This is a genomic window from Rhizobium sp. USDA 4016 (assembly GCF_056279705.1).
Window position 1 is genome coordinate 4,036,846 of sequence record NZ_JBWCCY010000004.1, and the last position, 57,671, is coordinate 4,094,516.

Annotated in this window: 49 protein-coding genes and 2 pseudogenes (2 of these 51 only partly in view); 28 read left to right on the top strand and 23 right to left on the bottom strand. The window is 57.9% G+C overall.

From position 1 onward, the window contains the following. On the bottom strand, positions 1-78 hold the 5' end (the start) of the coding sequence (mltA, locus tag ACZ9DP_RS35775; protein WP_476205214.1) for a murein transglycosylase A. It extends 1,041 nt beyond the left edge of the window; only the first 78 of its 1,119 coding nucleotides appear in the window; the start codon lies at positions 76-78; the stop codon falls past the left edge of the window. Beyond that, complete coding sequence (locus tag ACZ9DP_RS35780) at positions 75-776, bottom strand: Tim44/TimA family putative adaptor protein (RefSeq protein WP_028740146.1); 702 nt, start codon at positions 774-776, stop codon at positions 75-77. Before ACZ9DP_RS35780 ends, mltA begins: the two co-directional genes overlap by 4 nt. Positions 777-902: 126 nt before the next feature. On the opposite strand from ACZ9DP_RS35780, the gene ACZ9DP_RS35785 reads away from it, so the two are divergent. Together ACZ9DP_RS35785 and secB are read left to right on the top strand one after the other, a co-directional pair. Then, entirely contained in the window at positions 903-1,412 is a 510-nt protein-coding gene (locus tag ACZ9DP_RS35785) for an FxsA family protein (protein ID WP_074066114.1), read from the top strand. An 81-nt stretch (positions 1,413-1,493) separates the two neighbouring features. After that, positions 1,494-1,970, top strand: a complete 477-nt coding sequence (gene secB / locus ACZ9DP_RS35790) for a protein-export chaperone SecB (protein ID WP_074066113.1) — start codon at positions 1,494-1,496, stop codon at positions 1,968-1,970. Positions 1,971-2,020: 50 nt separating this feature from the next. On the opposite strand, the gene dnaQ is transcribed toward secB, so the two are convergent. From dnaQ to ACZ9DP_RS35815, 5 genes are read right to left on the bottom strand one after another with little or no spacing between them, the layout of a single operon-like run. After that, the gene (gene dnaQ / locus ACZ9DP_RS35795) at positions 2,021-2,734 is read right to left on the bottom strand and encodes a DNA polymerase III subunit epsilon (protein ID WP_476205216.1); all 714 of its coding nucleotides are present in this window, start codon (positions 2,732-2,734) and stop codon (positions 2,021-2,023) included. Beyond that, the gene (gene coaE / locus ACZ9DP_RS35800; protein WP_194728513.1) at positions 2,727-3,338 is read right to left on the bottom strand and encodes a dephospho-CoA kinase; all 612 of its coding nucleotides are present in this window, start codon (positions 3,336-3,338) and stop codon (positions 2,727-2,729) included. Before coaE ends, dnaQ begins: the two co-directional genes overlap by 8 nt. Then, positions 3,335-4,195, bottom strand: a complete 861-nt coding sequence (locus ACZ9DP_RS35805) for a shikimate dehydrogenase (protein WP_476205217.1) — start codon at positions 4,193-4,195, stop codon at positions 3,335-3,337. Before ACZ9DP_RS35805 ends, coaE begins: the two co-directional genes overlap by 4 nt. Then, positions 4,188-4,787: a Maf-like protein gene (locus ACZ9DP_RS35810; protein WP_194728512.1), complete on the bottom strand. Its 600-nt coding sequence runs from the start codon at positions 4,785-4,787 to the stop codon at positions 4,188-4,190. The genes ACZ9DP_RS35805 and ACZ9DP_RS35810 overlap by 8 nt, the downstream gene beginning before the upstream one ends. Positions 4,788-4,821: 34 nt before the next feature. Then, positions 4,822-5,643, bottom strand: a complete 822-nt coding sequence (locus ACZ9DP_RS35815) for a pyruvate, water dikinase regulatory protein (RefSeq protein ID WP_074066108.1) — start codon at positions 5,641-5,643, stop codon at positions 4,822-4,824. Positions 5,644-6,044: 401 nt separating this feature from the next. On the opposite strand from ACZ9DP_RS35815, the gene hemE reads away from it, so the two are divergent. The 8 genes from hemE (at position 6,045) to ACZ9DP_RS35855 (ending at position 14,752) form a co-directional block, all read left to right on the top strand. Then, positions 6,045-7,079 (top strand): uroporphyrinogen decarboxylase, encoded by a 1,035-nt coding sequence (hemE, locus tag ACZ9DP_RS35820; protein WP_476205218.1) that lies wholly within the window; start codon positions 6,045-6,047, stop codon positions 7,077-7,079. Between the two features lie 3 nt (positions 7,080-7,082). Further along, entirely contained in the window at positions 7,083-7,619 is a 537-nt protein-coding gene (gene hemJ / locus ACZ9DP_RS35825; protein WP_074070477.1) for a protoporphyrinogen oxidase HemJ, read from the top strand. A 192-nt stretch (positions 7,620-7,811) separates the two neighbouring features. Continuing rightward, complete coding sequence (gene rho, locus ACZ9DP_RS35830) at positions 7,812-9,077, top strand: transcription termination factor Rho (protein WP_022718404.1); 1,266 nt, start codon at positions 7,812-7,814, stop codon at positions 9,075-9,077. A gap of 89 nt (positions 9,078-9,166) precedes the next feature. Further along, a complete protein-coding gene (gene mnmE / locus ACZ9DP_RS35835; protein ID WP_476205220.1) occupies positions 9,167-10,483 on the top strand; it encodes a tRNA uridine-5-carboxymethylaminomethyl(34) synthesis GTPase MnmE in 1,317 nt (438 codons plus the stop codon). Between the two features lie 37 nt (positions 10,484-10,520). Continuing rightward, a complete protein-coding gene (gene mnmG / locus ACZ9DP_RS35840) occupies positions 10,521-12,395 on the top strand; it encodes a tRNA uridine-5-carboxymethylaminomethyl(34) synthesis enzyme MnmG (protein ID WP_476205221.1) in 1,875 nt (624 codons plus the stop codon). 21 nt (positions 12,396-12,416) lie between these two features. Continuing rightward, complete coding sequence (rsmG, locus tag ACZ9DP_RS35845) at positions 12,417-13,034, top strand: 16S rRNA (guanine(527)-N(7))-methyltransferase RsmG (protein ID WP_476205223.1); 618 nt, start codon at positions 12,417-12,419, stop codon at positions 13,032-13,034. Positions 13,035-13,053: 19 nt separating this feature from the next. Further along, positions 13,054-13,848 (top strand): ParA family protein, encoded by a 795-nt coding sequence (locus tag ACZ9DP_RS35850; RefSeq protein ID WP_022718400.1) that lies wholly within the window; start codon positions 13,054-13,056, stop codon positions 13,846-13,848. Positions 13,849-13,867: 19 nt separating this feature from the next. Then, positions 13,868-14,752, top strand: a complete 885-nt coding sequence (locus tag ACZ9DP_RS35855) for a ParB/RepB/Spo0J family partition protein (RefSeq protein ID WP_476205224.1) — start codon at positions 13,868-13,870, stop codon at positions 14,750-14,752. Positions 14,753-14,755: 3 nt separating this feature from the next. Here the strand turns inward: ACZ9DP_RS35855 and holA are convergent, their stop codons facing one another. From holA to leuS, 3 genes are read right to left on the bottom strand one after another with little or no spacing between them, the layout of a single operon-like run. Next, positions 14,756-15,793, bottom strand: a complete 1,038-nt coding sequence (gene holA, locus ACZ9DP_RS35860) for a DNA polymerase III subunit delta (protein ID WP_074070093.1) — start codon at positions 15,791-15,793, stop codon at positions 14,756-14,758. 10 nt (positions 15,794-15,803) lie between these two features. Then, complete coding sequence (lptE, locus tag ACZ9DP_RS35865; RefSeq protein ID WP_194728505.1) at positions 15,804-16,325, bottom strand: LPS assembly lipoprotein LptE; 522 nt, start codon at positions 16,323-16,325, stop codon at positions 15,804-15,806. Further along, positions 16,315-18,930, bottom strand: a complete 2,616-nt coding sequence (gene leuS / locus ACZ9DP_RS35870; RefSeq protein ID WP_476205225.1) for a leucine--tRNA ligase — start codon at positions 18,928-18,930, stop codon at positions 16,315-16,317. Before leuS ends, lptE begins: the two co-directional genes overlap by 11 nt. A 198-nt stretch (positions 18,931-19,128) precedes the next feature. Here leuS and ACZ9DP_RS35875 point away from each other — a divergent pair, with 198 nt between their 5' ends. The 3 genes from ACZ9DP_RS35875 to ACZ9DP_RS35885 all read left to right on the top strand — a co-directional run bounded on the left by ACZ9DP_RS35875 (position 19,129) and on the right by ACZ9DP_RS35885 (position 22,862). Further along, on the top strand, positions 19,129-19,788 hold the full coding sequence (locus ACZ9DP_RS35875) for a YggS family pyridoxal phosphate-dependent enzyme (RefSeq protein WP_194728503.1): 660 nt from the start codon (positions 19,129-19,131) through the stop codon (positions 19,786-19,788). A gap of 83 nt (positions 19,789-19,871) precedes the next feature. Then, the gene (locus ACZ9DP_RS35880) at positions 19,872-21,782 is read left to right on the top strand and encodes a propionyl-CoA synthetase (RefSeq protein ID WP_476205226.1); all 1,911 of its coding nucleotides are present in this window, start codon (positions 19,872-19,874) and stop codon (positions 21,780-21,782) included. Between the two features lie 174 nt (positions 21,783-21,956). Then, positions 21,957-22,862, top strand: a complete 906-nt coding sequence (locus tag ACZ9DP_RS35885) for a flagellin N-terminal helical domain-containing protein (RefSeq protein WP_092586560.1) — start codon at positions 21,957-21,959, stop codon at positions 22,860-22,862. Between the two features lie 70 nt (positions 22,863-22,932). Here ACZ9DP_RS35885 and ACZ9DP_RS35890 read toward each other — a convergent pair whose 3' ends face one another. Next, entirely contained in the window at positions 22,933-23,640 is a 708-nt protein-coding gene (locus ACZ9DP_RS35890; RefSeq protein WP_022719513.1) for a DUF1013 domain-containing protein, read from the bottom strand. A 228-nt stretch (positions 23,641-23,868) separates the two neighbouring features. Here ACZ9DP_RS35890 and acs point away from each other — a divergent pair, with 228 nt between their 5' ends. Further along, positions 23,869-25,824 (top strand): acetate--CoA ligase, encoded by a 1,956-nt coding sequence (gene acs / locus ACZ9DP_RS35895; RefSeq protein ID WP_074070087.1) that lies wholly within the window; start codon positions 23,869-23,871, stop codon positions 25,822-25,824. Between the two features lie 296 nt (positions 25,825-26,120). On the opposite strand, the gene ACZ9DP_RS35900 is transcribed toward acs, so the two are convergent. Further along, complete coding sequence (locus tag ACZ9DP_RS35900) at positions 26,121-26,345, bottom strand: DUF1674 domain-containing protein (protein ID WP_476205227.1); 225 nt, start codon at positions 26,343-26,345, stop codon at positions 26,121-26,123. A 108-nt stretch (positions 26,346-26,453) separates the two neighbouring features. Between ACZ9DP_RS35900 and htpX the strand changes: the two genes are divergently transcribed. The 4 genes from htpX (at position 26,454) to purH (ending at position 32,291) form a co-directional block, all read left to right on the top strand. Continuing rightward, positions 26,454-27,416 carry a zinc metalloprotease HtpX gene (htpX, locus tag ACZ9DP_RS35905; protein ID WP_194728500.1) on the top strand — a complete coding sequence of 321 codons (963 nt, stop codon included), beginning with the start codon at positions 26,454-26,456 and terminating at the stop codon, positions 27,414-27,416. Beyond that, positions 27,407-28,792 (top strand): RsmB/NOP family class I SAM-dependent RNA methyltransferase, encoded by a 1,386-nt coding sequence (locus tag ACZ9DP_RS35910; RefSeq protein WP_476205536.1) that lies wholly within the window; start codon positions 27,407-27,409, stop codon positions 28,790-28,792. The genes htpX and ACZ9DP_RS35910 overlap by 10 nt, the downstream gene beginning before the upstream one ends. 111 nt (positions 28,793-28,903) lie before the next feature. After that, positions 28,904-30,577: a heparinase II/III family protein gene (locus ACZ9DP_RS35915; RefSeq protein WP_476205228.1), complete on the top strand. Its 1,674-nt coding sequence runs from the start codon at positions 28,904-28,906 to the stop codon at positions 30,575-30,577. Positions 30,578-30,674: 97 nt separating this feature from the next. Further along, on the top strand, positions 30,675-32,291 hold the full coding sequence (gene purH / locus ACZ9DP_RS35920) for a bifunctional phosphoribosylaminoimidazolecarboxamide formyltransferase/IMP cyclohydrolase (protein WP_476205229.1): 1,617 nt from the start codon (positions 30,675-30,677) through the stop codon (positions 32,289-32,291). Between the two features lie 35 nt (positions 32,292-32,326). On the opposite strand, the gene ACZ9DP_RS35925 is transcribed toward purH, so the two are convergent. Then, positions 32,327-33,727 carry an MFS transporter gene (locus ACZ9DP_RS35925; RefSeq protein ID WP_476205230.1) on the bottom strand — a complete coding sequence of 467 codons (1,401 nt, stop codon included), beginning with the start codon at positions 33,725-33,727 and terminating at the stop codon, positions 32,327-32,329. 31 nt (positions 33,728-33,758) lie between these two features. Further along, a complete protein-coding gene (locus ACZ9DP_RS35930) occupies positions 33,759-38,537 on the bottom strand; it encodes an NAD-glutamate dehydrogenase (protein WP_476205231.1) in 4,779 nt (1,592 codons plus the stop codon). Positions 38,538-38,807: 270 nt separating this feature from the next. On the opposite strand from ACZ9DP_RS35930, the gene pdxY reads away from it, so the two are divergent. Both pdxY and ACZ9DP_RS35940 read left to right on the top strand, forming a co-directional pair. Continuing rightward, positions 38,808-39,686, top strand: coding sequence for a pyridoxal kinase PdxY (gene pdxY / locus ACZ9DP_RS35935; RefSeq protein ID WP_074070081.1), 879 nt, complete (start codon positions 38,808-38,810; stop codon positions 39,684-39,686). A gap of 69 nt (positions 39,687-39,755) precedes the next feature. Beyond that, entirely contained in the window at positions 39,756-40,397 is a 642-nt protein-coding gene (locus tag ACZ9DP_RS35940) for a carbonic anhydrase (protein WP_074070080.1), read from the top strand. Positions 40,398-40,415: 18 nt separating this feature from the next. Here the strand turns inward: ACZ9DP_RS35940 and ACZ9DP_RS35945 are convergent, their stop codons facing one another. From ACZ9DP_RS35945 to ACZ9DP_RS35955, 3 genes and pseudogenes are all read right to left on the bottom strand, one after another. Continuing rightward, the gene (locus tag ACZ9DP_RS35945) at positions 40,416-41,237 is read right to left on the bottom strand and encodes a lytic murein transglycosylase (protein WP_074070079.1); all 822 of its coding nucleotides are present in this window, start codon (positions 41,235-41,237) and stop codon (positions 40,416-40,418) included. Positions 41,238-41,423: 186 nt separating this feature from the next. Next, positions 41,424-42,458 (bottom strand): aspartate-semialdehyde dehydrogenase, encoded by a 1,035-nt coding sequence (locus ACZ9DP_RS35950; RefSeq protein ID WP_022717572.1) that lies wholly within the window; start codon positions 42,456-42,458, stop codon positions 41,424-41,426. Between the two features lie 111 nt (positions 42,459-42,569). Next, a pseudogene (locus ACZ9DP_RS35955) lies at positions 42,570-42,826 on the bottom strand (hypothetical protein). A gap of 149 nt (positions 42,827-42,975) precedes the next feature. On the opposite strand from ACZ9DP_RS35955, the gene ACZ9DP_RS35960 reads away from it, so the two are divergent. After that, a complete protein-coding gene (locus ACZ9DP_RS35960) occupies positions 42,976-44,862 on the top strand; it encodes an MFS transporter (protein WP_074070078.1) in 1,887 nt (628 codons plus the stop codon). 238 nt (positions 44,863-45,100) lie between these two features. Here the strand turns inward: ACZ9DP_RS35960 and ACZ9DP_RS35965 are convergent, their stop codons facing one another. The 5 genes from ACZ9DP_RS35965 to ACZ9DP_RS35985 form a co-directional block, all read right to left on the bottom strand. Next, positions 45,101-45,859: a phosphatase PAP2 family protein gene (locus ACZ9DP_RS35965; protein ID WP_476205232.1), complete on the bottom strand. Its 759-nt coding sequence runs from the start codon at positions 45,857-45,859 to the stop codon at positions 45,101-45,103. A gap of 124 nt (positions 45,860-45,983) precedes the next feature. Next, on the bottom strand, positions 45,984-47,096 hold the full coding sequence (gene leuB, locus ACZ9DP_RS35970; protein ID WP_476205233.1) for a 3-isopropylmalate dehydrogenase: 1,113 nt from the start codon (positions 47,094-47,096) through the stop codon (positions 45,984-45,986). 145 nt (positions 47,097-47,241) lie between these two features. Then, positions 47,242-48,183 (bottom strand): IS110 family RNA-guided transposase, encoded by a 942-nt coding sequence (locus tag ACZ9DP_RS35975; protein WP_476205234.1) that lies wholly within the window; start codon positions 48,181-48,183, stop codon positions 47,242-47,244. A gap of 250 nt (positions 48,184-48,433) precedes the next feature. Continuing rightward, the gene (gene leuD, locus ACZ9DP_RS35980; RefSeq protein ID WP_074070075.1) at positions 48,434-49,042 is read right to left on the bottom strand and encodes a 3-isopropylmalate dehydratase small subunit; all 609 of its coding nucleotides are present in this window, start codon (positions 49,040-49,042) and stop codon (positions 48,434-48,436) included. Positions 49,043-49,131: 89 nt separating this feature from the next. Beyond that, positions 49,132-49,362: a hypothetical protein gene (locus ACZ9DP_RS35985; protein ID WP_022717567.1), complete on the bottom strand. Its 231-nt coding sequence runs from the start codon at positions 49,360-49,362 to the stop codon at positions 49,132-49,134. 111 nt (positions 49,363-49,473) lie between these two features. Between ACZ9DP_RS35985 and ACZ9DP_RS35990 the strand changes: the two genes are divergently transcribed. Then, the gene (locus ACZ9DP_RS35990) at positions 49,474-50,397 is read left to right on the top strand and encodes an HpcH/HpaI aldolase/citrate lyase family protein (protein ID WP_074070074.1); all 924 of its coding nucleotides are present in this window, start codon (positions 49,474-49,476) and stop codon (positions 50,395-50,397) included. Then, the gene (locus ACZ9DP_RS35995) at positions 50,394-50,600 is read left to right on the top strand and encodes a DUF1737 domain-containing protein (protein ID WP_022717565.1); all 207 of its coding nucleotides are present in this window, start codon (positions 50,394-50,396) and stop codon (positions 50,598-50,600) included. Before ACZ9DP_RS35990 ends, ACZ9DP_RS35995 begins: the two co-directional genes overlap by 4 nt. 1 nt (position 50,601) lies before the next feature. Here ACZ9DP_RS35995 and ACZ9DP_RS36000 read toward each other — a convergent pair whose 3' ends face one another. Continuing rightward, positions 50,602-51,039, bottom strand: a complete 438-nt coding sequence (locus ACZ9DP_RS36000; RefSeq protein WP_022717564.1) for a metallopeptidase family protein — start codon at positions 51,037-51,039, stop codon at positions 50,602-50,604. A 164-nt stretch (positions 51,040-51,203) separates the two neighbouring features. On the opposite strand from ACZ9DP_RS36000, the gene ACZ9DP_RS36005 reads away from it, so the two are divergent. From ACZ9DP_RS36005 to bfr, 5 genes and pseudogenes are all read left to right on the top strand, one after another. Further along, complete coding sequence (locus tag ACZ9DP_RS36005) at positions 51,204-52,148, top strand: ImuA family protein (RefSeq protein WP_237361745.1); 945 nt, start codon at positions 51,204-51,206, stop codon at positions 52,146-52,148. Between the two features lie 10 nt (positions 52,149-52,158). Then, positions 52,159-53,607, top strand: coding sequence for a Y-family DNA polymerase (locus ACZ9DP_RS36010; protein ID WP_476205537.1), 1,449 nt, complete (start codon positions 52,159-52,161; stop codon positions 53,605-53,607). After that, a complete protein-coding gene (locus ACZ9DP_RS36015; RefSeq protein ID WP_476205235.1) occupies positions 53,604-57,059 on the top strand; it encodes an error-prone DNA polymerase in 3,456 nt (1,151 codons plus the stop codon). Before ACZ9DP_RS36010 ends, ACZ9DP_RS36015 begins: the two co-directional genes overlap by 4 nt. A 66-nt stretch (positions 57,060-57,125) precedes the next feature. Next, positions 57,126-57,570 (top strand): annotated as a pseudogene (locus tag ACZ9DP_RS36020) ((2Fe-2S)-binding protein). Continuing rightward, positions 57,536-57,671, top strand: the beginning of a protein-coding gene (gene bfr, locus ACZ9DP_RS36025; protein ID WP_074070070.1) for a bacterioferritin. It continues 350 nt past the right edge of the window; 136 of the gene's 486 nt are visible here — the first part of the coding sequence; it begins with the start codon at positions 57,536-57,538; its stop codon lies off the right edge, out of view. The pseudogene ACZ9DP_RS36020 and the gene bfr overlap by 35 nt, the downstream one beginning before the upstream one ends.

Consider the following 57,671-nt stretch of genomic DNA (forward strand, 5'->3'; position numbering starts at 1 on the left):
GGGATCATCATCCTTCCAGCCCTTGAGTTCATCGAAACCGACAGCTTGCAGAACGAAGCCCGCTTTATCGTCACTCATGTTTCCGATTCGGTTGCCACGAGTTTCCAATTGGGATCGCGCGATCGCGTATCGCGGGCAAAGGTCCAGATGTCGTTGACTTCGGCAACGTTCTCGACATCGCCTTCAATCAGCTTGTCAGCTTTGTCGTAGGTCGCGGAGATCAGCTGGCTGGCGATACGGATCGTAATCTGTGCCTCGCTGCCTTTGACTTCCACCTGTGTGATGTCCGCCTTATCGATGCCGACAAAGGTGGATTTCACTTTCTCGCCCTTGGCCTCGCGATCTGCGATGGCCGCATCAAAACCTTCATAGACCTCGCGGGACAAAAGATTCTTCAACGTCTTTCTGTCACCGTCGGCATAAGCCATGACGATCATTTCGTAAGCCATCTTCGCGCCGTTCAAAAATTCCTTAGGTGCGAAGGATGGATCGGCTTTACTGAGCGCACGGAGAGGCTCATTGAGCGGCGTACCGGGGGGCGCAAAAGCGTCGACCACTGCAAAGCGGCCTTCTTCTTCTGCAGGCGTATCGCGGCGCGGAAGCGTCACGACCTTGCCGGCATCGGAATGCTCAGGACCGGCGGCATCGCGCGGCGTAAAGAGATCGCGCGGCGGCTTCTCATTTCCCGTGCGGCGTCCCAGAACACTGCGGAGCTGGAAAAAAATCAGCACCGCCGCCACAAGGAAAAACAAAGTGATGAAGTCGTTTGAACTCATATCGTGCCGCAGCCACCGTTAACATCTATGATTTGTACTCCCATATAGTCCGCATAGACAGATGATTCAAATAGCCGCAATCTTGCGATTGCCATTGAGGCCCGGCGAGCGCCGGTTGGAGAGACGATGCGACTTGCAATGCTTCCAGGTTTTGTGCTGCTGCTGCCGCTGGCGGAGATAGCGGGCTTCGTAATCGTCGGGCGCGCAGTCGGCCTGCTGGCGACCCTTGGTCTCGTCGTGCTGAGTGTTGTAATCGGCATGGCTCTGCTTCGTCGCCAGGGTATAGGCATCCTGCAGCGTATGTCGACCGAGGGGCGAACCGGCGTATTACCTGGCCGGGAACTTCTGCGGCCAGCCATGCTCGTCATCGCGTCGCTGCTTCTCATCGTTCCGGGATTTATTTCAGACATCATCGCCATCGCGCTTTTCATCCCGGCCGTTCGTGATCTTGCCTGGAACTACATCCGCAAACGATTCGTTATCGTTGAGACGAAGAGAGGCTCTACCGCGTCGCAATCGTCCGGATTCAGCAACCAATCCAAGCCGGATTCAAAAGTTGTTGATCTTGACGAGGACGATTATCGCCGCGAGCCTAACAACAAGTCTCCCTGGTCAGGCAAGCGGCTCGGCGAGTAGAGACGGATTCGCCCAGGGTTGTAAGCCTTTTCCCGAAATGTTAGATGGCGGCAACATCCAATGCCCCTCGAGGAAAATCCAATGGCTGATGAAAACAACGGCAGCGGCACGACAAGCCCGAGCCTCACCATTCTCGCTCAGTACACGAAGGACCTTTCCTTCGAAAATCCGGGTGCGCCGCGTTCGCTTCAAGCGCGCGACAAGGCTCCGGCGATCAATATCAACGTCAACGTCAATGCCAATCCGCTTTCGGATACGGATTTCGACGTTGTGCTGTCGCTCAACGCCGAGGCCAAGGATGGCGACAAGACGGTCTTTCATGCCGAACTCGTTTACGGCGGCGTCTTCCGCGTTGCCGGCTTCCCGCAAGAACACATGCTGCCGGTTCTCTTCATCGAATGCCCGCGCATGCTCTTCCCGTTTGCCCGCCAGATCGTTGCCGATGTTACGCGTAATGGCGGCTTCCCCCCGCTGATGATCGACCCGATCGACTTCGCACAGATGTTTGCGCAACGCGTCGCCGAAGAGCAGACGCGCGCAAAGGTGCAGACAAATTGATTCGAAGCACGTGATTTGACTGCGGTGCCCGGGTCAAAGCCCGGGCATTTTTAATTTGGGCGATCGTATCTGGCCCAGATGCCTTTACTGCCGAGGGCGGCAATCAACGCATCGTGAGCCTGAGCTTCCGCTTCGCTAAGGCGCGGGGCGAGTGGCCGGGGCCGCTCCAAACCGATGCCATCGGCCTCCTCCAGAACAATCTCGGCGTCGCCTGCCCCGCTTGTTGCCGCAACGCTCAAACCGAGAGCGGTCTGACGCCCGCCGATCATCTCTATATAGACCTCGGCAAGCAGTTCGGAGTCGAGAAGTGCACCGTGTTTTGTGCGGTGTGAGTTGTCTATGCCGTAGCGGCGGCAGAGGGCATCGAGCGAATTCGGTCCCATCGGATGTTTGCGCCGAGCGAGAGAAAGCGTATCGACGACCCTCTCCGGCAGGACCGGCGGTATGCCAAGGCGAGCGAGTTCGGCATTGACAAAACCCATATCGAAGGTCGCGTTGTGCGCGATCCACCTTGCGTCACCGAAGAACTCGATGATCTCTTCAACCACTGCGGAGAAAGGCTTCTTGTCCTTCAAAAACTCGTCGGTAATGCCGTGAACGGCGAGCGCATCGGGATGAACTTTCTGATCTCCCGGATTGATATAGATATGGATCGTGCGGCCGGTCGGGAAATGGTTCAAAAGCTCGATGCCGCCGATTTCGATGATGCGATCCATGCGGCTGTCGAGACCGGTGGTTTCCGTGTCGAAAATGATTTCACGCATTCCGGAAATCTCCCTTCGCGATCCGCGCTTTCAAGACCGCGATGATTTCACTCACCCTCGCCCGCGTAATTTCGATGGCGTGCCCCGTGTCGATGACGTAATCGGCACGCTCCCGCTTTTCGGCGTCCGGGGTCTGGCGCGAGCGAATCATATTGAATTTTTCCTCGGTCATGCCCGGTCGCGCAAGCACCCGATCGCGTTGAATCTGTAGATCGCAGCTCACGACCACGACTATGTCGACTCGGGTCTCGGCACCAGTTTCGAAAAGCAACGGGATATCGAGCAGGATTATCTCCGATCCTCGCGCTTTTTCGCGTTCCACGAATTCCGTTTCGCGCTGGCGAACCAGCGGATGAACGATTGCTTCGAGCGTTTTGAAGCCATCTGGTCGGCGCGAAAGCTGACGGCCAAGTTCCTGACGGTCGACGACGCCGTTCCGAACGGTGCCCGGGAATTCGGCTTCGATCAACTGCGCTGCCTCGCCGGCATAAAGCTCGTGGACCACAGCATCGGAATCATTGACGGGAATACCGGCTTCGGCAAAGAGCTTTGCCGCAGTTGATTTCCCCATCCCTATGGAACCCGTGAGACCGATCCGGATCATCTGTGTTTTTCCATATCTGCGACGACGAGTGCACGAAGCTCGTCATCGACCACCGGCCGCTTGCTGAACCATTTCTCGAAGCCCGGCACAGCCTGATGAAGCAGCATACCAAGTCCATCCACGATCGCGAAACCCTGCTCCTCGGCTTGTTTCAGCAAGGGTGTCTTCAGCGGCACATAGACGATATCTGTGACGACCGCGTTAACGTCGAGCGGCGAAAAATCGATTGCCGGTGCTGTTTCGCCGTCCATACCGAGCGATGTCGTATTGACGAAAAGACCCGCACCTTTCATGACCTCCGCGAGCGCTCCCATCGGATGCGCATAGACTTTTTCTCCAAAACGATCGGCAAGTTCCTGCGCGCGAGCCGCGGTTCGGTTGACGACATGGATCTCCCGGAAGCCGCGGTCGCGCACGGCCTGTATGACCGCCCGGCTGGCGCCGCCTGCACCGAGTATTATTGCGGTCTCGTGCTTATCCCAGCCAGGGTGGCGCGCGTTCAGGTTGGCGGTAAATCCGTGACCGTCGGTATTGGTCGAATGGAGTTTTCCTTCCTCCAGCCATAACGTGTTGGATGCCCCGAGTTCCTGGGAGAGTTCGTCCGGCCTGTCGGCGAGCTGACAGGCCAACTCCTTGTGCGGGATGGTGACATTGCCGCCGATAAAGCCCGAGCTTTGATCCTTGAGCGATCCAATGAATGCTGCAAAATCGGCGGGAGCAACCTCGTATGCGCGGTAGCTTCCGCGAAGCCCAAGCTTTTTCAGCCAGTATCCGTGGATCAAAGGCGAACGTGAGTGCCGCACCGGGAAGCCGGTGACAAAGGCATTCGGGCCGAATGTTTCACGTGAATCATCCATCAATCGCACCCAATTCCCTTAGTTTCGCGAGCAGCGGCAACATCGGCAGGCCAAGGATCGTGAAGTAGTCGCCGTCGATCTGGCTGAAAAGTTGAATTCCCTCGCCCTCCAGCTGATAGGCGCCAACGCTGCCAAGCGCCGTGTTGCCAACGCGTGCAAGATGGCGCGATATGAAATCCGCCGACAGAACGCGCATCGTCAGCGACGCATGTGACACATGCTCCCATAGAAGTGCACCATTTCGGACGATGGCGATCGCACTGTTCAGACGATGTGTTTGTCCCGAGAGTAATCTCAGATGATTGGCGGCGTCAGCCATGTCGTGCGGCTTGTGAAACACACGATCGCCAAGCGACATGGTCTGGTCCGAGCCGATGATGAGCGCGTCCGGAAACCGGCCGCTCACCTCGTCTGCTTTAGCCCTTGCAAGCACCAAGGCTACAGTATCTGGAGATGCGCCCTCTCGTTCGAGCGGTGCTTCGATTGCGCGCTCGTCTATCTTTGGCGCATGCGCTTCAAACTCCAGGCCGGCATTTTTAAGCAGCATCCGCCGGAATGGACTGGAGGAGGCAAGAATCAGTTTCGATGTCATGCGTCTCATAGCTCGTGGTTCATAATGTCAGCGCTTAGCGCAGCTTGGGGCGCAGGGCAACGATCGCGGCCGCCGTCTCTTCGATGGAGCGACGGGTCACATCGATCAACGGCCAATTATGCCGCGCACAGAGCGAGCGGGCATATTTCAGTTCTTCGGAGATCGCGGCTCGATCCGTATATAGACCACGATCGAAGCCGGGCGTCGCACCGAGCACCCGGTTCTCACGCACTTGCGATATCCGATCCGTCGTTGCTATGAGGCAGACGATCAACGGCCTCGTTGCAGTGAAAAGCGCTTCTGGCAAAGGCACGTCATAGACGATCGGAATGTTCGCTGTCTTGATGCCGCGATTGGCGAGATAGATGCTCGTCGGCGTTTTGGACGTACGGCTGATACCGATGATGACGACGTCGGCGTCGTTGTAGTCCTCGGGCATTTGCCCGTCGTCGTGATCCATGGTGAAGTTGAGCGCCTCGATGCGCGCGAAATAGCCGGCATTCATAACATGTTGAGCGCCGACACGGCGCCGCAGCGGAGCCCCGAGATAAAGCTGGAAAGCGGCCATCACAGGCTCAAGCACATTGACTGAGGCGACGCCCATCTCGACGCACCTCTCATCGATCAGCGCAGCGAGTTCCCGATCGACGACGGTGTAAAGAACAATGCCTGGCTCGTTGTCGATCGAATCGAGAACCGCAAGCAGCTGCTTGCGGTTGCGGATCAACGGATAGACGTGTTCGACCGCTTGGGCAGATTTGAACTGGGCGGATGCAGCGCGGCCGGCTGAGATCAGAGTCTCACCGGTCGAGTCAGAAATCAGATGCAGATGGAAGAAGTTCGTGCGGTTCTCCACGCTATTTTCTGCTGCCTGTTGAAAAGACTGGATGGGAAAGAGCTAAGGGACCGGCATGGCTTGAGGCAAGGGAAAACATGGCCCCTTATCCACATTTCGGATTTTCTGGAGGGTACTGCAGGCGGCCTGTGGATTTGTGGCCCGCGCTGAAGAGCTCATCTAGACTACACAAGATATCCACAGAAAGAAACGCCTCAGCTTTCGAGACAAGTTTTTGGAATCACTTTTAGATTCGAGGTTCTCCAAAAAATGCCATGGAAGGCTGTCGATGTTGTCCCGATATTGTTGATGCGCGTGACATTTGGCATCACCAGTGGATGGATTTTAATCCTTGATAGACACCGACTCTAAGAAATAGAAACCTTTTAAAATATCTTTAGATTTTTATAGGGACGAAGCGCTTGAGCGAAACACGCCGGAAAATCATGAGAGTTCTCGACGGCGAAACTCTCTCCCCTCCGCCGGTCTGGCTTATGAGACAGGCAGGTCGTTATCTGCCGGAATACCGGGAAACGCGTGCAAAGGCCGGCAGCTTCCTCGATCTTTGTTATTCACCGGAACAGGCTGTCGAAGTGACGCTGCAGCCCATCCGCCGCTACGGCTTCGACGCGGCGATCCTCTTCTCTGACATTCTCGTCATTCCCGATGCCATGAAGCGCAATGTGCGTTTTACGGAAGGCCATGGTCCAGAGATGGACCCGATCGACGAGGCTGGAATTTCACGTCTGGATGCGGGGGGAGTTATCGACTATCTGAAGCCGGTCTTTGAGACAGTGCGGCGGTTGCGCGCCGAGCTCCCGGAAGAAACGACGCTTCTCGGCTTTTGTGGTGCGCCCTGGACGGTGGCAACCTACATGATTGCGGGCCACGGAACACCTGACCAAGCGCCTGCGAGGCTTTTCGCCTACCAGTATCCAAAAGCGTTTGAACGGCTGTTGATGCTGCTTGCGGATATCTCCGCCGAGTATCTGCTGACGCAAATACATGCCGGCGCTGATGCCGTGCAGATTTTCGATTCTTGGGCCGGTGTTCTTGGGGAAAAGGAATTCGAGGCTTTCGCAGTCAAGCCAGTTGCTCGGATGATTGCCGCTATCAAGGCACGGCATCCGAATGCGCGGGTCATCTCGTTCGCCAAGGGTGCGGGCTATCTTTTGAAGACCTACAGGCAGAAGACCGGTGCTGACGCGATTGGCCTTGATTGGTCGGTGCCGCTTGAATTTGCTGCTGAGCTTCAAAAGGAGGGAGCGGTTCAAGGTAACCTTGATCCGATGAGGGTTGTTGCCGGCGGGCGGGCGCTTGAGGAGGGTATCGACGAAATCTTGGCGCATCTCGGTGGCGGGCCGCTGATCTTCAACCTCGGTCATGGAATCACGCCGCAGGCCGATCCGGAAAATGTTCGCCTGCTTGTCGAGCGCGTTCGCCGCGGCGGGAATTGAATGATGGAAAGGCAGACGGATCAGCGACCCGGTAGCTACGCGCGGCGACGAGCGCATTTTGCCCTCGCCCTCTTTGTGCTGCTTGCTGTCGGGCTGTTCGTATGGAACCCGGACGACCTCTACCTTTGGATCAAGGCACTGCACATCATCGCGGTGATCTCCTGGATGGCCGGGCTGTTCTACATGCCGCGGCTGTTCATCTACCATACGGATGCGGAGCCAGGTTCCTTGCAGTCGGAGACCTTCAAGATCATGGAGCGACGTCTGCTGAAGGTGATCATGAACCCGGCGATGATGCTGACTTGGGTCTTCGGCTTGTATCTGGCTTGGTCTGTCTACGGTTTTCAGGGCGGCTGGCTGCATGTGAAGCTTGCCCTCGTCGTGCTCCTGACGGCCGTTCACATGTTTTTCAGCCGAGCGGTCGCCGCTTTTGCCCGTGACGAAAACCGACGCTCAGCGCGGTATTGGAGATTCATGAACGAAGCGCCGACGCTGCTGATGATCCTGATTGTCATCCTTGTCGTCGTTAAGCCGTTTTGACGTGAACAGGCGCCGTTTAAATTTACTTCATTTTTAGAAGCCCCCTTGCGGGGTCTTATCTTAGTCGCTATTTTCCGCCCATCTCATCTTCGTGGCATGTGTTTTGAGTTCAGTCGTCTGCGAGCCCTTTCGCAACACCGAAACGACGCAACATAGCCTTCCCCCTTCGAAATATAGAGTAATGGTCACTTCATGGCTGAAATGAAGCTTCAGGAACTTAAGAGTAAATCCCCGACCGATCTTCTGGCGTTCGCCGAATCGCTCGAGGTCGAAAATGCAAGCACCATGCGCAAACAAGAACTGATGTTTGCGATCCTGAAGGTTCTCGCGAGCCAGGATGTCGAGATCATCGGCGAAGGCGTCGTGGAAGTCCTGCAGGATGGTTTCGGCTTCCTGCGTTCGCCAAACGCCAACTATCTGCCGGGTCCGGACGATATCTATATTTCCCCTTCGCAGATCCGCCGCTTCTCGCTTAAAACTGGCGATACGGTCGAGGGACCGATCCGCGGTCCGAAGGAAGGCGAGCGCTATTTTGCTCTTCTCAAGGTGAACACGATCAATTTCGACGATCCGGAAAAGATCCGTCATAAGGTTCACTTCGACAATCTGACGCCGCTTTATCCGAATGAACGATTCAAGATGGAACTCGACGTTCCGACATCGAAGGATCTGTCTTCGCGCGTCATCGATCTCGTGGCGCCGCTTGGTAAGGGCCAGCGTGGTCTCATCGTCGCGCCGCCCAGAACCGGTAAGACCGTTCTTCTGCAGAATATTGCGCACTCGATCACTGCAAATCATCCGGAATGCTACCTGATCGTTCTGCTGATCGATGAACGTCCTGAGGAAGTGACGGACATGCAGCGTTCGGTGCGCGGCGAAGTGATATCTTCCACATTCGACGAGCCAGCTGTGCGTCACGTGCAGGTCGCCGAGATGGTGATCGAAAAGGCAAAGCGGCTTGTCGAACACGGGCGCGATGTCGTCATCCTGCTTGATTCGATCACGCGCCTCGGACGCGCCTACAACACCGTGGTGCCGTCCTCCGGTAAGGTTCTGACTGGTGGTGTCGATGCAAACGCTCTGCAACGGCCGAAGCGTTTCTTCGGCGCTGCCCGTAACATCGAAGAAGGCGGCTCCCTGACGATTATCGCGACGGCGCTCATTGATACCGGCAGCCGTATGGATGAAGTCATTTTCGAAGAATTCAAGGGCACCGGTAACTCGGAAATCGTTCTCGATCGTAAGGTAGCGGACAAGCGCATCTTCCCGGCGATGGATATTCTGAAGTCCGGCACGCGCAAGGAGGACCTGCTTGTCCCGCGTCAAGACCTGCAGAAGATCTTCGTGCTTCGACGTATTCTTGCCCCCATGGGAACGACCGACGCGATCGAGTTTCTCATCGACAAGCTGAAGCAGACGAAGAGTAATCCGGATTTCTTCGAGTCGATGAACACATAATAGATAGCCGGATGTCTGATATGAAGCCGGTCATTCTCCGTGGCCGGCTTTCGGTTTTTGAGGAATCCGCGCGGCCAGAGTAACCGAGGATGTCGAACGAAACCATCTATGCACTGTCGAGCGGAGCAGTCCCCTCCGGCGTTGCGGTTATCCGCCTCAGTGGTGTGAAGACGCGCGATGCTCTGCAGTTGTTGACCGGCGACGTTCCACCGCCGCGCAAGGCGTCGCTGCGAACGATTCGTTTGCGTAACGGTTCAATCATCGATAGCGGTTTAGTGCTCTTCTTTCCATCTCCGGCGTCTTTTACAGGCGAAGACTGCGCCGAGCTCCAGCTGCATGGCAGCCGAGCCGTCATTAATGCGCTATTCGAGGAACTGGAGACGATCGACGGCGTGCGCATGGCGGCCGAAGGTGAATTCTCGCGTCGGGCTTTTGAAAACGGCAAACTCGACCTCGTGGAGATCGAGGGTCTGGCCGATCTCATAGCCGCAGAAACGGAGATGCAAAGACGTCTGGCGGTCGAGCATAGCCAGGGGAAGCTTTCCCAACTATACGATTCGTGGGCGGAACGATTGACGCGGGCTCGCGCCCTGATCGAAGCCGAACTCGACTTTGCCGATGAAGATGACGTACCCGGTTCGGTATCGGATCTGGTCTGGGATGATGTTGGCGGACTACAGGCAGAGATAGCAAACCATCTCGCCCACGCGAAGGCCGGCGAGATTATTCGCGATGGCTTCAAGGTCGTTATCGCGGGCGCGCCGAATGCCGGAAAATCGACCCTGATGAATGCGCTTGCTCGGCGAGAGGTTGCCATCGTGACGGACATCGCGGGAACCACGCGTGATGTTCTTCACGTCGATCTCGATATCAATGGCTTCCTCGTAAAGCTTTATGACACGGCAGGTTTGCGGGAAGCACATGAACTCGTGGAGCGGGAGGGTATCCGGCGCGCGGAGCAGGTCATCTCTGAAGCGAGTCTTGTCCTCTATCTCGAGGATATGGCCGATGGTACGAATGCGCGTCCGCCAATCGCCAATACGGAAGTCTTGCGAGTCGGGACAAAGGCCGATATATCCGCGGGAAATGGTCCGGACGCCTACGATCTGACGATATCTGCCGTCACGGATGCGGGATTGGTCGCGCTTCGCGCCGCCATCGCCGAGCGGCTGGAGCGGCAGGTCAGCGGCCAAAGCTTAGCGATCCCAAGCCGCAAGCGGCAAAAGGATTCGCTTGCGGAATGTCTGAAGGCGATCGAGGCAGCTTTGGCGGATCCGTCGGCGGAGCTCGACATTAGAGCCGAGAACCTTCGTATCGCAGGCAACGCCTTGGGCAGGATTACAGGGCGCGTCGATGTTGAGAATTTGCTCGATGTGATCTTCTCAGAGTTTTGCATTGGAAAATGATTCACGTGAAACATCTGGAAGCGTGCGAGAAAGCGAAATGAGTGTCTATCAATACGACGTCGTTGTGATCGGAGGTGGTCACGCAGGTTGCGAAGCGGCCAGCGCAGCAGCCCGCGTCGGCGCGCGCACTGCCCTGGTGACGCATCGGCGCGACACGATCGGGGTCATGTCCTGCAACCCTGCGATTGGCGGTCTTGGTAAAGGCCACCTGGTCCGGGAGGTGGATGCGCTGGACGGTCTCATGGGTCGTATGGCCGATGCCGCCGGTATCCAGTTCCGGATGCTGAATCGCAAAAAAGGCCCGGCAGTCCGCGGCCCGCGCACCCAAGCCGATCGGAAGCTCTATCGGGCTGCAATGCAAGCAGCAATCGAAGCTATTGATAATATCGAGGTTATCGAAGGTGATGCCTTTGATCTTGATATATCAGACGGCCGCATCACGGGCGTCGTCATGAAAGATAGCCGGATTCTAAGCTGCGGCGCCGTCGTTCTTACGACAGGTACCTTCTTGCGCGGGCTTATTCATATCGGGGATAAGAAGATCCCGGCGGGCCGTGTCGGCGAAGATCCGTCTCTCGGTTTGTCTGGAACATTGTCGCGCCTGGGGCTTCGGCTCGGCCGCCTCAAGACAGGCACGCCAGCCCGTCTTGACACAAAAACGATTGATTGGGCATCTGTCGGCCGACAGGGCGCAGATGAAGAGGTAACGCCATTCTCATTCATGACCGGTGCAATTACGAATCCCCAGATTGAATGTGGGGTAACGCGCACCACGGCTGCCACACATAAACTCATTCAGGACAACCTGCATCGTTCGGCAATGTATTCCGGGCAGATCGAGGGCGTTGGACCGCGTTATTGTCCGTCAATCGAGGACAAAATCGTGAAGTTCGGCGAGCGGGACGGGCATCAAATTTTCCTCGAGCCAGAAGGCTTGGACGACGATACAGTCTATCCCAATGGCATTTCGACGTCGCTGCCGGCAGAGGTGCAGGATGATTTCATCCGTACGATACCGGGCCTTGAAAAGGTTTCTATCATCCAACCTGGCTATGCGATCGAATATGATCACGTCGATCCGCGTGAGCTGACGCCTGCTCTCGAGGCGAAGCGAATGCCGGGGCTTTACCTCGCAGGGCAGATCAACGGAACGACTGGTTACGAGGAGGCAGCGGCCCAAGGGCTCGTGGCGGGTCTTAATGCCGCGCGCCGGGCAGGCAACCAAACACCGGTCTATCTGAGCCGCACGAACTCCTACATCGGCGTCATGATTGACGATCTGACGTCTAGGGGCGTTGCCGAGCCCTATCGCATGTTCACCTCACGCGCGGAATACCGCCTTTCTCTGCGTGCGGACAACGCAGATATGCGGCTCACTCCGATTGCGGACGAGATCGGATGCCTGGGAGAGGCTCGTCGCACCAAATTCCACGAATACAAAGGAGCCCTTGATGGTGCGCGAGAACAGCTGAGGGCATTGCATATTACGCCGAATGATGCCCGGAAGTATGGCTTGAAGATCAATTTGGATGGGCAGAGACGTTCGGCCTACGAGCTACTCGCCTACCCCGATTTCGACATGGGGCTGCTGTCAAATGTATGGCCCGAACTTCAAGCGTTGAGCAAGCCGATCGCGCAGGCCGTGGAGATCGAAGCTTCATATGCCGTCTATATGCGCCGGCAGTCTTCGGATATTATTGATATCCAACGTGACGAGAATCGCCTCATCCCAGACGATTTCGACTACTCCACGCTTGCTGGCCTTTCGAATGAGCTCAAGCAGAAGCTTGGCAGGCAGCGACCGTTCAGTGTCGCTCAAGCTGCAAAGATTGATGGTATGACGCCCGCGGCTATCTCTCTTCTGCTCGTTGTTTTGCGAAAGATAGAGGCTGCACAGCGGTCGGTCGCCTAACACACGTTTTGAGAGTCTTCCATGGAGTTGAACGGTCAAAGTGTTTCACGTGAAACACAAGACAGACTGGAGCATTTTGTTGCTCTCTTTAGCAAGTGGTCCAAATCCATCAATCTCGCCGCTCCCTCGACGTTGAATGATGCATGGCAAAGACACGTCGCCGACAGCGCTCAAATCTTTCAATTGAGTCCCGGCCCAAAACGGTGGGTGGATATGGGTAGCGGCGGCGGATTTCCCGGCGTGATCACCGCTATCTTTCTGGCCGAGCTTGGTGATGGATGGGCTCATCTTATTGAAAGCAACAACAAGAAAGCGTCTTTCCTCAGGTTGGCCCTTCGCGAGACGGGCGCACGCGGTTCTGTGCATTCGATCCGCATTGAGGATGGACCGGATTTTGTCCCGTCCTGCGAGGCTATCTCCGCACGGGCCCTCGCCGATCTCGATAAACTATGCGACTTTGCGGAGCCCTGGATGCTTCGCAATAGAAATACCCGTGCATTTTTTCATAAAGGCCGGGATTACGCTGCTGAAATTGCCACGGCACGTGGTCGATGGCGTTTTGATCTGCTAGAACACCGAAGCGTTGTCGAGCGAGATTCGGTCATTCTCGAGATCTTCAATCTCCAACGCTTGGTTTAACAGTTCGGATGATGCGGCCATGGCCTTTGAACGAAACCGGATTATTACAATAGCAAATCAAAAAGGTGGTGTTGGAAAGACGACCACAGCCATTAATCTGGCAACCGCGTTGGCTGCCATCGGCGAACGAGTCCTGATCGTCGACCTGGACCCGCAAGGTAACGCAAGCACTGGTCTCGGGATCGATCGGAAAGATCGCAAACTCTCTTCTTATGATTTGCTGATTGGCGAGGCCGGGGTGACGGAGGCGTCTTTGCCCACAGCTGTCCCAAATCTTTCGATCGTGCCATCGACAATGGATTTGCTCGGTATCGAAATGGAAATCGCTCAGCAGAGCGATCGGGTATTCAAGCTCCGCAAGGCACTCACAACTCCTCAAGCCTTTGAATTTACTTATATATTGTTGGACTGCCCGCCTTCTTTCAACCTCTTGACGATGAACGCAATGGCTGCGGCACATTCCGTTTTGGTTCCGTTACAATGCGAATTCTTCGCATTGGAGGGGTTAAGTCAGCTCTTGGAGACGGTTGATCAGGTGCGGCGAACGGTAAATCCGCGTTTGGATATCCAGGGTATCGTGCTGACGATGTTCGATGCGCGAAACAATCTTGCCCAGCAGGTGGTGAGCGACGTTCGGACGCATCTCGGCGAGAAAGTTTATCACACGCTTATCCCGCGCAATGTCCGGGTTTCCGAAGCGCCCTCATATGGTAAGCCTGCGATCCTTTATGATTTGAAATGCGCCGGTAGCCAGGCATATCTTCAGCTGGCCTCCGAGGTCATCCAGCGTGAACGCCAGCGTCTCGCCGCTTAAGCTTCAAGTGAGTATTGCCATGAATGACGATATATCGAAGAGACGTTTAGGTCGCGGACTTGCTGCGCTGATCGGCGAAATGGATCAGCCGGTGCCTGTCGATGGTGAAAAGAGCGGTGTAGGTGCAGACCGTCTCATCCCGATCGAATTTGTCAGCCGGAACCCGCGCAATCCGCGGCGCTTTTTTGATGATAGCGAGTTGCACGATCTTGCCAGCTCTATTCGCCAGCATGGCATCGTCCAGCCAATCGTTGTTCGTACGCTTGCAACAAACCAATATGAAATAATAGCCGGCGAAAGAAGATGGCGCGCTGCCCAGCTCGCGGGCCTTGTCGAAATTCCGGTGATCATCCGCGATGTCGACGACAAGACGGCGCTAGAGATTGCGATCGTCGAGAATGTTCAGCGATCGGATCTCAACCCCCTCGAAGAGGCGTTGGGTTACGAGCAGCTTATCGCCGAATACGGCTATACTCAGAACGACCTGGGCGAGATCATCGGCAAAAGCCGAAGCCATGTCGCAAATTCTCTGCGCCTGCTCAAGCTTCCAGAGCCTGTCCGTGACTTTCTTGCCGCCGGCAGTCTGTCGGCGGGGCATGCACGTGCACTGGTTCCAACATCGGATCCGACGGCCCTTGCCCGCACGATCGTCTCGAAGGGAATGTCCGTCCGCGATGCCGAAAAGCTCGCGCAGAACGATATCAAGGCGCAATCCGAGCCGCAGCGTGCGGCTGCTCCACGTGATCAGAAGGATTCTGATACACTGGCGCTCGAGCGCACGCTTTCCGATACACTTGGCCTTGATGTTACCATCAATCACAAGTCCAGCGGCGGCCAGATCCGCATTGCCTATAAATCGCTGGAGCAGCTTGAAGAAATCTGCCGGCTCCTTGAGCGGCGGTAAACCTTAGCCTTTTCGCCCGCTTTGAAGCGTTGTGGACAGCAATGTTTGCAGCGCGATGCTGTCCTCCAGGCTCTGACGCCTTCTTGTCTGCAGGATCGCCGACTGCAGCCTGCTTGTTTCACGGCTGATGGCGTCGGCATTCCAGGTGCGTAGCGCCTGTTCGATAATCGGTTTGCGCCGGAAATGTAGATGGCGACCATGGGTCTGCATAACCTGAGCTGTCTGAAGCCGCTTTTCGTCCATTTCTGCGCGCATCGCGTCCAGAAGCTGAAACTGTTTCAGGCAAGCTTGGATGACGAGGAAGACAGCCGTCTTGGATGTCGTGATCTTCTGCATGGCATGCAGGAAATTGCCGGTGTTTCCGCTTAAAATGGCGTCCACGGCGTCGTCGACCGAAATGGCGCTGGCGTCGCCGATAATCTCGGTCACATGATGTTCCTCGATCGTCTCCATGCCGCGGCAGTAGAGGGCGAGTTTTCTGACCTCATTGCGTGAAGCGATGCGATCACCGCCGATTAGTCCGATCAAAGCCTGCCGTGCGGCAGGCGTGATGCGCAGGCCTTCCGATGCCAACTCATTGTCGATCAAACCATTCAAGGCGCGTGCATCATCCGAATAACAGGGGATCGCAACGATGCTGCGCGTGCCTTCGGCAAGCTTGCGAAGAAGAGAGCCCTTCTTCAGATCTCCGGCTTCGACGATGATGGACGTTGCGTCGAGCGGCTTTTGGGAAAGGTGGTCGAGGGCGTCGACCAGATATTTTTCATTCGCCGCGCCCCGTACCCAAAGGAGTTTTTCTCCTCCGAAAAGCCCGATAGTACCCGCCTCATCCAGCAGGCGCCCGGGATCCTTCTGTAGGTCGCCGATGTCGAGTTTGACAAGCGAAAAAGGATCATCCAGAGCAACGCTGCTTTTACCGGCTATTTGCCCCGCCCGTTCGGAAACCAGGCCACGATCCGGCCCGTAGATGACGAAGATGCGGTAGGCGGAAACCGAACGTTGAAGAAAGCCTTCAAATTCGTGAGATTTAATTTCCGCCACACCCTTTTCCTCAGCGACCGAGCGCGCCGGCAATATCCAAGCCGACAAGCTCGGCAGCCTCGCGTGCCGCGCGGTTCTCGGCATCGCGGATTGCGCGCTGCTTGGCAAACTGTTGGATCGGGAAATCGACAAGCGCCGTGGCGTAGCGGTTACCCGACTTGATGACCTGGCCGTCCGCCGTCGCCTGCAGCGTGTAATCCACGCTGACGGTCACGCGACCGGCGCGCGACTCGTCGGAAGATTCGACAAGAAGTGCGTCAACGACATCAGACCGCACATGAAGCTCTACCTCGTAGGCCGGCTTGACGGGCTCGCCGGCGCCGCGCGTAGCAAGGAAGATCAGTCGGTTGCGAACTTCCTGTTCGACACGAGTCGTTGCGTCCGAAAAACCGACGGAAGCGAGCTTCCCGGCAACTCCTGACGTTTCCGAGTAAAGGGGACGAACCTGGCAGGCGGAGAGCAAGGCCGCAAACGCAAGGACGGCGGTGATTGCGGCGCCGCGTGCGAGCCTGGGAGCGATATCAAACGACAATGTTCACAATCCTTTGCGGAACCACAATAATTTTCTTCGGCGCCTGACCGTTCATCGCATTGATGACGGCGTCGAGTTTCAAGACCGCCTGTGTCACGGCATTCTGATCTGCGTCTTTAGAAATTGTCAATTCGGCGCGTTTCTTGCCATTGATCTGGACGGGCAACACGACGTCATTCTCCACGACCAGAGCTTCGTCATAGACGGGCCAAGGGGTGCGGGCGAGCATCTCGCTGTTGCCAAGCGCCGCCCAGCATTCTTCCGCCAGGTGCGGCGTCATGGGTGCAACGAGCTGAACCAGAATTTCCGCCGCGTTACGAACAGCGGCGCAATAGGCGACGTCGCCCTCGCCTGCGGCTACTTTCGCCAGCGGGCCTGACAAAATATTCACGAGTTCATAGATGCGCGCGACGGCCTTGTTGAACCAAAGCTTGTCGTAGTCGTTCTGGACAGCCTTCAAGGTTTTATGGGCTGCCTGGGAGATCGAAAGCGCATCTCCATCCTTAGCCGGATTCGGCGATATGGAAGCCAGGGCTTCGGATGCTTCGGAAATCAAGCGCCAGAGGCGCTGCGTGAAGCGATGTGCCCCTTCGACACCTGCTTCCGACCAGATCACATCACGCTCGGGCGGTGAATCCGAGAGAACGAAGAACCGCGCCGTGTCAGCGCCGTAGGAAGCTATGATGTCATCCGGATCGACGACGTTCTTCTTGGACTTCGACATTTTCTCGATCGATCCAATTGAGACCTCCTCGCCCCCTTCCAGCAGGAAGGCGCGACGTTTGCCCTCGATCTCTTCGATACGGATATCTGCAGGCGCCACCCAGTCGCGGATCATGCCCGAACCGCGGCTGTAAGTCTCATGGACGACCATGCCCTGGGTAAAGAGGCCCTTGAATGGCTCCTTGACGTCAACATGGCCGGTCTCGCGCATCGCACGCGTGAAGAAACGCGAATAGAGCAGATGCAGAATGGCATGTTCGATGCCGCCGATATACTGATCGACGGGAAGCCAACGGTTTGCGACGGCCGGATTGGTGGGGACACCTTCCCAAGGTGCCGTAAAGCGCGTGAAGTACCAACTCGAATCGACGAAGGTGTCCATCGTGTCCGTTTCGCGCCGGGCGTCCTTGCCGCAGGTTGGGCAGGCGACATGCCGCCAGGTCGGGTGGCGGTCGAGCGGATTGCCTGGCTGATCGAAGGTTACGTCTGCCGGCAGCTTCACGGGCAGGTCCGTCTTCGGCACCGGCACGACACCGCAGGCATCGCAATGGATGACCGGGATCGGGCAGCCCCAATAGCGCTGGCGCGAAATGCCCCAGTCGCGCAGGCGGAAATTCACCTTGCGTTCGCCCTGCATCGTGCCCGACAGGCGGTCGGCAACGATCCTGAAGGCTTCGTCCGTCGGTTTGCCGTCAAGGAAGCGGGAGTTGATCATCACGCCGTCGCCGTCGTAGGCGGTGTCACCGATCGTGAAGGTTGCGGCATCGCCGTCCTTCGGCATGACCACCGGAACAACGGGCAAACCATATTTGCGCGCGAAATCGAGGTCTCGCTGGTCGCCGGACGGGCAGCCGAAAATAGCGCCCGTGCCATAGTCCATCAGCACGAAATTCGCGATATAGACCGGAAGTTCCCACGATGAATCAAGCGGATGTTTGACCCGGATACCGGTATCCATGCCCTTCTTCTCGGCCGTCTCAAGAGCTGCCAGCGAGGTGCCAGCCCGGCGGCATTCTTCGCAGAAGGCTTCGAGAGCTGGATTTGCCGCGGCAGCATCCTTTGCCAGGGGGTGGTCAGCTGCGATCGCAAGGAAGGAGGCGCCAAACAGCGTGTCGGGACGTGTGGTATAAACCGTCACCTCGGTTTCGCCGGCAGGCGCCGTCTGCGGCACGATTTCCCAGCGGATCATCAGACCCTCGGAGCGGCCGATCCAGTTCTTCTGCATCAGACGAACTTTCTCCGGCCACTGGTCGAGTGTATCCAGAGCGTCAAGCAGATCCTGGCTGAAATCGGTTATCTTGAAGAACCACTGCGTGAGTTCCCGCTGCTCGACCAGAGCACCCGAACGCCAGCCGCGGCCGTCGATAACCTGTTCATTGGCAAGCACGGTATTGTCGACCGGGTCCCAATTGACTTTCGACTGCTTCCGGTAGACCAGGCCTTTCTCCAGGAAATCCAGGAAAAGATGCTGCTGATGCTGGTAGTATTCCACGTCGCAGGTGGCAAATTCCCGGCTCCAATCGAGCGAAAGCCCCATGGCCTTCAACTGCGATTTCATCGAGTCGATATTCTGGTAGGTCCAGGACGCCGGATGGACGCCGCGCTCCATGGCAGCGTTTTCCGCCGGCATCCCGAAGGCATCCCAGCCCATCGGGTGCAGGACATTGAAACCCCGGGCCCGCTTGTAACGGGCCACGACGTCACCCATGGCGTAGTTGCGCACATGGCCCATGTGAATTCGGCCCGACGGATAGGGAAACATTTCAAGTACATAGTATTTTTCGCGCGGATCGGCGTTGTCGGTCTCAAAGACCTTCGCCTCGTTCCATTTTTGCTGCCAGCGGGGCTCGGCATCGCGCGGATTATAACGTTCGGTAGCCATGGTATTCGAATTTCCGGAAAATCAGGGGAGGTTGGTGGTGACCTTCACCATGAAACCGCTGTAGCGTCAAGTTTTGCGGGTACTACAAGCGTCCCTCCCTCGCAGCAAACTGCTTTTTGGCAGACAGGGCCTTGGCAAGAATGTCAGGCGCGGTTAGTGCATGCCATCCTCCTTATGCGGACATGTCGGGATAAGATAATGGAACTTCAAGAGCGGTTGAACGATGTTCGCGCGCGCATTTCGGCAGCAGAGCGTCAGTCTCAGCGTCCTGCCGGATCGGTTCAACTCGTTGCCGTGTCGAAGACTTTCGATGCGGAGGCCATCCGCCCCGCGATTGCGGCTGGTCAGCGCATTTTCGGCGAGAACCGCGTTCAGGAAAGCCAAGGCAAATGGCCGGAACTCAAGACCGAGACGCCCGGCATCGAGCTGCACCTTATCGGGCCGCTGCAATCGAATAAGGCAACCGATGCCGTTGCGCTCTTTGATGTCATAGAAACCGTCGATCGTGAAAAGATCGCCCGCGCAATCGCCGGGGAAATGAAACGGCAAGGCAAGACCGTTCGGCTCTATGTCCAGGTAAATAGCGGTTTAGAACCGCAAAAGGCCGGTATTGCGCCCGCCGATACACCCGCATTCGTCGATTTCTGCCGGAATGAGCTCGGCCTTTCGATCGAAGGCCTGATGTGCATTCCCCCAGCCGAGGAAAATCCCGGTCCGCATTTTGCTCTGCTGGCTAAGATCGCAGGAAAATGCGGTGTAGAAAAACTCTCCATGGGCATGTCCGGGGACTACGAAACGGCCGTGGCCTTCGGTGCGACGAGCGTGCGCGTCGGGTCCGCTATTTTCGGCGCGCGTTAGTCCTTCTGCTTTCGTCGGGCTTCCGGTCCAGCCTCCCCTCGCCTAAACTCGCCACACGGCGTGCATGTCCTGGGGAGGAGCAAATGCAGAGCAGCTATCATCAGGTCTATGCGAGCTGGAAGAGCGATCCGGAAGCATTCTGGCGCGATGCTTCAAGAGCGATCACCTGGTTCAAGGAGCCGCAGCAGGTCTTCTCGCCATCACAGGGCGTTTACGGCCGCTGGTTCGCAGACGGTGAGACCAACACCTGTTACAATTGCCTGGACCGCCATGTGTTGGCAGGCCGCGGCACGGAAACAGCCATCATCTTCGACAGTGCCATGAGTGGCGCCAAGGCACGCTTTAGTTACGAGGAAGCGCTTGGCGAAGTGCAGGCAATCGCGGCGACCTTTCAAGCGTTCGGCATCGGCAAAGGCGATCGTGTCATCATCTACATGCCGATGGTGCCCGAAGCCATTTTCTCCATGCTTGCCTGCGCTCGCATCGGCGCCATCCACTCCGTGGTTTTTGGAGGGTTTGCTGCCAACGAACTTGCGGCTCGCATCGATGATTCAGGCGCAAAGCTCGTGGTCACTGCCAGCTGCGGATTGGAGCCCGGCCGTGTCGTGGCTTACAAGCCGCTTGTCGATCAGGCCATCGCTGCGGCGAAATCAAAGCCCGCACATTGCCTCGTTCTGCAAAGGCCGCAACTGACGGCCGAACTTGTGCCTGGGCGCGATCATGCTTTCCAAGAGGCCGTAGCGCTTCACCATGGCAGGAGCATTCCTTGCGTAGCCGTCAAAGCGATCGATCCGCTCTATATCCTTTACACATCCGGCACCACCGGTCAGCCGAAAGGCGTCGTCCGTGACAATGGCGGGCATATGGTCGCGCTGCACTGGTCGATGGCGAACATCTACGCAATGAAACCCGGCGAAGTTTTCTGGGCAGCCTCCGATATCGGCTGGGTGGTTGGTCATTCCTATATCGTCTATGCGCCGTTGCTTGCGGGTGTGGCGACTGTAATCTTTGAGGGCAAACCCGTCGGCACACCCGACGCCGGCGCGTTCTGGCGCGTGATTTGCGAATACGATGTGCGTGTTCTCTTTACCGCTCCGACAGCCTTCCGCGCAATTCGCCGGGAAGATGCCGATGGCGAGTTCGTGCGCCACTATTCGAACCCGCATTTCCGGGCGCTTTTTCTTGCGGGTGAGCGAGCCGATCCCGAAACTCTCAAATGGGCGGAAAAGATGCTTAAGGTTCCCGTCGTCGATCATTGGTGGCAGACGGAAACCGGCTGGCCGGTCGCTGCAAATCCACTCGGTCTCGGTGGGCTTCCAGTAAAGCACGGATCAGCGTCCGTGCCGGTGCCTGGTTACGAGATCCAGGTTCTCGACGACGCAGGACATCAGGTGCCACCCGGCACGCTCGGCAACATCGTCGCCAAGCTGCCCTTGCCGCCGGGCTGTCTGCCGACACTCTGGAAGGCAGACGAGCGTTTTCGCACGGCATATCTCGAGGAATTTCCGGGATACTACAAGACAGCGGACGCCGGTTATGTGGATGACGACGGCTATCTGTTCATCATGTCGCGCACGGACGACATCATCAATTGTGCGGGCCACAGGCTTTCGACAGGAGCAATGGAAGAGGTCTGCGCAAAGCATCCGGATGTTGCAGAGTGCGCCGTCGTCGGTATTGCCGATCCGCTCAAGGGGCAGGTGCCTTGCGGCTTCCTTGTGCTCAAGAAGAACGTCACGAAGGCGAAGGCAACGATTGAAGCAGAGGTCGTCAAACTGATTCGCGACCAGATCGGTCCGGTGGCCGCATTCAAGACGGTGATTGTCGTCGAACGTCTGCCGAAGACCCGTTCGGGCAAGATCCTGCGTGGCACAATGCAGAAGATCGCGGACGGCGAACCATGGAAAATGCCGGCGACCATCGACGATCCGGCCATTCTGCATGAAATCGCGGAGGCCTTGCGCAGCAAGGGTTTTGGCTCGCTTCCAATGTAGGAAATTACCTATTCGGTAAGATTCGTTGACGAGATGTAACCAGCGTTGACGAGTTGTTAACCATGTTTTCGCTAGGTTCGGCGCACGGACACCTGTTGCAGGTGAGCATGAAGCACCGCCGCTCTCGGCCTCGGCCGGAATGCCCTTTCACCCAAGCGAATTGGACAAAAAGCGATGTCAAGCATTCTAACGAACACTGCCGCAATGGCGGCACTGCAGACCCTTCGCGGTGTAAACCAGAGCCTCAAGGAAACCCAGGACCACGTTTCGTCCGGCCTGCGCGTCGGCAAGGCCGCTGACAATGCCGCTTACTGGTCGATTGCAACGACCATGCGTTCGGACAACAAGGCGCTTTCGGCTGTTTCCGACGCTCTCGGCCTCGGTGCCGCCAAGGTCGACACGGCCTATGCCGCGATGGACAGCGCCATCGATATTGTTTCCGAAATCAAGGCCAAGCTGGTTGCCGCTACCGAAAAGGGCGTCGACAAGGCCAAGGTTCAGGAAGAGATTTCCCAGCTTCAGGCTCAGCTACTGAGCATTGCTCAGTCTGCTTCCTTCTCCGGTGAGAACTGGGTCGCCGGCGAGGGTACGAAAAGCGTCGTTTCGACCTTCGTTCGCGATGGCTCGAACGCTGTATCCGTCAAACAGACTGAATATATCCTCGACGATACCTCGGTCGGCAACGTCCTGTTCGGCATGAGCGGAGGCCTGATCGAAACGTCCACGGGTATTATCGGCACCTCGAACGGTACGATCGGCTCCGTCTATAAGATGGACATCACCAATTTCACCACAGATGACGTCGGTCTTGCGCTGACGGCTGTCGAATCCGCTCTGAAGGCGATGACCAGCGCCGGTGCACAGCTCGGCTCGATCTCCACTCGCATCCAACTGCAGGAAGATTTCGTCTCGACTTTGAGCGACTCGATCGACTCCGGCATTGGCCGCCTCGTCGACGCCGACATGGAAGAAGAATCTTCCAAGCTGACCGCTCTTCAGACGCAGCAGCAGCTTGCTATCCAATCTCTGTCGATTGCGAACTCGGCATCTCAGAACATCCTGTCGCTCTTCCGCAGCTAAACGCGGCAACAGCAGAAAACAAAAGACCCGCCGGAGCGATCCGGCGGGTCTTTCGCTTTATGCAAACAGGTCAGAAGCGATCGTCTTCGTCTTCATCCTTATCCTTGGAGGAAGACTTCAGAGACTTGAGCTTGGCAAAGACGGCATCGGCGTCGATTTCGCGCTCTTCTTCGCGTTCGAAATTCGGGCTCATGCGCTCAGTTTCCTGGGCGGACTGCAGCGTGGCGCCGAGTTCGGCGGCGGTCGGTAGTGGCCGGCCCCTGGATGCCTTTTCCACTTCCATATCGAGGTCGATCTGGCTGCAGAGGCCGAGCGTGACCGGATCCATCGGCGTCAGGTTGGCCGAGTTCCAATGCGTGCGTTCACGAATCTGCTCGATCGTCGATTTCGTCGTGCCGACGAGGCGTGAAATCTGAGCATCCTTCAGCTCTGGGTGATTGCGAACGAGCCAGAGAATGGCATTCGGACGGTCCTGGCGCTTGGAAACAGGCGTGTAACGCGGACCACGGCGCTTGGATTCGGGAACGCGAACCTTCGGCTCCGAGAGTTTCAGCTTGTGGTTCGGGTTTGCTTCGGCGCGGGCGATTTCATCGCGTGAAAGCTGGCCGGTCGAGATCGGGTCCAGGCCCTTGATGCCCTGCGCTGCCTCGCCGTCGGCAATTGCTTTCACCTCGAGCGGATGCAGCTTGCAGAACTGGGCGATCTGATCGAAAGACAGCGCCGTATTGTCGACGAGCCAGATGGCGGTCGCCTTCGGCATGAGCAATTGTTGAGCCATGGATATAGTCCTTCTGTCGTCCGCGCCGGTGTCGCGGTCCGTGGATATCACCATAATATCCGGAAATATGGCGCTATATAACTGGAGTGACGCAGAATTGCAATTGATCAGGAATGAAATGACCTTTGTCTAATTGCCGGGTGCTTTTGACCTGCTATGAATGCCTAAATCGAGTTCCGGTGATCGCGCTTGCGCAGTTAGCCGGTGCCTGTGTTGAGGAGGAGTCACATGTCGGAAAAGATCCATCCGGTTACGAAACTGGTGAAGAGCCATGCTCTGATCGATAAGGCCAAGTATGAGAAATGGTACGAGGAGAGCATCGAGAACCCGGACAAATTCTGGGGCAAGCACGGCAAGCGGATTGACTGGTTCAAGCCCTATACGAAGGTCAAGAACACGTCGTTTACAGGGAAGGTCTCGATCAAGTGGTTCGAAGACGGCCAGACGAACGTTTCCTACAACTGCATCGACCGCCACCTGAAAACGCACGGCAACCAGGTCGCCATCATCTTCGAAGGCGACAATCCCTATATCGACAAGAAGATCACCTACAACGAGCTCTACGAGCATGTCTGCCGCATGGCGAACGTGTTGAAGAAGCATGGCGTCAAGAAGGGTGACCGCGTCACCATCTATATGCCGATGATACCCGAAGCGGCCTATGCCATGCTCGCCTGTGCCCGCATCGGCGCCGTGCACTCTGTCGTCTTCGGCGGGTTCTCGCCGGAAGCGCTTGCCGGACGTCTCGTCGACTGTGGTTCGACGTTCATCATCACCTGCGACGAGGGCGTTCGCGGCGGCAAGCCGGTGCCGCTGAAGGACAATGCCGATACCGCGATCCACATCGCTGCCCGCCAGCATGTGACGGTCGGCAAGGTCCTCGTCGTGCGCCGGACCGGCGGCAAGACGGGCTGGGCTCCCGGCCGCGACCTTTGGTACCATCAGGAAGCGGCGACGGTGAAAGCCGAGTGCCCGCCTGTGAAGATGAAAGCGGAGGATCCCCTGTTCATCCTCTATACCTCTGGCTCCACCGGCAAGCCGAAGGGCGTCTTGCACACGACGGGCGGATATCTTGTCTATGCGTCGATGACGCATGAATACGTCTTCGACTATCACCATGGCGATATCTACTGGTGCACGGCCGATGTCGGCTGGGTGACCGGCCATTCCTACATCGTCTACGGTCCGCTTGCGAATTGCGCGACGACGCTGATGTTCGAAGGCGTGCCGAACTTTCCCGACCAGGGCCGCTTCTGGGAGATCATCGACAAGCACAAGGTCAACATCTTCTATACCGCTCCGACAGCGATCCGCTCGTTGATGGGCGCCGGCGACCATTTTGTCACCCGCTCGTCCCGCTCGTCCTTGCGCCTGCTCGGGACGGTCGGCGAGCCGATCAACCCGGAAGCTTGGGAGTGGTACTACAATGTCGTCGGCGATGGCCGTTGCCCGATCGTCGATACCTGGTGGCAAACAGAGACCGGCGGCATCCTGATCACCCCGCTGCCTGGTGCGATCGACCTGAAGCCGGGTTCAGCGACCGTCCCGTTCTTCGGTGTGAAGCCGCAGTTGGTCGACAATGACGGCAAGGTGCTGGAAGGCACTGCCGACGGTAACCTGTGCATTACCGACAGCTGGCCCGGGCAGATGCGCACGGTCTATGGCGACCATGAGCGCTTCATCCAGACCTACTTTTCCACCTACAAGGGCAAGTATTTTACCGGCGACGGCTGCCGCCGCGATGAAGACGGCTACTACTGGATCACCGGTCGTGTCGACGATGTGCTGAACGTCTCCGGCCACCGCCTCGGCACGGCCGAGGTGGAGTCCGCGCTCGTCTCGCATAATCTGGTTTCGGAAGCCGCGGTCGTTGGCTACCCGCATTCGATCAAGGGACAGGGCATCTATTGCTACGTCACGTTGATGGCAGGCAACGAAGGATCCGATGAGTTGCGCCAACAGTTGGTGAAGCATGTTCGCACGGAAATCGGCCCGATCGCATCGCCGGACAAGATCCAGTTTGCGCCCGGCTTGCCGAAGACCCGTTCCGGCAAGATCATGCGCCGTATCCTGCGCAAGATTGCCGAGGACGATTTCGGCGCGCTCGGAGATACGTCCACGCTTGCCGATCCGGCGGTCGTCGATGACCTCATCGCCAACAGGCAGAACAAGGTAACCGCCTGAAATCAGAGCGGCTCCCGAAAACCAGGGAGCCGCTTTTCAGTCGTGCCGGCACGGACGGCGCGCAGCTTGCGTGCGCCGTCGTATTCACGGGCATGGCCTTCCGACAGCATATCTTTGGCTCCAACAGCATATCTTCGGCCGGATTCCGATCGTCTGAAAGAACCACGTTGGCGACAATCCAGCCAGAATATTGGCCCCTTTATCAACGCATGCGCGGTAAACCCGCCGTCAATCATTGCCGTGCGTCGACTCCAGCCCGCGAAGACTTCAGGGGAAAGAAGACTAGGAATATTTACTTAAAAATCGATCGCGCGGCCGTTGATCTCGTAGTCGCCGAAGCGCGCTGGCTCGGCTCCTCCCCGTCCACCGATCTCCGGTGGCAGATCCAGGGGTTTCTGGTTCCTGCGGCGTTCTTCGGCTTCGGCAAGCGCGCGTCTGGCAGCGGGTGACAGAACCTTGCGCGGTAGTACTGCTCCTTCTGCCACAGTGCTATCTACATTGTCGTTGTCCGCTGGCTGCAATTGCGTCTCCCGCCGGAAATATTGAAAATGGCTGGCGAATAACCAAATCATAGTGCGCCGGCGGCTTGATTGAAACCCTTTTGCCGCAGATGGGAGATGGAGACCTCGATGAACCTCGTTCGCACTGCCATGTTGCTTGCCTTCATGACGGCCCTGTTCATGTTCGTCGGATTCCTGATCGGTGGCCGCGGCGGCATGATGATCGCCTTCCTGATCGCTGCGGGCATGAATTTCTTTTCCTACTGGAATTCGGACCGGATGGTGCTTTCTGCCTACCGGGCGCAGGAAGTCGATGAGCGCAACGCGCCGGAATTCTTCCGCATCGTTCGCGATCTTGCGCGAAATGCCGGCCTGCCCATGCCGAAAGTCTATCTCTACGACAATCCGCAGCCGAATGCCTTTGCCACGGGCCGCAATCCGGAGAATGCCGCCGTCGCGGCCTCGACAGGGCTGCTCAGCGCGCTCTCGCCGGAAGAGGTGGCGGCTGTGATGGCGCATGAACTGGCGCATATCCAGAACCGCGACACGCTGACGATGACGATCACGGCGACGCTTGCCGGCGCAATCTCGATGCTCGGTAACTTCGCCTTCTTTTTCGGCGGCAATCGCGAGAACAACAGCAACCCCTTCGGTTTCGTCGGCGTGCTTCTGGCGATGATCGTAGCGCCGCTCGCCGCCATGCTTGTGCAGATGGCGATCAGCCGGACGCGCGAATATTCTGCCGACCGGCGCGGCGCCGAAATCTGCGGCGACCCCCTTTGGCTCGCTTCCGCGCTCGGCAAGATTGCCCGTGGCGCGGCGCATATCCCGAACTATGATGCCGAGCGCAATCCTGCGACGGCGCATATGTTCATCATCAATCCCCTCTCCGGGGAACGGATGGACAATCTGTTTTCGACGCACCCGAATACGGAAAACCGTATTGCAGCACTTCAGGAAATGGCGGGGAACGGTATGAATGGCTCGACGGCGACGGTTCGCGCTGGTAATCCGTCGCGCAGATCGCGCTCGGTTCCGAATACGGGTATTGGCCGCGGTGGTTCCCAACCGCCGAAAGGGCCCTGGTCTTGAATTCAGACGGCAGAAACAAGCCATTCAACAAAAAGAAACCGCCTGCAGAACGCCTTGCGGTCAAGCCTGGCCTAGAGGCGCGTGCGGCCGCAGCGAAGATCCTCGCTGCCGTGATTGAGCGCAAACTGCCGCTAGATGGTGCATTGGATCACGAACACGGGAATCCCGCATATAAGGCACTCGGGGAGAGCGATCGCGCATTGGTTCGCGCTATTCTCAACACTGCGCTCCGTCACCTGCCCCGCATCGATGCCGCGATTGCTTCTCTATTAGACTCGCCGTTGCCGGAAGGCGCGCGCGCACTCCATCATGTGCTTGCGGTTGGAGCGGCGCAGATCCTTTATCTCGACGTCCCCGACCATTCGGCGGTCGATCTTGCCGTCGAGCAGGCAAATCAGGATCCTCGCAATCGCCGCTTCGCAAAACTGGTGAATGCGATCCTGCGACGTCTTGGCCGCGAAAAGGAGAAGGTCCTCGAAGACATCGCGAAGATTTCGCCGATGCCGGCTTGGTTTATCAACCGTCTTGAAAAGGCTTACGGGAAAGAGGCCGCCGCGGCGATCGCCGAATCTCAGCTCGAGCCCGCGGCAATCGATCTCACCGTGAAGTCGGATGCGGCAGGCTGGGCAGCAAGGTTGAATGGGGAAGTCCTGCCGACCGGTGGTGTGCGTCTCGCAGCCTTTGATGGCACTATCCCCTCCCTTGAAGGTTTCGATCAAGGCGAATGGTGGGTGCAGGACGCCGCGGCAAGCATTCCGGCCAAGCTCCTTGGCGACCTGTCTGGCAAACGCGTCGTCGATCTTTGCGCCGCACCCGGCGGCAAGACCGCACAACTCATTCTCGCCGGAGGTAGCGTCACTGCGATTGATCAATCCGAAAGCCGATTGAAGCGCCTACGCTCCAATCTCGATCGCCTCGCCCTCAAGGCAGAAACGCTCACGACGGATCTTGTGAAATACCAGCCGGGCGAGCCGTTTGACGCCATCCTGCTCGACGCCCCCTGCTCCTCGACGGGCACGACGCGCCGTCATCCGGATGTTCTCTGGACGAAGGGGCCCGAGGACATCGCAAAGCTTGCTGGCGTGCAAGAACGGTTGCTTCGCCATGCGCTGACGCTCCTGAAGCCTGGCGGTACTCTCGTCTTTTCAAATTGCTCGCTGGATCCCGTCGAAGGCGAGGATGTCGTCAGCCGCATCTTGGCGGACACACCGAATGTCGAGCGCGTCCGGATCGACGCTGCTCGATGGCCCGGTTTGGAAATGGCGATCAGTCCGCTTGGCGAATTCCGGACGACCCCCCCCATGCTGCGAATGCCCGCAACGGTCGCTTCAGGCCTTGACGGTTTTTACGCTGCGGTGCTGCGGCGTGTTGCCTGATTGCATGGACCTTCCCTAGATTTCGTTTCTGTCACAATTAATGCAGTCTTACCGCTGAATGCGGCCCTCATTCACCTATTCTTAATCATGAGGGTCAATAGACAATAGAATATGCAGTCCGGCCGGCGGTTTTCGAGTTTGTATGTTCGGGAGGCTTGGCGCCGCATGTCGCGGCGCATCGCATCGCTGCGCCTTCGCCTTTTCCGCCATACAATCCAAGTGCCCGAGAGGCTTATCGTTGCGCCGACCGATCTTCGCGCCATCGATCCTCATATCGCCGAGGAGATCATGAATGGCCGCTTTGCTCTGGCAGGACGCCTTCTGGAGACGAACGGCAAGTCGCCCTTCGGCTTTACGCTTCCCTCACGCGCTTTTGCCAGCCGTTTGCATGGGTTCGGCTGGCTTCGTCATATGCGTGCCTACAAAAGCGATCAAGCTTGCGCGGTTGCCCGGGGGATCGTCGATAGCTGGCTCTCGTTGCATGCTGGCCGCATGGAAGGCATTGCCTGGGAACTCGATGTCACTTCACAGCGAGTGATTGCCTGGCTCTCGCATTCGCCGGTCGTGCTGCAGAATGCTGATCGCGGCTTTTACCGCCGTTTTATGAAGTCTCTGGCGTTTCAGGTTCGCTACCTGCGACGTATGGCGGCTTTCGCGCCGGCGGGGGAAGTTCTTTTCCGCCTGCGGATCGCCCTCGCCATGGCTTCAATTGCAATGCCAGCGCGACCAGGTGTGCTGCGCAAGGCTGCCCAGGCGCTGGATAATGAATTCGATAGCCAGATTCTACCCGACGGCGGGCATATCTCCCGCAATCCACGCACAGGCCTAGAATTGCTTCTCGATCTCCTACCGCTGCGGCAGACCTATGTGAATCTCGGTCACGATCTGCCGCAGAAGCTGATTTCAGGCATCGATCGCATGTATCCGGCGCTGCGCTTTTTCCGCCACCACAATGGCGATCTCGCGCTCTTTAACGGCGCGACATCGACGCTTGCCAACGAGTTGATGTCGGTTCTGCGCTATGACGAAACGGCCGGCCCACCGTTCAAGGCAATGCCGCATTCGCGCTATCAACGACTTGCGGCGGGAAATACCATTTTGATCGCCGATACCGGCCCTCCCGCAGCAGGCCCCCTGTCGCGCACGGCGCATGCGGGCTGCCTTTCCTTCGAAATGTCGTCGGGTCGTCATCGCTTTATCGTCAACTCCGGCTCACCGAAATTCGCTGGCCGCCGCTATGTGCAGATGGCGCGCACGACCGCGACGCATTCGACTGTGACACTGAACGACACCTCATCCAGCCGCTTCTCGGCCTCGGAATTTCTCGGTTATGTCATGACGGATTCGGTGAAGACCGTTAGCGTCGAGCGCGCTGAAACCGACGACGGACGCGATGGCATCAAGGTCAGTCACGACGGCTATCTGAAGAATTTCGGCATGCTCCATGAGCGCGAACTGACGCTGAATGCTGCAGGCTCCATCGTCACTGGCCGTGATCGGCTGGTGCCGCAAGGCGAGCGCGTCATTGACGAGCCTCTTCGTGCTGCCGCGCGCTTCCATCTCCATCCGGCCATAAATGTGAAGCAGAGTGATCGCGAGTCCGTGTTGCTGACAGCGCCGGATGGCGAAAGTTGGCTCTTTTCGTCGCCGGGGAACGAAGTTCTGATCACTGAAGATATCTTTTTTGCTGACGCCTCCGGCATCTGCGGTTCGGACCAGATCGAGATCGACTTCGTTTTTGCCGAGAAGCCGGAAATTCGCTGGTTTTTGTCCCGCAAGAGCTAATCGCCGTTTGCGCAGCGGCATAGCTCGTGCTAACGCGGCGCCATTATCCTATACGTCCCTTGCCGGATGTCTCCCGAAGCCCGAACGGAGAAGGTTCATGGCCGTCACTTCCAAGAAAATCCCCGCCCCTGATAAGGTCAAGGTCAAAACCGCGCTACTCTCCGTCTCCGATAAGGAGGGTATTGTCGAGCTTGCCCGCGCGCTTTCCGAAAAGGGCATCCGCCTGCTTTCGACAGGCGGAACGCACAAGGCCATCACAGCCGCGGGTTTGGCTGTCACCGACGTTTCCCAAGTCACCGGCTTTCCGGAAATCATGGACGGCCGTGTGAAGACGCTGCATCCGACGGTCCACGGCGGTCTCCTGGCAATCCGTGATGATAGCGCGCATCAGGAAGCCATGAAGGCGCATGGTATCGAAGATATCGATCTTGCCGTCATTAACCTCTATCCATTCGAGGATGTGCGTGCCGCCGGTGGTGATTATCCCACGACGGTCGAGAATATCGATATCGGCGGTCCGGCAATGATCCGTGCCTCTGCCAAGAACCATGCTTACGTTACGATCCTCACCGATCCTGCAGATTACCCGGAACTGCTCGAACAGCTTTCGGCCGATGCAGGCCAGACGAGCTATGCGTTCCGCCAGCGTATGGCAGCCAAGGCGTATGCCCGCACCGCTGCCTATGACGCGATGATCTCCAACTGGTTCGCTGAAGCGCTTTCCATCGATACGCCGCGCCATCGGGTGATCGGCGGCGTTCTGAAGGACGAGATGCGCTACGGTGAAAATCCACATCAGAAGGCGGCTTTCTACGTTACCGGTGAAAAGCGACCAGGTGTTTCGACGGCGATGCTGCTGCAGGGCAAGCAGCTCTCCTATAACAACATCAACGACACCGATGCGGCCTACGAACTCGTCGCTGAATTCCTGCCTGAAAAGGCACCCGCCTGCGCCATCATCAAGCACGCCAATCCTTGCGGCGTTGCCACGGGGCCAAGCCTTGTCGAAGCCTACAAACGGGCGCTCGCCTGCGATTCCGTTTCTGCGTTCGGCGGCATCATTGCGTTCAACAGCACGCTCGATGCGGAGACCGCGGAAGAGATCATCAAGCTCTTCACCGAAGTGATCATCGCTCCGGATGTAACCGAAGAAGCCAAGGCGATCCTTGCGAGGAAGCCGAATCTGCGCCTGCTTTCTGCCGGCGATCTGCCCGATCCGCGTGCCGCTGGCCTGACGGCGAAAACAGTCTCCGGGGGCCTGCTGGTCCAAAGCCGTGACAACGGCATGATCGAGGATCTGGAGCTGAAGGTCGTGACCAAGCGCGCGCCGACACAACAGGAACTGGAAGACATGAAGTTTGCCTTCAAGGTCGGCAAGCACGTGAAATCGAATGCCGTGGTTTACGCCAAAGATGGCCAGACGGCCGGCATTGGCGCCGGCCAGATGAGCCGTGTCGATTCCGCCCGTATCGCTGCCCTGAAAGCCGAGGAAGCCGCCAAGGCACTGGGTTTGCCTGCTCCGATGACACGCGGTTCTGCGGTTGCTTCGGAAGCCTTCCTGCCGTTCGCCGATGGTCTCCTGTCGATGATTGCAGCGGGTGCGACGGCAGTCATCCAGCCGGGTGGTTCGATGCGCGACCAAGAGGTGATCGACGCTGCCAACGAGCACGACGTCGCGATGGTATTCACCGGCATGCGCCATTTCCGCCATTGAGCGGATAGAATCTTGGCGCCCAGCCGGGGTTCAATTCAGTCTTGCTGCCTGTCTGCCGGATAAGGGGTCGCGATCAGCAGGATCAGTCCGCCCGCGAGGAAAAGGATCAGCGTTGCCATGCCGAGACGCGCTGATCCGCTGGCATAGGTTATCTGCGAGAAGAAGAGCGTTGCCATGAAGCTCGTGGCGCGGCCGGATAGCGCATAGATGCCGAAATAGCGCCCTGCCTCCTGCGGGCTGACGCTGCGCGCTAGATAAGAGCGCGACGAAGCCTGGACGGGACCGAAGGCGAGGCCGATCAACAGCCCGTAAAGAATATAGGCTTTTTCCGCCGCCGTGCCGAAAAGCCCTCCGGCGTCCGCCGTTGACATCGGCAGCAGGCCGAAAAGCGTATAACCCGGCCCCGTCGAAATAATCCCGAGGGTGGCGAGCAAAAGCAGCGTCAGGCTGATCAGGATCGTTGCTTTTGATCCGATCCGGTGATCAACGCGTCCGGCGATGACGCAGCCGAAAATCGCCACGACATTGAGGATGATCCCATAAAGTCCGATTTCGATCGTCGCCCAGCCAAACATGCCGGCGGCGAAGGCGCCGCCTAGGATCAGCAACCCGTTGACCCCGTCTTGATAGATCATGCGGGCAATCAGGAATTTCAGGATGCCTCTTCGGATCTTCAACTCGCTGATTGTGTTTGCGACCTGCCTGAGGCCGGCATGGACGGCAGCAGCGAGCGGCAATCCCTTCGCCACATCGGGTGTGAAGAGGAACATCGGAATGATGAAGATGAGATACCAGACCGCGGAAATCGGCCCTGTAATGCGCGCGTCCTCACCGGTATGCGGATCAAGCCCGAACAACGGGTCGAGCCCCAACAGCGTCTTTCCCGTTTCCAGGTTTCCCGCAAGCAGCGTCACGACAGTGACGAGCACGATCATGCCGCCGAGATAGCCAAGCCCCCAGGCCGTATTGGACAGCCTGCCGACCTCATCCTTGCCCACAAGGCGCGGCATCATGGAATCGTTGAAGACGATCGAGAATTCTGCGGCGATCGAGGCGAGGATCATCAAGATTACCGGATAGACAAGCGGCGAACCGGGCGCGGCAAACCAAAGGCCGAAGAGGCTGACAACCTTGATGATAGCGAAAAAGGCTATCCATGGTTTGCGGGCGCCGGACTGATCGGCGATGGAGCCGAGGATCGGAGAGAGCAGGGCTATGATCACCGAAGAGATCGTCGCGGTATTGCTCCACATCGCTTGTGCCGAAACCGGATCGTCCGTCAGGCGTGAGACGAAGTAGGGTCCGAAAATGAACGTGGTCACGACCGTGAAAAACGGTTGCGCGGCCCAATCGAAGAGCATCCAGCTCCAGATGCCCTTTTCCGACGCCTTCTGCGGCGCCGGCGTTCCTGTTCCGGTCCAGTCTATTCTACTCACGCCTACACTCCCGCATTCGCGGCGGACTGTGTCACCTCGCCCGGTCGCGCGCAAGATCGGTTAAAAGACCTGCGGCCACTGTGATTCGCGCAAGAGTTGGATCGCCGCTGTCGCTGAGGTTTGACAGCTCTTCGGCGATGCGGTTGATCCTGATGCGATCGACTCCGTGCCACGCCTGAACCGGCAGCTTTTCCTTGCCATGCTCTGACAGCGCCGAGATGACGATATCGCGGCGGGCACTGGCAATCTGGTCGATGCTGCGCGCCAAGGCCAGGCTTTCGTAGTGATCCGAGGTGAGAATGCGGGCGCCGGCTGCGAGCAGCCTTCCGACGCGGAAGGTCTGCGATACGGCAAAATAACTTTCCGCGGCACGTCCGAGCGCCTCGCCTGTGCGTTCGGCGATCTGCATGATCTCCGGGACCAGCACAAAGCCCGGCAGCCCGGCGATGACGGCGGCCAATCTTTCTGGCAGCCCGGCTTCGCGATACTCCATGGCACGCGCCTCGAACTCTGCGGGAGCCTGCGCGGCGAACGAGGGCTTCAGTTTCTTCAACGCAGTCTGAAGCCGACTAATGGTTTCTGCTATGCCGCCTTTTGCCATGCCGGTCTTCAGGAGCAACCGAGTCAAGACTGTGAAGCTATGGCCGAGCTCTTCATAGACACGGTTCTGCATCTGTCCGGAAATATTGCCGTCCAGCGCATCGGTCTCGGTCCAAAGCCTGGTCAGGTCGAAGCCATCGCGGGCGATGATCGCGGCACGGACGACTTCCGGCGCTGACGCCGCTGTCGCATCCATCATGCTCACCACAAAGCCGGGGCCGCCGCGATTGATTGCCTCGTTGGCAAGCACCGTCGCGATGATTTCGCGTTTCAGCCGGTGAGTTGCGATGTCGGAGGTATTGGTTTTTTGCATCTTAGCCGGGAAGTAGTTTGAAAGGGTCGACGCAAAGTAAGGATCATCCGGAAGGTCGCTTGCCGCAACGGCATCGAAAAGCACGATCTTGGCGTAAGAGAGCAACACGCCGATTTCCGGCCGCGTGAGCGGCTTGCCGGCAGCATAGCGCTCGGCGAGCGTCGCCTCATCGGGAAGCGTTTCCACCTTCCGGTTGAGTTGCTTGGCCCCTTCCAGCACGCTCATGAAGCGTGCGAGCTCAAGGCCGTTAGCGGTCCCCTTGCGTTCGGTCAGCGAAATCGCCAGCGATTGCAGATAGTTGTTGCGCAGAACGAGTGCCGCGACTTCGTCCGTCATGGAGGACAGCAGTTGATCGCGTTTTGCCCGTGTGAGCCGCCCGTCATGCATCGCATTGGCGAGCGCGATCTTGATGTTCACCTCGACGTCCGAGGTGTTGACGCCGGCTGAATTGTCAATCGCATCGGAATTGCTCCGTCCGCCTTTCAGGCCATAAGTGATGCGACCCTTTTGCGTGACGCCGAGGTTGGCGCCCTCGCCGATCACCTTCGCCCGCACCTCATCAGCCGTGATGCGGATCGGATCGTTGGAACGATCGCCCACTTCCGTATCGGTTTCCGTCTGCGCCTTCACATAGGTGCCGATGCCGCCGAACCAGAGAAGATCTACCGGGCTCTTCAGGATTGCTGTGATGATCTCGAAGGGGGTTGCCACCGCTTTGTCGATGCCGATCGCGGCAACCGCTTCCGGGGTCAGCGTGACGGATTTCGCCGCGCGTGAAATGATCATCGCGCCTTTCGAAAGAACCGACTTGTCGAAGTCCTGCCAACTTGAACGCGGCAGGTTAAAAAGTCGCTGCCGTTCGGCAAGCGTCTTTTCCATGTCCGGATCGGGATCGATGAAGATGTCACGGTGGTCGAAGGCGGAAACCAGCTTGATCTTCGGAGAAAGCAGCATGCCGTTGCCGAAAACGTCGCCGGACATGTCGCCGACACCGGCCACCGTAAACGGTGTCGTCTGGATGTCGATATCCATCTCGCGGAAATGACGCTTTACGGTTTCCCAGGCGCCACGCGCGGTGATGCCCATTTTCTTGTGGTCGTAGCCGGCCGAGCCGCCTGACGCGAAGGCGTCGTCGAGCCAGAAACCAGCTTCCTGCGCCAGTGCGTTGGCGGTGTCGGAGAAGGTTGCCGTTCCCTTATCGGCGGCGACGACGAAATAGGGATCGTCGCCATCGAGCCGTACTGTATCTTCCGGAGGCACGATATCGGTGCCTGAAATGTTGTCGGTGATCGAAAGCAGGGTGCGGATATAGGTCTTGTAGGCTTCGCGGCCGGCATTGAAGATCTCATCGCGGGTGCTGCCAGCGGGCAGTTTCTTCGGATAAAAGCCGCCCTTGGCGCCGACTGGAACGATAACGGCGTTCTTCACCTGCTGCGCCTTTACGAGGCCCAGGACTTCCGTGCGATAGTCCTCGGCGCGATCCGACCAGCGCAGGCCGCCGCGGGCAACCTTGCCGAAACGCAGGTGCACGCCCTCGACCTCGACGCCATAGACAAAGATTTCCCGGAAAGGCTTCGGCTCCGGCAGGCCATCGACGAGATTCGGATCGAGCTTGAAGGCAAGCATCGCCTTCGGCGAGCCATCGGCAGTACGCTGGAAGTAGTTGGTCCGCAGCGTCGCATCGACGACATTGATGTATCGGCGCAGGATGCGGTCATCGTCAAGGCTCGGCACATTGGCGAGCGCCGCCTCGATCGACCGATGCAGGTCGGCGAGCTTTTTCATGCGCGCCTTCTCGCTAAGCTGCGGATCGAGCGCCTCATAAAAGAGGCGGAAGATCGAAGCGGCAATCTCTGGATATTTATCGAGGGTCGTTGCGATGTAATCCTGCGAATAGGCGATACCTGCCTGACGAAGATAACGCGCATAGGCCCGCAGGACATTCGTCTCGCGTGCGGAAAGCCCGGCTGAAAGGATCAGCCGGTTGAAACTGTCATTGTCGATCGTGCCGTCGAAAGCGGAAATGAAGGCCTCTTCCAGCGCGGCACCATGACGGCTGAGGTCAATTTCGGCGCCACTGCGGTCTTCAAGCTCCATATCGTGCAGTACGACGATGTTGACCGAGCCGTCTGCGGTTGGAACTTCGATGTCGAAGGTCCGCTCGCTCAGCACGTTGAAACCGAGATTTTCGAGAAGCGGCACGCGGCGTGAGAGCGGAAGCTGCTCGCGAGCATGGAAAATCTTGAGTGAGAAGACCCGGCCGCGTTCTGCATCATTGCGGTAATAGAACTCGATGCGTATCGGCTCGCCGGAGGCGCAATCGGTGATGTCCGGAAGATCGGCAACCGTTTCTTCAGCGGTGAAGGAATCCTGGAAGGCATTGCTGACGGCGATCTTCGGCGCCTTCGGCCCAGCCAGCGCTTCGAAGCGATCGTCCCAGCGGGCGGTGATGGCGCGGATCGCTTCCTCGAGCTTCGCTTGCGGGATGCGCGGCGTTTTGCCGCCGGATCGGCCGATGATGAAGTGTACGCGCGCAACCCGCCCTTCCGGGAAGGCCGGATAATAGGCAGAGACCCGGCCGTCGTAGACGGTCTTCAGATAGGTGCCGATCTTTTCGCGAACGATGGAATCGTATTCCTCGCGTGGTACATAGACGATGACCGACACAAAACGGTCGAAATGATCGATGCGCGGCAGAACGCGGACGCGCGGCCGTTCGACTAGATCGTTGATCTGTTCGGCGAAATTCGCGAGCAGCGTCGTGTCGATCTGGAAAAGATCGTCGCGTGGATAAGATTCCAGCGTGTTGTACAACATTCGGCCGGAATGGCTCATGGGGTCGAAGCCGAAATGATCTGTCACTTTGGCAACTTTGGAACGGATGAGCGGAATTTCCGAAGCCGAAGACGTATAGGCCGTAGAGGTAAAGAGGCCAACGATGCGCAGTTCACCGGTGACGTTGCCGTCCTTGTCGAATCGCTTGACGCCGACATAATCCATATAGGCGCGGCGGTGGACGACGGATTTCACATTCGCCTTGGTGACGATCAGGAAATCCGGACCATCGAGAAAGGCGAGGATTTCCGGCGTCGTCGTTACGGCATCCTTGCCGGTGCGCAGCACCAAGACATCCGGATCAGAAAGAATGCCGAGGCCAGCGCCCTTGTCACGCTCGACCTTCGCTTCGCTGCCCTTGCTGGAATAGACATATTCACGCATGCCAAGGAAGGTGAAGTTTTCATCGCGTAGCCAGGTGAGGAAAGCCAGTGCTTCGTCCCGATCGGCCTTTTTGCGGCTGGCGCCGTAGCTGCCCAATTCGGCAATCACGGTGTCGAGCTTGGAAAGCATGGGCTTCCAGTCGGAAACAGCCTGGCGGACCTGCTCCAGCACGATCATGATGCGCTTGCGAAGGTCGCCGGATTGCGCCGCAGTCAACGGCGAAATGTGAATCTGGATATGGCTGACACGTTTTGCCGGATCGCTCGCCTCCTCGGCTGAATAAAGTACCGGCGTCTTGCCATGCTCCATCACCAGGATCGGATGCACCGCCATATAGAGATCGCGATAGGAGCTTGTGACCTCGCTCATAACGGACTCGTAAAGGAACGGCTTATTCTGATCGGTAACCGTCAGCACCGAGACCGCAACGCCATCGGGTTCGACATCGGCCAGCGTTTCGATCGTAACGCGCGGGACCTTGCCGTCCCAGCCCGCAAGCTCCTTAGCGGAATGAACGGCCGAAAGCGCCAGCATCTCCGGTGTGTATCGATCGAGGTCGTCTCCACTCGCCCGGCCGAAGAGGATTTCCGGATCGAGATGCGGCTCTTTGGCTGCAGCAGCGATCTTCTTTGCGCTTTCGATCAGCTTTTCCCGTCGCGGATGGTTTTTGGCAGCCATTGAAGACATTCCCCGATTTGTGTGATTTGGCGCAAGTTAGCAGAAGAATTGTCGAAAAAACCCCTAAAAGAGGCTCCGCCTTGGCAGTTTCTGTGCGTTTTTGACCTTGTTTCAGTAAAATTTCAGAGGATTCTCCGATTATAGGAAAGCCCAGGCCGGTCTTGGATTTTTTCGGCTCGCCGAGATTTCCACGCATGGATGAAGAATGGTTGACAGCTGCGCGGCAAAAGGACGATCAACAGCGCATCGAATTCGGGGTTTAAAATTACTATGCCGGATAATAGTGCTGCAGGAACGGTGATCGTCATCTCCAGCCATGTCGTTCGCGGTTCGGTCGGCAATCGTGCCGCCGTCTTCGCGCTTGAGACGCTCGGCCATCAGGTCTGGGCACTGCCGACGATCATTCTGCCCTGGCATCCCGGTCATGGCCGTTCGACCCGGCTCACTTTTGCGGAGGCCGATTTCGATGCCGCCATCGATGATCTCATCCGTGCGCCGTGGGTTGGAGAAGTGAAGGCGGTCTTGTCTGGTTATTTCGGAAACGCTGCCCAGGCTGGTTCTGTTGCCCGTCTTGTCGGTGCATTGCGTGAAAAGAATCCCGAGCTGCTTTATGTCTGCGATCCGGTGATGGGCGATCTGGGCGGCCTCTATGTGCCCGAAGCGACGGCGGAGGCGATCCGCGACCAGCTGATCCCGCTTGCGTCTTTGGCGACACCCAACCGCTATGAGCTGGCCTGGATGGTGGGCGCACCGTTGGAGGACAATACAGCTGTCATGGAGGCTGCTTTGTCACTCGGCCCTTCCCGCATGCTTGTCACCTCCGCTGTTCCGATGATGGCTGGCGGCACCGGAAATCTCTATCTTTCCGGCCGCCATGCTCTGCTTGCCGAGCATCGTGTCGTCGACAATCCGCCGAACGGACTGGGCGACCTGCTGGCGGCCGTCTTCCTCTCGCGGCTTCTTTCCGGGATGGACGACGAAAAGGCGCTGCAGCTTGCAACAGCCAGCGTCTATGAAGTGCTGGTGCGTGCGGTCAAACGCGGCAGCGATGAGCTTACGCTCGCAAGCGATGCAACAAGCCTGTCGACACCGATGGCCATGGTGCAGATGCGCCGCCTCATGCATCCCGCCCAACGGAAGAAGAGTTAGAGGCGCACGTTTGCGCATTTCGCATGCGCAGCAGTTGATCTTGAAGCGTCTGCGCGCTAATCGACAGTCATGCAGTGTTTTCCAACTTCACTTCTGGACGGCTATCGCAACTTCATGAACGGGCGTTACGCCGACGCCCGCGACCGCTATAAGATGCTGGCTGAAAACGGTCAGAGTCCGAATACGCTGGTTATTGCCTGTTCGGACTCGCGCGCAGCACCGGAACTTATCTTCGACGCCGGCCCCGGTGAGCTTTTCGTCATCCGCAACGTCGCCAACATGGTGCCGCCTTACGAGCCGGATGGCCATTTTCACTCGACATCTGCCGCTTTGGAATTCGCCGTACAGGTCTTGAAGGTTTCCGACATCGTCGTCATGGGCCATGGCCGCTGCGGCGGTATCCGCGCAGCGCTTGATCCCAATTCCGAACCGCTGTCGCCTGGTGATTTCATTGGCCGCTGGATGTCGCTCGTCCGGCCCGCTGCCGAGCAGATCCAAAGCAATGACGTGATGACTGCCGCTGAGCGCCAGACGGCGCTCGAGCGCGTCTCGATCCGCAACTCGCTCAATAACCTCAGAAGTTTTCCGGATATCAAGGCGCTTGAAGAGGCAGGGAAGATCGCCCTGCATGGGGCCTGGTTCGATATCTCGACCGGTGAACTTTGGGTGATGGACGCGGAAACGCGCGATTTTATCCGCCCGGAAGTATAAGCTTCGCGGGCGGGAAGCTCACTGGCCGTCGATCTGCTGGCCGATATAAGCGATTGCCTGTTGGTAGACCGTTGCGGCGTTCCAGCCTGCGATTGCTGCAAAGTTCGCTTCGCCTGGCTGATAACCCGCGCCGGGCTGCCAGCCGTGGCCTCTGAGGAAGTTTGCCGTCGAAGCCAGGGCATCAGCGCGCGAGCCAACCATGTCGACGCGGCCGTTGCCGTCGCCGTCGGCTCCGAAACGGACCACATTGCGCGGCAGGAACTGCGTCTGGCCGATTTCGCCATGCGCCGCGCCGCGAGCCTGCGGGTTCAGATAGCCTTCGGAAACAAGTTGCAGGGCGGCGTAAAGCTGATCGGTGAAATAATCCGAGCGGCGGCAGTCGTAAGCGAGCGTCGAAACGGCAGACAGGGTATGCTGATTGCCCATGTAACTGCCGAAGCCGGTCTCCATTCCCCAGATCGCGATCAGCGGACCGGCCGGAACGCCGTAGCGGCCCTCGATCGAGGCAAAGAGTCCTTGATTGGCGCGTTTCATGCTTCTGCCGCGGGAGATGATCGTTGCGCCGCCCCGCTTCTTCATGAAGGCGTCGAAGGATAGCTTGAAGCTCTTTTGGCCACGGTCGGCTGCGATTGTCGATTTATTATAGCTTACATTGGCGAAGGCCCGGTTCAGCACCGATGGGCTGACGCCGCTGGCGGCTGCTTCCTGCTTGAAGCCGGCAACCCAGGCTTGGAAACCCGCGCTGTTGTTGCCGCACTGGGCAGCCTTTGCTGCTGCCGGAAGAGCTTGGAGTACGCTCGCCGCTGCGACGACCGCCACAAAGAATTTTGTCATGCTCATCAGAAACCCCGATCTCCATCTGCACAAGCTTGGCGCCGCGCAAGAATGCCAGCAGCAGATAATTTTGTCACGATCACCTTTCGGTGGGCCCTTGCAACCTGATGGCCGTCGGCCAGTTTTCGTAGGAAGCCCCGCATAATCAGGCGATATGCGGGGCTGATAGTAAATTATGGTTAATTTTTGGTGTCAGGCGGCCTTCTTGCGTGGCTTGATGAGGCCGCGGTTGACGAGGAGCTCGGCAATCTGGATTGCATTCAGAGCAGCGCCCTTGCGTAGGTTGTCTGAGACCACCCATATGTTGAGGCCATTCTCGACGGTCGCATCTTCGCGGATGCGCGAAATATAGGTCGCGTCTTCGCCGGCAGATTCGTAAGGCGTGATATAGCCGCCGTTTTCGTGCTTATCGATGACGAGGCAGCCTGGAGCGTCACGCAGGATCTCGCGCGCCTGATCGGCGGTGATCTCGTTTTCGAACTCGATATTGACCGATTCCGAATGGCCGATGAAAACCGGAACGCGTACCGCCGTGCACGTCACCTTGATTTTCGGGTCGAGCATCTTCTTGGTCTCGGCTAGAACCTTCCATTCTTCCTTCGTGTAGCCATCCTCCATGAAGACGTCGATATGGGGAATGACATTGAAGGCGATGCGCTTCGTGAACTTCTTGTTCTCGATCGGATCGGCAACGAAGACGGCGCGTGTCTGGTTGAAGAGCTCGTCCATGCCGTCCTTGCCTGCGCCGGAAACCGACTGGTAGGTCGAGACGACAACGCGCTTGATCTTGGCGAAGTCGTGCAGGGGCTTCAAAGCCACCACGAGCTGTGCGGTCGAGCAATTCGGGTTGGCGATGATGTTGCGCTTGGTGAACTGCGTCACGGCATCCGGGTTCACTTCCGGAACGATCAGCGGCACGTCGGCATCGTAGCGCCAGGCCGAGGAGTTGTCGATCACGACGCATCCCTGCTGGCCGATCTTCGGCGAGAACTTCTTGGACACCTCGCCACCAGCAGACATCAGGCAGATGTCGGTGTCGGAGAAATCGTAGTTCTCCAGATTGGAAACCTTCAGTGTCCGGTCACCGTAGGAAACTTCCGTACCCTGCGAACGCGCGGAGGCGAGCGCCACGACTTCGTCGGCGGGGAAGCCGCGCTCCGAGAGGATGTTGAGCATTTCCCGGCCCACATTTCCGGTCGCTCCCGCAACTGCAACTTTGAAACCCATTTCAAGCTCTCTTTCTCTTCTCTCCTCTTGTCCGGTGAGGGGGGAAGGCGCGAAACGATCGCGGCTTCCTGTCCCCAGCCGGGCCGGGGAGAGAGCGGCAGGCCAGAGACGTCAGACGGTTTTCGTCGTCGTTTTGGCCTTGGTTTTGGAAGAAACCGGAACAGCAATATCCATCCCGGCACCTGGTGCCAGATCATTGCGTGCAGCAATGGCGTGTTCGTCGCGAACCATGGATATTCCTTTCCGCCGTTGCTCATAAAAGGTTTTCCACAGGAGTCAAGGTTTTTGCAACCTTGCTCCCTGTCGAGCACTTGGGCAGAGGTTGCGGCCCAAATCGGAAGAACCCTTGCCTGCGACAATCTGTGCATAGGCCTTAGACTAAAGTCATAATCCCAAAGCCGCTCTCTTTCTCCGAATCCTTTTCTGTCACACTCTCGTCAGGCGAGTTGCGTCCAAGGGTGCTTTGAGGAGAGCTTGGGGCGCGTCTCGTTGCTTATCACTCTGTGGAGGACAGACAATGGCAAATGTCGCAAGCGTCGGAGACGCGAGAGTCGGCCCGATGACAGGCGAGGAGAAGAAGGTCATCTTCGCCTCGTCGCTCGGGACTGTTTTCGAATGGTATGACTTCTATCTTTACGGTTCACTCGCCACCTATATCGGCGCTACCTTTTTCAGCCAGTATCCGGAAACGACGCGAAACATCTTCGCGCTGCTCGCCTTTGCAGCGGGTTTCCTGGTGCGCCCGTTCGGCGCATTGGTCTTCGGCCGCCTCGGCGATCTGGTCGGCCGCAAATATACCTTCCTGATCACGATATTGATCATGGGTCTTTCGACCTTCCTCGTCGGTATCCTTCCAGGGGCGGCGTCGATCGGTATTGCAGCCCCGATCATCCTGGTCGGTCTCCGCCTGCTGCAGGGCTTGGCGCTCGGCGGTGAATACGGTGGTGCAGCGACCTATGTGGCCGAACATGCGCCGCATGGCCGGCGCGGCTTCTTCACGTCATGGATCCAGACGACGGCAACACTCGGCCTGTTCCTTTCGCTGCTGATCATTCTCTTCGTCCAGTCCATGCTCGGCGCCGCCGATTTCGCCGCCTGGGGCTGGCGTATTCCGTTCCTCGTCTCGGTCGTCCTGCTCGGCGTTTCCGTCTGGATCCGTCTGAAGATGAACGAGTCGCCGGCTTTCCAGAAGATGAAGGCCGAGGGCAAGGGTTCGAAGGCGCCGCTGACGGAAGCCTTCGGCCAGTGGCGCAACGCTAAGGTGGCGCTGCTTGCGCTCTTTGGCGCCGTCATGGGGCAGGCCGTCGTCTGGTATTGCGGTCAGTTCTACGCGCTGTTCTTCCTGCAGAACATCCTGAAAGTCGACGCACAGTCGACCAACCTGATGGTCGCTGCATCGTTGTTGCTCGGCACCGGCTTCTTCGTTTTCTTCGGCTGGCTTTCCGACAAGATCGGTCGCAAGCCGATCATCATGGCCGGCCTCCTGCTCGCCATGGTGACTTACTTCCCGCTGTTCAAGGCTCTGACCAATTTCGCCAATCCGGCGCTTGCAGAGGCGCAGGCCACGATCCGCGCAACGGTCACTGCGGCACCGGGCGATTGCAAATTCCAGTTCAACCCGACCGGTACCGCGAAGTTTACCACCTCGTGCGATATCGCCACGTCGTTCCTGACGAAGAATTCTGTGCCCTATGATGTCGTCAGCGGCGCCGCCGGTTCAGCCGCCACGGTTAAAATCGCCGACAACACGATTACCAGCTATGATGCCGCTGCCGCTGGCGACAAGGCGAAAGCCATGAACGGCGCTTTCGAAAAGGGCATCAACATCGCGCTTCGCGATGCTGGCTACCCCCTGGTTCGCGGTGCGGCCAAGGTTCCGGAATCCAAGCTCGATGCCTTTATCGCCGCCAATCCGGAGCTGGCTCTCAATGCTGATGCGCTTCGTGCAGGTCAGAAGGAGACCGTCCCGGCCTCCAAGCTCGTGACCGATAAGCTGCTGACAGCCGACGAGGCCAAGGGCGTCACCGACATGGCCGTCTACACGATCGCCAACGGTGGTACTTTCACCATGGTTGCCGATCCGGCAAGGCTCAACTGGGTGGGCGTCGTCGCTGTCCTGACGGTCCTCGTCATCTACGTGACGATGGTCTACGGGCCGATCGCCGCCCTTTTGGTCGAGCTCTTCCCGACCCGTATCCGCTATACCGGCATGTCGCTGCCCTATCACATCGGCAACGGCTGGTTCGGTGGTCTGCTTCCGGCAACCGCCTTCGCGATGAGCGCCTTCAAGGGCGACATCTATTACGGTCTCTGGTACCCGATCATCTTTGCGGGCATCACCCTGGTCATCGGCATGATTTTCCTGCCAGAAACCAAGGACCGCGATATCCGCACGATGGACTGAGGCAAACCATCAGAATTGAGAAACGGGACCCGGCGCCTCCAACGGCGCCGGGTTTTTTTGTAGCCGCAGAAGCCCTTTCGGCGTCGGCCATCCGTCAGGACCCGGGTTGAAGAGCAGCCCGTAGCGCGAATAGACGATCGCGGTCTTCCGTGGCTGCATCGAAAAATCATCCGTTCGAAAAGTGTTTTAGGAACATGACAACGGCAGCAGACGGTAACGACAATTTTTCGAGCAGGGCTCAAATAAGCCTGCTGAGCCGTGGCACAGGCCAGCCTTCGCGACTGACAGCAAAGACCAGACCGAAGCGGGCAAAAAGGATTGAGACGGCAAATGCGAGCCAGGCGCCGAGTGCCAGTCCTGCTACGACATCGCTCGGATAGTGGACGCCGATGATGATGCGGGTTGCACCGAGCCAGAGCCCGATACCGATGAAAATGAGCCTGACGTGCGGAAAAAGGAGGACGAGTGCCACAAAGAGCGCGCCGATATTGGCCGAATGACCTGATGGGAAGCTCTGATGCAGGAAATCCATGTTCAGGGGCGAGAAACTGAAAATGCCCTCCTGCTCATAGATAAGCGGACGCGCCCGCCCGATCACGAATTTCAAGGCGTTGGCACAGACACTGGCCAGGATGACGGAGAGCCCGACATAGGCCGTCATCTGGACGAAATAGGCCATGCGGAATTGACGGCGGACCTTCCAAAGCCGCCGGCGAACGGCGTAACCGGTGGCAAGAACGGTGCAAAGCCCCGCAAGGATCCAAGCAAGGCGGCCGATATCCGTTACGTCGCCGGCGATCGATACCAAGGGAGGCGAGAGGCTTTTGGCTGCCTGTCCGAGCGGCCGGTCGAAGACAAAAAAGGCAATGACGACCACATTGATCGCGGAAAGCGTGAACGCCTTCCAGGGAACTCTGCGATGGATCGTGCGTCGGGCGTCGTAGCGCTTGCCCAGATAGGACCGGCAGCCTGGTTTGTGATCGGCGGTATTGCTCATTCCATTCCTTCGTCGTTTTGCCCTTCGTCGTTTTGCAGGACATAGGAACCGGGGCTGATACCTTCAATAAAAAGCCCTCCGTACCGATAGATACGAAGGGCGGAGAAGCGTTTCACGTGAAATATCAGGCAGAAAGCGTCTTGAACTCGGCAAGGATCGCCTGGCCCATTTCGACAGTTCCAACCTTCTTGGCGCCTTCGGCCATGATGTCGGCCGTGCGGATACCCTTGTCGAGAACGTTGGCGATCGCCTTCTCAAGATTGTCGGCTTCCTTCACGAGGTTGAAGGAATAACGCAGGCACATGGCGAAGGAGGCGATCATCGCAATCGGGTTGGCGATGCCCTTGCCGGCGATGTCGGGAGCGGAGCCGTGGACCGGTTCGTAGAGCGCTTTGCGTTTGCCTGTCTTGCCATCCGGCGCACCGAGAGAAGCAGACGGCAGCATGCCAAGCGAGCCGGTCAGCATCGCCGCGACGTCGGAAAGCATGTCGCCGAAGAGGTTGTCGGTGACGATGACATCGAACTGTTTGGGCTGACGTACCAGCTGCATGCCGCCGGCATCGGCCAGCATATGCTCCAGCTGGACGTCGGAATATTTTGCCTTGTGCGTCTCGGTCACGACCTGGTTCCAGAGCACGCCGGACTTCATGACGTTGCGCTTTTCCATGGAGCAGACACGGTTTTGACGGGTTCGGGCCATTTCGAAGGCGACGCCGGCGATGCGTTCGATTTCGTAAGTGTCGTAGACCTGCGTATCGATGCCGCGTTTCTGGCCGTTGCCAAGATCGATAATCTCCTTCGGCTCGCCGAAATAGACGCCGCCCGTCAGTTCGCGGATGATGAGAATGTCGAGACCTTCGACAAGTTCCGGCTTCAGGGAGGAGGCGGAGGCAAGCGCCGGATAGCAGATTGCCGGGCGCAGGTTTGCGAAGAGTTCCAGGTCCTTGCGCAGGCGCAGAAGGCCCGCTTCCGGGCGCACTTCATAAGGCACGCTGTCCCATTTCGGACCGCCGACTGCACCAAAGAGAACGGCATCTGCCGCCAGCGCCTTTTTCATGTCGTCTTCGGAGATGGCCGCGCCATGCGCATCGTAGGCACTGCCGCCGACAAGGCCTTCATCGATGACGAAGCCGGCGTTCATCGCCTCGTTCATGTAAGCAATGATCTTGCGGACCTCGTCCATTGCCTCGGGACCGATGCCGTCGCCCGGCAGCAGGAAAAGATTGCGCGCTGTCATGAAACCCTCCGCGGAAAAACAAGCTGCGGCTTCTTAGACCCCGCCGGACGCCATTTCAAGGAACAGAACGGCTGAATCGGTACGGTTTGCTGCCTCACGATGGCGATGTGCATCCCGGCTTGGAAGCAAAGAAAAAGCAACGGTGTTAGGCGTCAAGGGACGCTGCGCGGTATTCTCGCATCCTTGCGTTCAAGGTGATGATCATCTTTCGCATGACGGCGACAATAGCGAGCTTGGCGGGTTTGCCCCTGTTTCGGAGATTTGTATAAAAGGCCTTCATGGCGGGATCGAAGCGAATGGCTGGCAGAGCGGCGATGTACAGCGCGTCTCGAACTGGTTGCCTTCCTCCCGCGATCATGCGCTTGCCTCGCATCAGGCCACTGTCTCGGTTGAGTGGCGCGACGCCAACCAGCTTGGCGATCTGCCCCTTCTCCATCAGCCCCAGTTCGGGCAGACCTGCGAGAAGAAAGCATGCCGTGCGCAGGCCGATGCCCTTCAGCGACATCAGCACGTCGGCTTTGGCTGACAATTCTGGGTCCGATGCAAGACAGGCCGTCATGGCGTCCACCACGGCCTGCCGTTGGCTGAGCAAGAACTGCAGCGTCTGCTCGATCCAATCCCTCGTCCGGTCGTTCAGCTTTTCCCGGCGGTTCTTCTCCTGGACGATCATGTGCGACAATTGCTTGTAGCGTGACACCAGATCGGTCAGCTCGGCTTGCTCGACGCTGGGCTGGCAAAGCAGGCGTGTTTCCATGCGCCGTCCATAGTCGGCCAGAACGAAGGCGTCGATCTTGTCGGTCTTGGAAAGCTGACCGCCGGCGCGAGCGAACTGCCTGATTTGCTTGGCGTTGACACGCGCGACAGGCAGGCCCGCTGCCTGCAGCGCTTTCACGACACGACGCTCATAGCCACCGGTCGGCTCCAGAACCAGGCGCTTGATATCGTCGAAAGCCGCAAGGAAGGCGATCATTTCGGCAGTGCCCGCAGCCGTGTTGGCAAAGGTCGCATACTGCTCATCGGGCAGAAGGCAGATGTCAAAAGATGATTTCGATATGTCGATGCCGACAAAACGGTTAGTATAAGTCATGAGGCTGGTCTCCCTTATACGCGAGCGCAAAGCTCTCTCAACGGTTCGACGAAGCCTCGAAATGCGCAAAGGGTTCTGCTTTTTTGCGAACGAAAGTTCAGGCCGGGAGGCCCAACCGCTTTGCGCAACGCCATTGGGATGTTGCAACCACCCCAATGACAAACGAGGCCGGAACATCATTACGATGTTCCGGCCTCAAATGTATAAGCCGGGTTGAAGCCCGGCTTGATCGCATGCCGTGTTTGGGCGATTAAGCTGCCCAGGGACGCGATGCGGCGTTTGACTTTTCGAACTTGTCGATCGCAGAGGCCTTTTCCAGCGTCAGGCCGATATCGTCGAGACCGTTCAGCAGGCAGTGGCGCTTGAATTCGTCGAGGTCAAACTTGATCGAACCACCGTCCGGGCCGGTGATTTCCAGGTTTTCGAGATCAACCGTCAGGATGGCGTTGGAACCGCGCGAAGCGTCGTCCATCAGTTTGTCGAGGTCTTCCTGGCTGACCCTGATCGGGAGAATGCCGTTCTTGAAACAGTTGTTGTAGAAGATGTCCGCGAAGCTTGTGGAGATGACGCAGCGGATGCCGAAATCGAGAAGCGCCCACGGGGCATGCTCGCGCGAGGAACCGCAGCCGAAATTATCGCCGGCAACGAGAATCTTGGCATTCTGATATGCCGGTTTGTTGAGCACGAAATCCGGGTTCGGCGTGCCGTCTTCGTTGTAGCGGGCTTCCGCGAAGAGGCCTTTGCCGAGGCCGGTGCGCTTGATGGTCTTCAGGTAATCCTTGGGAATGATCATGTCCGTGTCGATATTGACGACCGGGAGGGGTGCTGCAACGCCCGTGAGCTTCACGAACTTTTCCATGGAAACCTGCCTTTGTATGCCGTTTTTCAACGATTGCTCCGGCAATAGAGCAAAACGCCGTAAAAATGAAGGAGAATCTTGGGACGCGTTTAGAGATCGATGATCGTGCCGCGGCCGTCGTTCCAGATGCGCATTTCGCGCTTTGGCTCAGCCTTGGCGCGGACGGGCGCCGGCTTCATCTTCATCGAAAGCGCGCGGCCGGCCATGAGCACGGTCAGGATACCGCCAACGGCGAGTGTCACCGAAAAGGTGAGAGCAGCGAGCGCCACGAATACAGTGATCCCCGCCAGCATGAGGAAGATGGAGCGTATATTCTGCATGAGTTTAGACCTTTCTTCGAAAGGAATGTGGTCGTTGTTTTTTATTTCTGCAAGTCAAGCATGGCTTTTTGTTGTCTTGTCACTCTTCACAAAGCTTGGCACACATTCGTGATGAGCCAGAATTCGCCCATCCGTTCCTTCAGTTTGCACCGCTCGGTGCTGAGCGTTCCCGCGATCAATCTCCGCGCTCTCGAAAAGACCCATGCGCTCGGTTGCGATGCCGTCATTTTCGATCTCGAAGATTCCGTGGCGCTGGAGAAGAAGGAGCAGGCGCGCGAAAACCTGAAAACCTTCTTTTCGGGCAAGCCACTTGCGAACAAGGAAAAGATCATCCGCATCAATGCGCTTTCGTCGGGTTTCGGCCATGCCGATATGGAGCTCGTACAGGCGCTGCGGCCGGATGCGGTGCTTTTGCCGAAGGTGGACGAACCGCAGGATGTCATGGCCGTGAGCGACCTTCTTGCTGATGCCGATGCGCCAGAGACCTTGCGTATCTGGGCGATGATCGAGACGCCGCGCGGTATCCTGAACGCGGCGGCAATCGCAGAGGCTGGCCGCACCCTGGGCTCGAGACTCGATTGCTTCGTCGTCGGGCTGAACGATCTGCGCAAGGAGACCGGCGTTCTGCCTCAACCGGGCCGAACCTATCTCGTTCCGTGGCTGATGCAGGTCATCCTCGCCGTGCGCGCCTATGGTCTCGATGCGATCGATAGCGTTTTCAACGATTTCAAGGAAACAGATGCCTTCGAGGCCGAATGCGCGCATGCCCGGGCCATGGGCTACGATGGCAAAATGCTGATCCATCCGATGCAGATCGAGGCTGCCAACCGGCACTTCGCTCCCGATGAGGCTGCCATCCGGGAGGCGGAAGAAATCATCGCCGCTTTCGCCGATCCTTCGGCCGAAGGTCTCAACGTCATCACTTTAAACGGCCGGATGATCGAGCGCCTGCATCTTGTCCAGGCGGAAAGCCTGGTCCATAAAGCCCGCCTGATTGCCGAACGCCAGACTATTGAACGAAAGCCTTTATCATGAAGCTCTATCGCCTTCTGACCGGCCAGGACGACGCCGCGTTCTGCCATCGCGTAACCGATGCCCTCAACAAGGGCTGGTCGCTTCACGGTGCACCGTCGCTGACCTACAATATTCAGACCGGCCAGGTGATTGCCGGCCAGGCGATCGTCAAAGAGGTCGAAGGCAAGGATTATCATCCGGAGATGAAGCTCTCCGAGCAATAGCTCAGCGCTCGACGGCCTCCTCGACGCTCGCTTCGATCCGCTCCATGTCGTCATCGCTCAGGCCGAAATGGTGACCGATCTCATGGATGAGGACGTGGGTGATGATGTCTCCGAGCGTTTCATCGTTTTCCGCCCAATAATCCAAAATGGGACGCCGGTAGAGGCGGATACGATTGGGCATCTCGCCGGTTTCGACCGTGAATCGCTCGGAAATACCCCGGCCTTCGAAGAGGCCAAGCAGGTCGAACGGCGTTTCCAGCGCCATATCCTCGAAAACATCGTCGTCGGGAAAATCTTCGATTTCGATCGTGAGATTGTCGGTGAGCGAGCGAAATTCATCCGGCAAGTGGCTATAGGCCTCCATCGCCAGGGACTCGAATGTGCTGAGCGTTGGGGCATGGCGGTCCCGCCAATCCTCGCTCTGGTCTATGCGGGCCATGAAAATTCCCTTCCTTTGGCGCCCATATAGAACCTTTGCGGTGGATTTTCGAGTGTGGAATCAAAGGCAGGAATAAATTCATAAGAATTGGTTGTTGACTCTTTTAGAAAGCTCTGGAATCCATAAGAACATAACAGGAACAATCTGACTTTGGAGTGAACGTCATGGCGCAGACGGCCGTGGCGCGCGAGCAGCTTTTTGCGCTCCGCGAAACCATTGCGAAACTCGAAGGCAAACCGGCACCGGCGCTTGCGGCGGCGGCACAAGAAGCTTTTGCGGCTGGTGATGAAACCTATTCGAGACCAGCAAAAACGCCGCTGCGTCTGTCCTTTGACATTCCAATTCTCGATGAAGCGCTCGAAGGCGGTCTACCGCTTAACGGCATTACCGAAGTCCGGTCTCTGATGCTGCGGGATGCAGCTGGCGCCAGCGGTTTCGTGCTGGCGCTTGCGGCCTGGCAGCAGCGGCAGGAGGCGGCGGATGGCATGCCGGTTTTTTGGATTGGTGACAGAATATGCACAATGGAAGCAGGGCATCCCTATGCTGTTGGCCTCAAGAATTTCGGATTGGAGCCGGAACGCTTTCTCATGGCCTCGCCACACAAGCTGGAAGAGGCGCTGTGGCTTGCCGAAACGGCTGTCGAAAGCGGCGTCTTCCCAGCCACGATCCTGGAGGTGCGCGGCAATCCGGCCCAATTCGGTCTTACAGAAAGCCGGCGATTGAGCATGCGGGCAAGGGCTTCCGGCCGCCCGCTTTTTCTGTTGCGGCAGGGCGGCGAGGAGGAGGCGAGCAGCGCCTTTTTCCGATTCCGTGCCGAACCTGCGCCAGCCAGCGCACGGCCTCTGCCGGATGGTTCGATGCTAGACGGCGGCATCGGCAATCCGGTTTTTCGTCTCATCCTGGAGAAGAGCCGCAACGCGGCTCCCCTCTCCTTTCTTCTGGAGTGGAACCCTCATGACCGCCGGTTTTTCCCCGTTAGCCAACCAGAGCGCACTCGTTCTCCAGGCGAGCAATCAGCGCATTCTGTCGCTCAGCTTTCCCCATCTTCCAACCGACAGGATCGCCCGCAAGAGGTGGGGTCTGTCCTGGCGTTCGGCCGGACGCCCTGATGCGCCGCCGATCGTCTGTTCTGGACGGCTCAACAATGCCATGCGCCTAACGGCGCTCGATGAGGTGGCGGAACGGATTAAACTGAAGAAAAACCAGGGAGTAGCAGAAGCGCGTGCCATATACCCGCTTCTGGATGTCATCGAGGAAGATCTGGCGGCCGATCGCCGGCTTCTCGAGGGCATCGCTGATTGGTGCGACCGTTATACGCCGCTGGTGGCATTCGACGGCAAGGACGGGCTGTTTCTGGATATTACCGGCTGCGCCCATCTCTTTGGCGGCGAAAGGGCCATGCTCAAGGATATCCTTTCCCGGCTCTTCCATATGGGGTTCGATGTCCGCGGCGCGATCTCTTCGTCGCCGGGCCTTTCCTGGGCCGTTTCCCGCTTCGGGGATGGTGGCGTGATCGAAACCGATCAAATGGAACATGTGCTGGCACCGCTGCCGGTCGCAGCCCTTCGGCTGGAGGAAGGGACCGTCGAGGCACTGAAGAAGCTCGGCCTCAAATATATCGTCGACCTCCTGTCTGCCCCACGCGCACCGTTGGCCCGCCGTTTCGGCGCGCAACTCCTGCTCAGGCTCGACCAAGCGCTTGGAGTGGAAGAGGAGCCGGTTTCCCCGCGGCGGCCCGTTGCCAGTCTTTCGGCCGAACGACGCCTCATCGAGCCGATCGGTACGGAAGAAGATATCCTCGCCGTCACCGGCCAGATCGCCCAATCACTGAAAGCCTCGCTTGAGGCACGCGGCGCCGGCGGCCGTGTATTCGAACTCGTGCTTTTTCGCGTCGACGGCAGGGTCTTCAGGATTCCCGTCGGCGCCTCACAGCCTCTCAGGGATCCGAAGCATATCGCTTCGCTTTTCAGCGAGCGTCTGCAGGCAATCCACGACGATCTCGATGCCGGCTACGGCTTTGAAATCCTGCGGCTGAATGTGCTGCGCCATGATCCCTTCAATGCGACCCAGGGGGATTTCGAAGGAGGCCGACAGAAAGAGACATCGCTTGCGGCGTTCATCGACAAAATCGCAGCCCGCCTCGGCGCGGATTGCCTGCAGAGATTTCAACTGCGCGAGAGCCATGTGCCGGAGCGGGCGGCGATTGCAATTCCCGCCATGGAAGGCGTTCAGGCACGCCGCAAGGCGGAGGATGGAAATCCTTTTCCTTCCAGAAGTGAGCGTCCCCTGCGGCTTTTTGCCAGGCCGGAGCAAGTGGAGGCCCTGCTTGCCGAAGTGCCCGACGGTCCGCCGCAAATCTTCCGCTGGCGGCGCATGCAGCATCGCGTGGCAAGAAGCGAGGGACCGGAGCGGCTTGCCATGGAATGGTGGATCGATGGCGCGGATGCCGAGGCACGCGATTATTTCCGCATAGAGGATGATGCCGGTCACCGCTTCTGGATCTATCGCGAAGGTTTTTACGGGCATGAACTTCCTCCTCGCTGGTTCATGCATGGGCTCTTTGCATGAGCACGACGCCCGCATTTTTCGAGATTGGTGCGAGAACGAACTTCTCGTTTCTTGAAGGAGCCTCCTGTCCCGAGGAGATGGTGGTGCAGGCAGCTTGCCTGAAGCTCGGTGGACTTGGGATTGCTGACAAGAATTCGGTTGCCGGGGTCGTGCGGGCGCATGCTCAGGCGGAGGAGATCAGGAAAAAATTCGAGAGGAAGGAAGCCGGCCTTCTGGAAGAGGACGAGAAGATGCAGATCATTCCCGATCCAATCCGCATCCAGCCCGGTGCGCGTCTCGTCTTTGCGGATGGAACTCCGGATGTTCTTGCCTATCCACGAAACAGGCGAGGATGGGCGCATCTCTGCCGTCTTCTGAGCGCCGGGAACCTAAAACCGGAGGCGGAGAAAGGCTCCTGCATTGTCACCGAGGCGGAGATCATGGAATGGGGAGACGAGATGATGCTCGCCCTTGTTCCTGACCGGCTCGTTGTGAATGATGCCGTTGGCCAGCAAGCATTTGAGAATTGCCTGCAGCGTTTTCGAAAACGCTTTCGGAAGACATTCCATATGGCGCTGGCGCCGGCTTATGACGGCCGCGACAAACAGGTTTTTGCAATCCTTTCCATGCTTGCCGCCCGCAACCGCATTCCGCTGATCGTGACCAATCAGCCTCTTTATCATCATCCTGACCGGCGGCCTCTCTCCGATATCGTGATTGCGATCCGCAAGCATGTTCCGATTGCCGAAGCCGGTTTCCTTCTGGCGCCGAATGCAGAGCGCTATCTCAAGGGAACGCGGGAAATGGTGCGTCTCTTCAAGGACTATCCCGACGCGATCGACAATACACGTGCATTCTTCTCCAGCTTGACCTTTTCGCTCAAGGAGCTGGAGCACAATTATCCGCCTGAAAACGATCCTGGCGAAACGCCGTATGAAACGCTCGAACGGTTGACCTGGGCCGGAGCTGCAAAGCGCTACCACCCGCAGCCTGTTCCGCAGAAAATCGTGACGCAGATCGATTACGAACTGGATCTCATCAGGCAGAAAAACTACGCTTCCTATTTCCTGACAGTTTACAAGATCATTCAACACGCCCGCTATAAGCTCGGGGTTCTGTGCCAGGGCCGCGGATCGGCTGCGAATTCGGTCATCTGCTATTGCCTTGAAATAACGGAAGTCGATCCGAACAAGGCCACCTTGCTTTTCGATCGGTTCATCTCGATGGACCGGGATGAACCGCCGGATATCGATGTCGATTTCGAGCACGACAGGCGCGAAGAAGTCATCCAGTACATCTATAATAGATACGGTATAGAGCATGCCGGGCTAACAGCGGGGGTGACCACCTATCGCACCCGCTCTGCTGGCCGCGAAGTCGCCAAGGCCTTCGGGCTTTCGGAAGATGTCCAATCGGCGATCAGCAGCCTCGTCTGGGGCTGGTCGGAAGACAATCTGTCGGAGCGCGATGCAAAGGCGGCTGGTCTCGACATTAGCGATCCGGTGACGAAGAACGTCCTCAGATATGCGTCCGAGCTTCTCGGCTTTCCGCGTCACCTCACCCAGCATGTCGGCGGATTTGTCATCACCCGGGACCGGCTCGACGAAGTCGTGCCCATCATGAAGACGGCGATGCCGGACCGCTACATGATCGAGTGGGACAAGGACGATCTCGACAATGTCAAGATTCTCAAGGTCGATGTTCTGGCGCTTGGGATGCTGACCTGTCTTCGCAAGGCCTTCGAACTTCTTCAGCTGCACTACGATGTGAAGAAAACGCTCGCCGATCTCGGCAACAAGGAGCATGGGGAAGAGGGCAAACCGGTTTACGCGATGATGTGCCGGGCCGATACGCTGGGCGTCTTCCAGATCGAAAGCCGGGCGCAGATGAGCATGCTGCCGCGACTGAAGCCGAGGGAATTCTACGATCTCGTCATCGAGGTGGCAATCGTCCGGCCAGGACCGATACAGGGCGACATGGTGCACCCCTACCTCAAGAGACGGGAGCAGAAAACACCCATCGAATATCCCAGCAAGGAATTGAAGGCGGTGCTGGAAAGAACCCTCGGCGTTCCCCTGTTTCAGGAACAGGCAATGCAGATTGCGATCACCGCCGCAGGCTTCAAGCCGGCGGAAGCCGATCGGCTTCGACGGGCGATGGCGACGTTCAAGAGAACCGGCACGATCGGCAATTTCGAGAAGCGATTCATCGAAGGAATGGTTTCGAGAAACTATTCGTCTGAATTTGCGCAGCAGTGTTTCAATCAAATCAAAGGCTTCGGCGAGTATGGCTTTCCGGAAAGCCATGCGGCCTCCTTCGCGTTGCTCGTCTATGCTTCATCTTGGATCAAGGCTTACTATCCCGATGTCTTCTGTGCGGCGATGCTGAACTCGCAGCCGATGGGGTTTTATGCGCCGGCGCAATTGGTCCGGGATGCCAGGGAGCACGGCGTGGAAATTCGTGCGGTGGATATCAATCGTTCGGATTGGGATTGCCTCCTGGAGGATGCGCATTTCGACAAGTCAAAGATCGACTTCCGGCACAGGGAAATGCACAAGATCATCCGGACGAAGAGGGCGGTTCGCCTCGGTTTCCGGCAGGTGAAGGGCCTTTCCGGCGACATGATGAAGGCGAAATTGATCGCAAATCGAGGTGCCGGCTATAGCTCGATCCGCGATCTATGGCTGCGCTCGGGCCTTGAAAAATCGGATATCGAACGGCTGGCAGATGCAGATGCGTTCGGTTCCATCGGCTTGTCGCGGCGAGAGGCGCTCTGGGCGGCGCGGGCGCTTGATGTGAAAAGTGCCGCAGAGAGGCTGCCTTTGTTCGATCGGGTGTCGCATGTCGATCTCCAAGTCGAACCGAGGGTGACACTGCCCGAAATGCTGCCGGGCGAACAGGTGGTCGAGGATTATCGCTATCTCTCGCTGTCACTGAAAGCGCACCCTATCTCCTTCCTGCGAGATGATTTCCAAAGAGCAGGCATTACGCGCAATGTCGATCTTCTGGCCGTGCCGAACGGAAAGAGGGTGACGATTGCAGGGCTGGTGCTGGTCCGCCAGCGCCCGGGCTCGGCCAAGGGCGTGATCTTCATGACGCTTGAGGATGAAACGGGTGTTGCCAATGCCATCGTTTGGAAAAAGACTTTCGAGAAATACCGCTCGGTTGTCATGGGGGCGCGGCTCGTGAAAATCCATGGCAAATTGCAAAGTCAGAGCGGCGTCATTCACACTGTGGTCGAGCATATCGAAGATATGACGCCCGCTCTCGGCCTTCTGCAGAAGGAGGCGCAGCGCTTTGGTCTTTGCGAACGCGCCGACGAGGCTATGCGGCCGGCAGTCGATGCCCGCGCAAAGAAGATGGCGCGTATCCTCGAAAAGGAAGCAGTCGAAAGGCGAGTGATATCAACAAGCAGTGAGACGAATGCTGGGGAGACCGCAAAGGTTATGCCGAAAGGGCGCAACTTTCACTGATGGGTTAGCGATAGATGATGTTGCCAATGTGAGCGTGCCCAGCCATCTTTTCGGCGGTGGCACGAAATGCATTGTGCCGAGAGGTCCGGTCAGCGGTTCCTCTCGCTCGCCGCGCCTTCTACCTCGATTTTTTTCTTGACAGACACCATCTTCTTTTGCAGAAAACACGATAGTCAGTGTCATGTTTGGAAATGAAGACGTGCTCGTCTGCAGTTGCAACTATATAACCGACAAGGAAATCCGGGAGGTCATCAACGACCTTCTCGATGAAGACTGTTGGCAGCTTATCGTGCCTGCGAAGGTCTATCATGCGATGGAAAAGCGCGGTCGTTGCTGTGGCTGTTTCCCCAACGTCGTCAACCTCATCATCCAGACCACCGAGGAATATCATGCCCGTCGCCACTCGACGGATGACGAGATATTTGATTTCATGTCCCGCCTGAAACAATTCCATGAAGAAAACAGGAGAGCGGACATTGAAAGGCGACAAAAAGGTCATCGAGCGGCTTAACGAGGCACTTTTCCTCGAACTCGGCGCAGTCAACCAATATTGGGTTCACTACCGCCTGTTGGAAGACTGGGGCTATACCAAGCTTGCCAAGAAGGAGCGCG

Coding starts and splice junctions, on each gene's coding strand:
- ACZ9DP_RS35780 (WP_028740146.1), bottom strand. CDS start 776: ATGAGTTCAAACGACTTCATCACTTTGTTTTTCCTTGTGGCGGCGGTG.
- ACZ9DP_RS35785 (WP_074066114.1), top strand. CDS start 903: ATGCGACTTGCAATGCTTCCAGGTTTTGTGCTGCTGCTGCCGCTGGCG.
- secB (WP_074066113.1), top strand. CDS start 1,494: ATGGCTGATGAAAACAACGGCAGCGGCACGACAAGCCCGAGCCTCACC.
- dnaQ (WP_476205216.1), bottom strand. CDS start 2,734: ATGCGTGAAATCATTTTCGACACGGAAACCACCGGTCTCGACAGCCGC.
- coaE (WP_194728513.1), bottom strand. CDS start 3,338: ATGATCCGGATCGGTCTCACGGGTTCCATAGGGATGGGGAAATCAACT.
- ACZ9DP_RS35805 (WP_476205217.1), bottom strand. CDS start 4,195: ATGGATGATTCACGTGAAACATTCGGCCCGAATGCCTTTGTCACCGGC.
- ACZ9DP_RS35810 (WP_194728512.1), bottom strand. CDS start 4,787: ATGACATCGAAACTGATTCTTGCCTCCTCCAGTCCATTCCGGCGGATG.
- hemJ (WP_074070477.1), top strand. CDS start 7,083: ATGGAAAGGCAGACGGATCAGCGACCCGGTAGCTACGCGCGGCGACGA.
- rho (WP_022718404.1), top strand. CDS start 7,812: ATGGCTGAAATGAAGCTTCAGGAACTTAAGAGTAAATCCCCGACCGAT.
- mnmE (WP_476205220.1), top strand. CDS start 9,167: ATGTCGAACGAAACCATCTATGCACTGTCGAGCGGAGCAGTCCCCTCC.
- mnmG (WP_476205221.1), top strand. CDS start 10,521: ATGAGTGTCTATCAATACGACGTCGTTGTGATCGGAGGTGGTCACGCA.
- rsmG (WP_476205223.1), top strand. CDS start 12,417: ATGGAGTTGAACGGTCAAAGTGTTTCACGTGAAACACAAGACAGACTG.
- ACZ9DP_RS35850 (WP_022718400.1), top strand. CDS start 13,054: ATGGCCTTTGAACGAAACCGGATTATTACAATAGCAAATCAAAAAGGT.
- ACZ9DP_RS35855 (WP_476205224.1), top strand. CDS start 13,868: ATGAATGACGATATATCGAAGAGACGTTTAGGTCGCGGACTTGCTGCG.
- leuS (WP_476205225.1), bottom strand. CDS start 18,930: ATGGCTACCGAACGTTATAATCCGCGCGATGCCGAGCCCCGCTGGCAG.
- ACZ9DP_RS35875 (WP_194728503.1), top strand. CDS start 19,129: ATGGAACTTCAAGAGCGGTTGAACGATGTTCGCGCGCGCATTTCGGCA.
- ACZ9DP_RS35880 (WP_476205226.1), top strand. CDS start 19,872: ATGCAGAGCAGCTATCATCAGGTCTATGCGAGCTGGAAGAGCGATCCG.
- ACZ9DP_RS35885 (WP_092586560.1), top strand. CDS start 21,957: ATGTCAAGCATTCTAACGAACACTGCCGCAATGGCGGCACTGCAGACC.
- ACZ9DP_RS35890 (WP_022719513.1), bottom strand. CDS start 23,640: ATGGCTCAACAATTGCTCATGCCGAAGGCGACCGCCATCTGGCTCGTC.
- acs (WP_074070087.1), top strand. CDS start 23,869: ATGTCGGAAAAGATCCATCCGGTTACGAAACTGGTGAAGAGCCATGCT.
- htpX (WP_194728500.1), top strand. CDS start 26,454: ATGAACCTCGTTCGCACTGCCATGTTGCTTGCCTTCATGACGGCCCTG.
- ACZ9DP_RS35915 (WP_476205228.1), top strand. CDS start 28,904: ATGCAGTCCGGCCGGCGGTTTTCGAGTTTGTATGTTCGGGAGGCTTGG.
- purH (WP_476205229.1), top strand. CDS start 30,675: ATGGCCGTCACTTCCAAGAAAATCCCCGCCCCTGATAAGGTCAAGGTC.
- ACZ9DP_RS35930 (WP_476205231.1), bottom strand. CDS start 38,537: ATGGCTGCCAAAAACCATCCGCGACGGGAAAAGCTGATCGAAAGCGCA.
- pdxY (WP_074070081.1), top strand. CDS start 38,808: ATGCCGGATAATAGTGCTGCAGGAACGGTGATCGTCATCTCCAGCCAT.
- ACZ9DP_RS35940 (WP_074070080.1), top strand. CDS start 39,756: ATGCAGTGTTTTCCAACTTCACTTCTGGACGGCTATCGCAACTTCATG.
- ACZ9DP_RS35945 (WP_074070079.1), bottom strand. CDS start 41,237: ATGAGCATGACAAAATTCTTTGTGGCGGTCGTCGCAGCGGCGAGCGTA.
- ACZ9DP_RS35950 (WP_022717572.1), bottom strand. CDS start 42,458: ATGGGTTTCAAAGTTGCAGTTGCGGGAGCGACCGGAAATGTGGGCCGG.
- ACZ9DP_RS35960 (WP_074070078.1), top strand. CDS start 42,976: ATGGCAAATGTCGCAAGCGTCGGAGACGCGAGAGTCGGCCCGATGACA.
- ACZ9DP_RS35965 (WP_476205232.1), bottom strand. CDS start 45,859: ATGAGCAATACCGCCGATCACAAACCAGGCTGCCGGTCCTATCTGGGC.
- leuB (WP_476205233.1), bottom strand. CDS start 47,096: ATGACAGCGCGCAATCTTTTCCTGCTGCCGGGCGACGGCATCGGTCCC.
- ACZ9DP_RS35975 (WP_476205234.1), bottom strand. CDS start 48,183: ATGACTTATACTAACCGTTTTGTCGGCATCGACATATCGAAATCATCT.
- leuD (WP_074070075.1), bottom strand. CDS start 49,042: ATGGAAAAGTTCGTGAAGCTCACGGGCGTTGCAGCACCCCTCCCGGTC.
- ACZ9DP_RS35985 (WP_022717567.1), bottom strand. CDS start 49,362: ATGCAGAATATACGCTCCATCTTCCTCATGCTGGCGGGGATCACTGTA.
- ACZ9DP_RS35990 (WP_074070074.1), top strand. CDS start 49,474: ATGAGCCAGAATTCGCCCATCCGTTCCTTCAGTTTGCACCGCTCGGTG.
- ACZ9DP_RS35995 (WP_022717565.1), top strand. CDS start 50,394: ATGAAGCTCTATCGCCTTCTGACCGGCCAGGACGACGCCGCGTTCTGC.
- ACZ9DP_RS36000 (WP_022717564.1), bottom strand. CDS start 51,039: ATGGCCCGCATAGACCAGAGCGAGGATTGGCGGGACCGCCATGCCCCA.
- ACZ9DP_RS36005 (WP_237361745.1), top strand. CDS start 51,204: ATGGCGCAGACGGCCGTGGCGCGCGAGCAGCTTTTTGCGCTCCGCGAA.
- ACZ9DP_RS36015 (WP_476205235.1), top strand. CDS start 53,604: ATGAGCACGACGCCCGCATTTTTCGAGATTGGTGCGAGAACGAACTTC.